The organism is bacterium (assembly GCA_035549195.1).
Lineage (GTDB): Bacteria > Oederibacteriota > Muellerivitia > Muellerivitales > Muellerivitaceae > DASZRK01.
Genome location: DASZRK010000002.1, coordinates 1 through 57,671 on the forward strand (window position 1 = coordinate 1; position 57,671 = coordinate 57,671).

The following is a 57,671-nucleotide window of genomic DNA, read 5'->3' on the forward strand; positions in this document are numbered from 1 at the left end:
AGGTGTTCGTCGGGGTAGTGGTGGGGGTGTTGGTGCGGGTCGGTGTATTGGTCGGCGTATTGGTGAAGACCACCGTGAATGTGTTCGTGAAAGTGTTGGTCGGGGTATTGGTCCTCGTGAAGGTGTTGGTCGGGGTGTTGGTGAAGGTCGGGGTATTGGTAAAGGTGTTCGTGAAGGTGTTGGTGGGGGTATTGGTGCGGGTCGGGGTCAAGGTCGGGGTGAAGGTGAACGTGAAGGTGTTGGTGGGCGTGTTGGTCCTGGTCGGCGTGGGCGTGGCCACTGTCGGGGTATTGGTGGGCGTATTGGTCCTCGTGAAGGTGAAAGTCGGGCTGGGGGTCCAGGTATGGGTCGGGGTAGGAGTCGGCACCAACTGGATATAGGTGATGGCGCCGGAAGTTTTACTGCCCGAGGGCCATGTGACTTGGGCCTGGTCCACGAATGTCAGGCCGCAACTGGAGATGGGGTCATAGTAATTGATGACCTGGGCGGTCGCGGTCACACAACCGTTCCCCAAACTCGGGAAGACAAGATTGTTGCTGTTGGCGGTCGGCTCGTTGGCCAATCCTCCGGCCGGGGCGTAGTAACAAAGGGTATAGGGTTGGGCGGCATCCCCGAAGCCCCAGCAACCGAACGAGAACTGGCTACAGGTGGAATTGTTGGTGACGAAATTATCCGTGATCGTGGTGCTCCCATTGGTGACAGGCCCTCCGGTGTTACAGACCTGGATGGTGAAATTCATCGTCACCGTATTGGAACCCGTGTTGGTGACTGCGCTGGCCAGGGTCTTGGTGATGGTGAAGTTCGGGGGGCCAATGGTGGGCGAGGGGGTCGGAATGGTCACGCATTGACGCCAGAAAAGGGCTCCATCCGAGGTCCCATAATCCCCCGAACAGTTGTTCGCGATGAATGGCAAAGGCTTCCCGGTGACCGGGTTATAGATCTGGTTCGCCCACACCGATGCCGTCACCCCGGAGGAGCAATAGGAAGAAGAGAACCCGCCCCCGGTATAGTTCGGGTCGTACCAGGGACGACTACTGCCGTCGTTGGCCGGCGGGGTGGAAGGATTGCCGCCGGAAACATAGTCCACTTGGACACCGCCCGATCCGCTGGTGATCTCGGAATGATTCCCCCCGGAACAGGTGATATCCAGGTCCCAGGAGGAGAAGGTGTCCTGGGGGGCGGTGTTCTGGGTATAGATGGCCAGACAGACCGTAGGACCGGTCAATAGGCCGATCGGAACCGACATACAGGGAACGGCAGCGGCCCCACCGGTGCCGGGAGCCCCGGCATAATTGAAGGTCCCGATCGAGGTTCCGCCGATCCAGACCTGTGAAACGTCGTCACCGGATACGCAGATCTTCGCCGAAGTCGGAGTGCACTGCGCTTGGGCCTTGGAGGTGAAAGCGGACAAAAAAAGGACACAGAGGAAGGGAAGGACGACTTTGGTTGAATCGGTTAAACGCATGAAGGGGAAACCTGTGTTCTCCGGGGGCGGTCCTGGCCTTTCAGGATCGGACGAAGCCCGGGATCTTGTTGTCTCGAAACGTTTTTAAGCCTGGAACCGGTTTTATGGGGACAAGGCTGTTCATCGCTTGGATGACAAAATCTTAACGTAAATACCGAACAAAATCGAGGAAACAAGGGTCTAAAGGAGTTCCAGGAAAGCGATTTTCCAAATCCACTTTCCCGTTAAACCGGAATTCATCAAAAATATAAATCCATAGGGAATAAACAGACCTTGAGCGCTTTGGGATCGATCCGGGAAACAGGGCTTCCAGTAGGGCTCCTGGGAGAAGCTTCCCGGCCGGATGATCTTTAGGATAATGCCCCCATGCAAGGAACTTCTCCCAAGACCGGTCCCTGGCTCTTCCCGGTCCTTGCGGCCTTCCTCCTGGCCGCCCTCTTCGGCCTTCATCGGATCAACGACGCCGACCTGGGCTTCCATCTCACCGCCGGCACTTGGATCCTGGACCACCACGCCGTCCCAAGGACGGACACCTCCACCTACACCGTCCCCGACCATCCCTACGTGGACCTGGAATGGCTTTACCAGGTCCTGCTGGTGCTGGGGTTCAAGCTGGGCGGCTATTCCCTTCTCTCACTCTCCCATATCGTACTTTCCCTGCTGGCCTTCTACATCCTTTGGCGAAGGCTCGAGGAACAAGGAACACCCGCCGCTTCCCTGCTCTTCTGCGGCGCCGTTCTTGCGTGCGAGGCCCGTTTCCGGGTCCGGCCTGAGGTACCCGCCTGGCTCCTGCTCGGCCTCACCCTTCTCATCCTGGAACAACGGGCCGCAAGGGCCAAGGACCACTTGGCCTGGCTCCCGGTCCTTCAACTCCTTTGGGTCAACAGCGAGGGCCTTTTCTTCCTCGGCTTCGCCGCCATGACCTTCTTCTTTTTCTCATCGCGGATCCACGGAGGCCGTTGGGACGGGAAACTCGCGAAGATGTCCCTGGTCGCCCTGGCCCTGTCGCTCTTGAACCCCTATTTCCTGGACGGCCTGCTCTTCCCGTTCCATTTCCTGGGAAGCCTGGGTTCTTCCGGGATCTATCGATGGGCGGTGCAGGAGTTCCAAAACCCCTGGACCTTCACCCCGGCCCCCGGGGCCGACTTCCCCCTTTCCATCCGGGTCTACCAGGCCTTCACCCTGGTCCTCTTCACCGCGATGGCCCTGACCGCCCGGCGGAGGAGGTTCCACGAATGGGCCCTGGCCCTTTTCTTCTTCGCCCTTTCGGTGGCCGCCCTGCGCAACATCCCGCTCTTCCTGCTGGCCTGCGCTCCCATCGCGGCGCGCGCCATCGGGGAATGGCCCTGGAGGACTTGGCTTCCTTTCCTTCGCCGCAAGACCTGGGACCATGGGGTCCCCGCCCTGCTCGCCCTTTTCCTTTTGGGGACCGGCTGGTCGGTGGTGACCAACCGCCACTGGGTGGCGCTCAAAGTCACGGACCGTTTCGGGTTGGGGCTCGACGAGGACGCCCTGCCCGAAGGAGCCTGCCGTTTCCTGAACGACCATCACTTGGACGGACGCGTCATCAACGACTTGGACAGTGGCGACTGGCTGTCCTGGCGTTGGGGCGGTAAGACCTTCCTGGACGGGCGTCTCGACGTCATGGGTCCGGACCTCTTCCAGGTCTATACCCGTTCCCAGGCTCCCGGCGGGGCCTCGGCCTTGGCCTCCGAACTTCAGCCCGACCTCTTTTGCTTCCAACCCCTGATCATTCCAGCCTGGGCGGCCGAACTCCCCCATTTAGGATGGCGCCTGGTCTACCTGGACCCGGTCTCGGTCATCTTCCTGCGCAAGGGTTATCACGACGAGGTCCGGTCCCTGGGGCCCTGGGACCCCGTGAACGAACGGGGACTGGACCCCACCCTGGGGCTCCGGGCCCGCGCGATCCTGGAGAGGACCCCGCCGGGTCCCGCCATGGCGGACCTCTTTCATCCCAGCGATTACCCCAACGAACTCTTGAGTTTAGGGATCCTTTCCGGGCTCTGCGGCCTCACCCGGGAATCGGAGGTCTTTTTCCTCGAGGGCATCGACCGGACCCATGGAAAATACTGGGACTTCTTCTACAACCTGGGTCTTCTCTATGACTTCGAGGGCCGCAACGACCTGGCCACCCTCTGCATGGAACGGGTGAAGCCGGTCCTTCCCAAGGACCCGGCCCTGCGGAAGATCCTGGGCCTGCCCCCGGAACCCTGAGAAAAACCATTTCACCACAGGCCGCCTTCGGCGGCGCACCGAGAGCACAGAGAAAGACCTTTCCTTATTAAAGTAAAAGACAAATCCGCACCATCACCTTGTGACCTCCGTGGTTCGGACCATTTTGCTTTTGTTTTTTATTGGGAATTCTCCGTTATCCTAGGCCCATGACCTCCTCCCCACCCGCAAGCCTGCTGAGCGCTCCCGCTTCCGCCAACAAGAAATGGGCGGCCCTGCTCCTGGGCCTGGCGGTGCTGGGCCTCTTCTCCAAGGTCCTTTCCACGCCCGGCCTGCTCCTGTCCACCCCCGATGGGGACCTGGCCAGCCAGTTCCTGGGCTGGCGGGCCTGGGGTTTTTCCGAATGGAGGAAGGGCCACTTGGCCCTTTGGAACCCCTATATTTTCTGCGGGGCTCCCTTCTTCGCCGGGGCCCAGTCGGCGCTCCTCTACCCCTTGAACATCCTCTTTCTTTTCGTCCCCATCCTCCTGGCCTTGAACCTTTCCATCGCCCTCCATGTATGGCTGGCCGGGTTCTTCACTTATCTCTGGCTGGCCTCCCGCCGCCTCTATTTCCTGCCCGCCCTCCTGGGAGCTTTCGCCTTCATGTTCGGCGGCGCCTTCATCGCCCATGTCTACCCGGGGCACCTCTCGAACCTTTGTGCCATGGCCTGGATCCCGCTGGTCCTCTGGGCCCTGGAAAGACTGGCCCGCGCCCCCGACCTGACTTCGTCCCTGGCGCTGGCCGGTGTCCTTTCGCTCCAAATTTTGGCCGGTCATCCCCAATACTTCGCTTACACCCTGCTCCTGGGTCTCCTTTATTTCTCCATCCTCGTGGCGGGCGAACCGACCGAATGGAAGCCCAAGATCCTTGGGGCGACGGCGGGCGCGGCGCTGGCCGCGCTGCTCACGATCGTCCAATGGTTGCCCGGCCTATTGGCCTCGAGGGACTTCCACCGGGACCTGGATCCGGGGACCTTGGGTTTCTTCTCGACCGATTGGGCCTCGCTTCGCGCCTTCCTTTACCTGGACCCCCGAACTTCCCCGGTCTTCCATCCCGGGGTCATCGATTCACGCATCTGGTGGGAGAATTGCCCCTTCCTGGGCGTGGGCGTGATCTTTTGGGTCCTGCTGGGCCTCACGGACGACCGCAGGACCGGGAAGGCGAAGTGGGCGCCCTTCGGGCTCGCGGTCCTGGCGGTCCTCCTCGCGCTCGGGCCCCATACCCCCCTGGACGGCCTCCTGCGTCTTGTTCCCCCCTTCGGTGATTTCCGGGGCAGTTCCAAGTTCCTGGTCCTCTCCCAGGTTTTTCTCGCCCTCCTGGCGGCCCAAGGAGCCCAAGGCTTCCTCGAGGCGGGCACCTCGCCCCTGGCCCGGACCCTGCGGTTCCTCCGGAACCCCTGGGGCCTCTCGATCCTCCTGGCGGTGTCCTTCATTCCCCTCTTTGATCTGGCCCGTCTTTGTTCCCCGTCCTTCGACGCGGAAAAATGGGGCGCCGAAGGGGAAAGGGCCGCCGAAACCTGGAAGGGCAAGTTGGGGGATGGGCGCATCTATATGAAAGGGAACAACGACCGATCCATGTTGTTGGGGGCTCCTTCCATCTGGGGGGACGACCCCTTGGTCCCGCGGCGCTTGGAGCGGCTCCTGGCCGCAGGGGCCCCAAAACCCCGGACCGCCGACGGGACCCTGCTCAACCTCGACGCCCACAAGATGGCCGTCACGCGCCTGGCCTACTGGGTGGAGGAGGGCCCCGACGGCCTCCAGGCCCGGGCCCTTCATTCCCCCTGGCTCCCGCGCTTCCTACTGGTCGGCGCCTACCTGAAGGTGAAGGACCTGGACGAAGGCATCCAAGCCCTCGGACAGCCGGCTTTCCATCCCGTCTCCCAGGTGGTCCTGGAAGAGGATCCGGATCCCGCCCCGCTCGAGAACGGGGGACGCGGCCAGGTCTCGGTCAGGATCCAGGATCCGGACCGGATGGAATTCAGCCTCAAGCTGGACAAGCCCCAGATTCTTTTGATGACCGACAGTTATGCGCCCGGTTGGGAAGCCCGGGCTTTCCCCGACAGCGGCCAAAGGAGCTATCGGGTCCTGCCCGCGGACGTCTTCGCGCGGGCCATCCCCTTGTCGGCGGGCTCCCATCATTTCGAATTGGCCTATGCCCCGCCTGGCTTCGACCTGGGAAAATGGCTTTCCCTCCTGGGTCTGCTTCTTTATGGGGCCGCTTGGGTCCGGGTCTTTCGCTTAAAATAGCCGGATGAAATTCCCGGACCGGCTCACCCTCCCCCTGGTCTTCCTGGCCGCCTTTGGCCTGGCCCTTTGGGGCCTGAACCCAAGCTTTTATATGGACGATAGCCCGGAGATCACTACCGCGGCCGCCACCCTCGGCATCGCCCACCCGCCCGGCTATCCGCTCTATACCCTTCTGGGCCGCCTTCTTTCTTTATTACCGCTAGGGCCCATCTGCTTAAGGGTGAACCTGCTCGCCGCCCTTTCGGGCGCGGGGACCTGCCTCCTTCTTTACATCCTTCTTTCCAGGACCGTCCAACTGCCCAAGGCCCTGGCCGCGCCCTTCTCGCTCATCTGGATGGCGGGGGCCACCGCCTACCCGGCCTCTTTGAGCTCCAAGAACGGCGTTTATCAGATGGCGGCCCTCTTCATCCTGGCGACCCTGGCCTCCCTCTGGCGCTCCAAACGTCCCCTGGCCTTTATCCTCTTCGGCCTCTCCCTCGCCGGCCACTGGATGACCATGCTCCCCTGTCTCGGGGGATTCGGCTGGATCCTTTACAACCAATGGAAAGGGCGGCCGCTGCCGGTCAAGGAACTGGTCCGATCCATCGCGTTCCTCTTGCTGGGTCTTTCGCTTTATCTCTATCTCCCCCTTCGGTCTTCCTTGGACCCCGTCATCAACTGGGCCCATCCGGTCGACCTCACCAACTTTTGGCACCACGTGACCCGCTATGTCGATAAGAACAAGGACTTCACTTGGGATATCGGCTTATGGGTCCAACAAGGACTGTTTTACCTGAAGGGGTCCTTCCTTGAGTTCAACGGCTTGGCATTGCTTTCGATCCTGGGGATATGGGCCCTCTGGAAAACCGAAAAAAACCGGGCACTTGGACTGGGCCTGGCCTGGGCCGGCCTTTTGGCCGCCGTTTGTGTCTTCTCCAAATTCTCCAGCGGCCGGGAATACCTCATGCAGAACTATTCCATCGCCTCCCTGGCCTTCATCCCGCTTTTGGCCGCCCTGGGCTGGCGGTGGCTGTCCGGAAGGTTCGCGGCACTGTCCGAGTTCGCCTCTCCACTGGCTTGGGCGCTCGCCTTGGGCCTCCTGTCCCTGGGACTCCCCCGGGGAAGCCAGGCGGGTTATACCTACAGCTACGACTACCTGCTCAACGCCTGGCGGGACACGCCCAAGGGATCCTTTTTCTTCTGCAAAGGGGACGTGTTGGATTTCCCCGCCTGGTATTTCCAGATCATCGGCGGGAAAAGGCCCGACCTGGCGGTCCTGGGCGGCGGGAGCCTGCCGATGGATTGGTACCGCATCCACCTGGCCAAGACCCACCCGGGCCTGGTCGTTCCCTATCCCGTCCACGAAAAGGGCAAGGAATACATCTCAGGTCATCTGATGCTTTGGATGGTGGATCACAACCCGGACCGCCGCCTTTTCTTCACCTTCCCCGACCTCCGGGACGACGGGATGGCGGACCGGACCCTGGTCCCCTATGGACTGGTCCAGGAAGCCTTCGGGCCGGGGACCCGGCCGCATTGGGATGAAGGACGGGCCGAAAGGCTTTGGGAGGACATGCGGCTCCGGCATTTCGAGGCGGGCGACCGTTATGTGGACGAAGTGACCTGGGACCAGTTCTTGAGGGACTACGGCGCCACCCGGTCCTGGATGGCCGGCTATTACTCGAAAGAAGCCGGGGCCAAGGACGATCCGGCCCGTTCCCGAAAGGGGGAACTGCGGAAGGCCATCCCGCACCTGCTTTGGGCCCAGGCCTGGGACCCGCGCAACGCGGCTTATGCCATGAACCTGGGGATCGCGGAGAATTATCTGGGGGAAAAGGAAGCGGCCCTTCGATGGTTCAAGACGGCCGCCGAGCTGGATCCCAGCCTCGTCCCACCTTCCGAACCTTGACCCTACCTTAAGATCAACAATTTCAGGATGGACCGGCCCTGCGCGGTCTGGACGGCCACGTAATAGAGGCCGTTGGCCAGCGGCACGCCCATGCGGTCCGTCAGGACGACGGTGACCGTGGCCCCGGCCGGCACTTTCGGGAAACTTTCCAGGTTCACCCGGCGGAAGGCGGTGGTCAGGATCGAGACCGTCACGTCGGAGGTGGCGGAAAGGCCCGGGTTCAGGGTCACGTCCCCGCCAGTGACCGGGTTGGGATAGAGCACGGGCTTGAACAGGGGCAGGGGCGTGGAGGTCGGAGTGGAAGTGGCGGTCCAGGTGGACGTGGGCGTGGCGGAAGGGCTAGCCGTAGCCGTCGGAGTAAAGCTGTGGGTGAAGGTCGCCGTGAAGGAAGCGGTCGCGGTGAAGGTGCGGGTCGGGCTGCTGGTGGCGGTGGCCACGGGGGTAAGGGTCGAGGTGGACGTAGCGGAGAAGGTGAAGGTCGGTGTGAAGGTCCGGGTCGGGGTATGGCTCCAGGTGAAGGTCGCCGTCGCCGTAAAGGTGAAGGTCGGGGTCCCGGTCGGGGTGAAGGTCCGCGTAGCCGAACTTGTCGGCGTAGCCGACAACGTATGGGTCGGGCTCAAGGTCCCGGTCGGGGAGTCCGTGGGGGTGGAAGTCTTGGTCGGGGTGGAAGTGGCGGTCGCCGTGAAGGTGAAACTCGCGGTAGGGCTATCCGTCAGGGTGAAGGTCCGGGTCGGGGTCCCCGTCGAGGTGGCCGTTGCCGTGAAGGTGGCGGTGGGGTTGACCTCGGTCATGGCGTTCCCCGTCACCGGAGCACCGGTGAAGAGCACCGGCAGGCCATAGGTCCCGTCCACACCGGTCATGTCGCTGTTCGCGGCCACCGAAGCGGTGTAGGTCCCAGAGGCGGTGGCGGAGAAGGTATAGACCACCAGCAGCTGTTCGGTCGTGAAAGCGGGCACGCTGTTGGTGAAGCTCAAGGTCAAGGTCCCGTTGTCCGAACCATAGGTCCCGCTGGTGAGGAGGGAATCCCCACCGTCCAGGATCCCGTTGCCGTTGGTATCCACATAGAGCGAAACGCTGGTGATACCGGTCGCGTCGTTCCCCGTCCCCGAGGCCGTCAGTTTCAGGCTCGTGAAGGTGGTGGGAGCGTTGCTTTGGTTATTGACCTGGAGCTGCAGGACCGGGACCGAGGATCCGGGGATGAAGTTGGCCGCGGGGGGCTCGGAAGGACCCACCGTCAAGTGGACGAGGGGAGGGGTCGGGACCGAGGTCGGGGAAGAGGTCCCCGTCGGGCTCGAGGTGGCGGTGAAGGTTCGTGTCGGCGTGGACGTTGGGGTCAACGTGAACGTCAAGGTCCGGGTGGGGGTCGAAGTCGGGGTCGCCGTGTTGGCCAGGGTATTGGTGGGTGTCCCAGTGAAGGTGTTCGTCCGGGTGGCGGTGGCCGTCGGGGTCGAAGTGGCGGTGGAAGTGCCCGTAAAAGTACGGGTTGGCGTAACCGAAGGCGTAGCGGTGAGGGACGCCGTAGGCGTCATCGAAGCCGTACGGGTGGCCGTGGACGTGGGGGTCGAAGTGGCCGTGAAGGTCCTTGTCGGCGTAACCGAAGGCGTCGCCGTGAGGGTCGCCGTGGGGCTATTGGTCCGGGTGGAAGTGGCGGTGGAAGTCGCGGTGCGGGTCGGGGTGCCGGTGAAGGTATAGGTGTTGGTGGGGGTGTTGGTACGAGTCGCGGTCGAGGTGGGTGTGAAGGTGAAGGTCGGGGTGCTGGCGCCGCAATTGGGGGTCGGGGTCTGGTTGAGGTTGTAAAGCCAGGTGGAGACCGGGGCGCCATGGTAGGAAGTGGTGGGATAGCCGCTGAAACTGGTCAAAAGGGTCGGCCCCACGTCCGAGCTGAAGCACCAGGCCAGGGCGGAATAGGTGTAGCTGCGGTTGTTGCTTCCATTGATCCAAGCCAATGTTTGGGTGTCCCAATTGGCCGGATCCGAATTGGAAGCCCCGAATTCCTCGATGAAGACCGGGTAGTTGTTGGTGATGGTGGTCACGTAAGGGTCCCATCCGCCGGCGGTCACGCCTTTGTTGTTGTAGATATGGGAGGTGTAGAGGATGCCGTTGCCCGAAGCCTGGGTCAGGGCGTTACCCGCGGTCGCCAGGGGTGAGAGGTCGTAGGAATAACCCAGGCCGCCGATCAGGCAGATATTGTTGGCCCCTGCGGTCCGCACCGCGTTCACGATGGCCTGGAGTCCCGGCGACGTGAAGTTCCCCGAGGTACCCGCCACGGTCCCTCCGTTCTTCAGGATGGCCCAAGTGGTCGGATAAGGTTCGTTGTAAAGATCGAAGAGGACCGCCGGGTTGTTGCCATAGACCCCGGAGATGGACTGCCAGAGGGTGACCGCGTTGGCGTCCGGCATGGGTTGCTGGCTGGCCGAGCCTCCCCAACCGGCGCCGCACGGGGCCGAAGCGGCGGAGGCCTGACTGGACCAGTGCAGGTCCAGGTCCAGGTACACGTTGTTGTTCGAGCAATAATTGATGACGGCCTGGATCATGGCGCGATAGGCGGTCTGGTTGGGCGTCTGGCCGTTCGCGGTGCATCCGAACCAATAGTCCTGGTTGATGGGCAGTCGGATACAGTTGGCGTGCCAGACCTGGACGGCTTCCGTGATGATGGTGACGTAGTCGGTCATGGTGACGCCGCTGATGGTCGTGGTCGGACGGCCCGTACCCCCGTCGCCCGTCGGGCTGTACTCCAAACCGGACACGTTCACGCCATGCAGGCGGACGGTGCAGCCGCTTGCGTTCACGATCTGGTTGCCGTTGATGTGCAGCATGGAGGGCGCGGCGAAAAGGGGTTGGGCGGAAAGAACCGCCAACAAAAGGGCGGAAGCCAATAACGTTTTCAGCGGCATGGCTGAAAGTTTGGCACCTCTATGAAAAGTTCGGTCTTGCATGGTCCCGTTCACGGCTTCGAGCGCTCCACGTGACTCCACCCGTCAAGGCGGAACAAAGCGGAACAGCTCTCAGAAGATTTCCGGAAAATACGACAGGCTTTCACCTAAATCGTTTTATCAACTATACCATGAAGGGAAAATGCCCAGGGTCGGACCCGCTAAAAGAGGCTTCCAAAGACCCCCAAATGCCGGGGACTGACACGTTCAAGCAAACCTGATGAAAATTTATTTCCGGGGACGGTGATAGTGGAGGACCTTTACGTCCTGCAAGGTCACCAGGCCGTGGGGCGGGAGCATCGGCTCCACCCATTTCCAAGCCTTCTTGATACGGGCCGGACTGTCGACGATCTCCACCATCACGGGAAGGTTCTCGGTGATGTCCAGGATCCGGGCCGAATGGATGCGGGTCGAGGATCCAAATCCCTCCAGACCCTTGACCACCGTGCAGCCCGCCAATCCCTCACGGTGCGCCATTTCCAGCAGGGCGTGATAGAGGGGCCGTCCCTTCCACTTCAGGTCCTCGTCCACGTAGATCCGCAGCGACTGGCATTTGCCTTTCAAGTCCATGACGTCCTCCTAGATCAGCCTGCCGACGACCACGCCCGCCCAGGTCGCCACCAGACATCCTACCAAAGTGGCCCCCATATTGACGAAAGCCAAGGTCATATTGCCCTGCTGGATGTACCGAAAACTGTCCCAACTGAAGGTGGAATAGGTGGTGAAGGAGGCGCACCAACCCACCGCCACCAGGAAACGGATGTTCGTGCTGAAGAACTGCCGGTCCAGGTTCAGGGTCAGGAAGAGGGCCAGCACGAAGGACCCGACCACGTTGATCATCAGGGTCCCATAGACGAAGTCGGTCCCCCATCGCTCGGTGGCCCAGGCACCGGCCCAAAAACGGCAATAGGCCCCCAGGACCGCGCCCAAACCGATATAAAGGTATTTCTCCATCCTCAACCTCCCCGAAAGGTCCTTAAATGAAAAACTCCTACCAGGCCTCATGGCCGGTAGGAGTCATCGGCCCCGAAGCGGGGCGGTTTTGGCAAACTCCATTGCCGTTGGTCGTCGGATAACGTTTTTTATCTTAGCGGGAAGGCCTACGGGCGACAAGCCCCACGGAAGATGCTTTTCCGGCGGGGAAACCTTAAAATGCGCCCCATCCAGCCCTCAGGAGCGGACCATGCCCCGTGTCTCTTGCTTCCAACACATCGATTGCGAAGGGCCCGGCACCCTTTGGGACGTCCTCAAGTCCAAGGGCGTGCAGGTGGAATTGCTCAAGCCCTTCCAAGGGGAGGAGATCCCCGCCCATCCGGGCGACGGGCTCATCGTGTTGGGCGGCCCCATGGGCGTCTATGAGGAGCGACGGTTCCCCTGGATGACGAAGGAACTGGACGCCATCCGCCGCTGCCTGGATTCCTCCATCCCCGTGCTCGGCATCTGCCTGGGGTCCCAGATGCTGGCCCACGCGGCCGGCGGCCAGGTCTTCCGCGGCGCCCAGCCCGAAGTGGGTTGGTTCCCCATCGACCTCACGTCCGAGGGCCACGGGGACCCGTTGCTCTTGGGGCTCCCGGGGACCTTCGACGCCTTCCATTGGCATGGGGACACCTTCACCCTGCCCAAGGGCGCCGTGCGCCTGGCCGAGAGCGCCCTTTACCGCCACCAGGTCTTCAAGGTGGGCGGCAACGCCTACGGCTTTCAATGCCATCTGGAAGTGACCGGGGCCATGGCCAGGGAATGGGCCTCCCTCTATGCCAAGGAACTCACACCTCAGGGCGGGCCCAACCGTCCCGAAAGGATCCTCGAGGGGTTGGAGGACAAGGCGCGGGCCCTCCGAGTATTTTCGGAAAAGGTCTTCAGCCGCTTCGCCGCGCTCCTTTAAGGGACCCGGGGGCTTTTTTTCACTACTTGGACGGGCCATTTCAGGACGGCGGGGGTAAGTCCCGGCGCGGAGGCCTCCAGCTCGATCTCCCCCGGTTCTTCCCCGCTTTGCACCAGCACCTGGGCCAGGCCGTTGAAAAGATGCCGCTTCCAGGCCGGGGCCGGCACCACCACCCGCAGGGCTCCGGGGTCCAGATTGAGTTCCTCCCATTCCCAGCGCCTCAGCAATTCTTTACCCATGACCGCATAGCTGTTGCGGCCTGGCTGGAGGATCCCTGGGTCCAGGGTAACGGCGGCGCTACGGTCGTCCCGCTTAATGCCCTCCATCACCAAATGGCCGTTCACGAAGACCTTCTGCCCATCCACCAGGGCCTTGGGGTAAAGGACGATCTGGGAATAGCTGGAAAGATCGGGCAGATCGAAATGGCCCCGGACCACCCGGTCCTTTGGGATATCCTTCGTGACCTTGCCCTGGTCGTCCTCGCGGCCGCTGAAGAGCTTGGGCCAACCCGATCCGCCGTCCCCCGCCCCCACCGGCCCGTCGCCCGAAAAGGGACCGTCCTTCATCCGCAGGTCCTGGATGGGCACCTGGGACACGGTATCGAAGTATCTGTCCGCCTCGTGGCTGATCGGGTCCCCGTTGCCCACCCCCAACAGCCGCCCCGGGCCCTTGACGGTGAACTGCACCAGGTCCGACGCGTCGGGAACTTCCAGGCCCTGGGAATCCAGAGCCTTCACGGTCACCACCGCCACGTCCTCCCCGTCGGCCCTCAGGAATTCCTGGTCGTTCACCAGGGCCAGCCGCGCGGGTGCCCCGCTGGTCTCCCGCTTGGTTTCGGCCACGACCTTGCCGCCCTTAGAACCCTTGGCGGAAAGCGTCCCCGGGGCGTAAGCCACCGCCCACTCGAGGTGCGAATCCTTCTCCATACGTTTCTTGCCCAGGCTCTTCCCATTGAGGAAAAGCTCCACCTCGTCGCAGTTGCTGTAGGCGAAGACCGTGACCGGCTTTCCCTCCTTGCCCTTCTTCTGCCAGTCGGGCGTGAGGAAAAGGGCGGGCGCCGGGTCCCACCAACAGCGCAGGTAGTCGGCGCAGTCCTTCCAGAACCCGCAGGTATCCAGGATGCCGTATTGGGAACTGACGGCGGGATAATGGAAGGGGCTCTCCTCGCCGCGGTAGTCGAAGCCTGTCCAGAGGAAGAGGCCGCCCAGGTAGGGACGGGCCTCGTAATACTTCCAGATGCGCTCGATGCCGTCCTTGGGGTCCTTGCGGTCCGAGGGGCCTTCCCGGCCATAGGTGGCGTCGTCATAAACGCCCCGGGTCTGGTGGGTGGTGGAATCCTCGGTGCCGAAGCTGGGTTTTTGAGGGTACTTGGCGTGGAAATCGTCGGTGTTGCCGTGGTCGATGTAGTTGTATCCCATCAATTCGATGGGGATGGAAGTTCCGTTCCCCCACCCGCCCGAGATGGCGGCCGTCACCAAACGGGTCGGGTCCAGGGCCTGGATGCGGGGCTGGAGGGAAGCGGTGATCTGCACGCCCCGGTCGTTGCCTTCCATCCCCCATTCCTCGTTCCCGAGCGACCAGGCGAAGATGCAGGGGTGGTTGCGTTCGGAAAGCACCTGCCGCCGGAAACGGTCCAGCAGTTCAGGGGTGGTGCCCATCAGCCGGTTCTCGGAAAGCACCAGCATCCCCAGCCGGTCGCAGGCTTCCAACAGCTCGGGGGTCGGCGGGTTGTGGGAACAGCGGTAGGCGTTGCAACCGAAGGATCTCAGCTGTTTGATCCGGAAGTCCTGCAAGGCGTCGGGCAGGGCCACCCCCACCCCGGCGTGGTCCTGATGGTCGCTGGTCCCCTTCAATTCCACGCGCTTTCCATTGAGGAAGAACCCCTTGTTGGCGTCCCAGCGCAGGGTGCGGATGCCGAAGGGCGTCTCCACCTGGTCCACCACTTTCCCTTTCACGATGAGGCTGGTCACGCAACGGTAGAGGGAGGGTTCCTCGGGGGACCAAAGCCAGGGCTTGGGGACCTGCATCTTGAGGACGTTGGTCGAGGAACCGTTCAAGGGCAGGGCCGCGACCGTGGTCTTGGCCCCGGTGAGGGCCTTGCCGCGCGGGTCCAACAGGATCTGGGCGACCTGCACCGGGCCCTGCCCCGCTTCCCCTTCCTGGGACAGGGTGGTCTGCACCGTCACCTGGGCGCCCCCGGCGCCCAGGGCGCTGGTCACGAAGACCCCGTCGGGGGCCACATGCAGGGGCGAGGTCTTGATCAGCCAGACATGGCGGTAGATCCCGGCGCCCTCGTAGAACCAGCCCTCTTCCTTCGAGGCGTCCACCCGCACCGACACCGTGTTCTTCTCCCCATAGAGGAGGTAGTCGGTGATGTCGTAGCGGAAGCCGTTGTAGCCGCTCTGCTCCCGGCCCATATAGAAGCCGTTGACGAAAACGATGGAATCGCGGAAGACGCCGTCGAACTTGAGGACGAAACGCTTCCCCTTCTCATCCTTGCCGACCTGGAAGGTCCGGCGGTACCAGCCCACGCTGTTCTGGGGGAACATCCGCCCGATGGCCTTGTAGCCGTGGCTGAAGCATTCCCCCTGGTCGGTGAAGGGCAGTTCCGCCGCCCAGTCGTGGGGTAGGTCCACCACCCGCCAGGCCCGGTCGTCGAACTTGGGGTCCGCGGGCCCGTCGGCCAGCCCGGCCTTCGCGAAGTAGGAGAAGTAGGCCTTGCCGAAACCGAAATCCTTGTCCGGATCCACCGCGTTGCCCAGGGCGAAATGCCAGCCCCGGTCCATGGAGAGGCGTTCCCAGGAGGTTCCCGAAGGACCGGGATCCGGGACGGCCCCTAAAGCCATCCCCTGTGCCAAGATGAAAAGCGAAACGATGTGGAAAACCCGGCGAAATGTTCCCATGGTCCGTCCTTGAAAGGTGATCGAGCGCCCCAATCATGCCACCAGGTGAACGGTCGGAGGGAGGAAAAAAGGAAAGCGTCGGAACGTCCGTTAAAAAATTCCCAGGAATTCCCGGACCGGCGGTCAGGGCCGGGGGCTCTTGGGGCCGTCCGGGCTCCCCACGCCTTCCGCAGGGATCAGGCCTTGCTCCAGCAAGGAGCGGCTCAATAGATAGCCGATCAACCGGCTTCCATAGGCCGTGTAGTGACCGTCACAGCAACGGGTCGCGGCGGGATAGTAGCTGACCTTGAGCGCGTTATAGGGCCCGCTCAGGTCCAGGTAAGAAAAATGATAGCGCCCCGCCAGGGTCCCCCAAAATTCAGGGATAGAGTCCGGCCAGATCCGGTAAGGGACGTAGAAAAGGACCATACGCGGAGCCTTCCCGCCGGAGGTCCTCAGGGCCGAGAGCCTCTCGTCGAACAATTGGAGGCGCTTGCCGGTCATTTGGACCAGGTCCTCCCAATTCTCCCGGTCCTCCCAAAGCCCCAGGCCGGCATCGTTCCCCTGCCCGGGATAACCCAACTTTTCCGTGTCGCCCTTTTCCCTTTCCTTGAAGCGCCGGTAAAGGTCCGCCGCCGGACCCTTCGACGGCACCCTCCGGGACAAAGGTTTTAGGACCCTTTCCGGATCCACCCGGTAGGCCGGCACCCCCTCGTGGGTCAGGGGTTTGAGGTAATAATCCATGAAACCGGTGCTCCCCGCCAGGCAGAGGACCAGGTCCACGTCGTATTTCTGCACGATCGACGGGAGCTCGTATTGCGCGTAGGAAGCCAGTGCCTCCCCTTTCCGGTTCCATTCCAGGACCTCGTAATGGGTCCCGTCCCCCCGGAGGGCGGCGTCCGTATCCAGGTAGAACTCCAACTGTTTGGCCATGGTGTCCGCCCGGAGGGTCTTGTAGAGGATCCCGGGAGTGACCCGGTCCAAGGATGGGTCCGGGGGGCCTGAGTCCGCCCGGGGGGCCACATAGGCGCGCGAGTCCCCCGCTAGGAGGATCCGGAAGGTCCCCTTGGGCTTGGCCGCCGGATAGGAATAGTCCATGACCACATCCCCGGGCTCGGAGTTGGTGGAGGCGATCCGGTATTTCTCGAACTCGTAATCCTTGACGCTGACCACCGCGTTGGGGATCACGCTGGGCCGGCTGATGAAGAATTGACGCGGTTCGACCGGGCTGGCCAGGAACCCGACCCGGCGGTCCGGGGTGATGCCGAGGAAGGCCTCGGGCATCGGGTCCTTTTCATCGCCCAGGAATCCCCAGGCCGTCCCGAGGCCCACGGGTTCGATGATCCCCCCGTCGAACCGGATCCATTCCTTTTGCGAGGACTGGAGGGCGTAAAGACGCCCGTCGGAGAAGGCCATTTCCTCCACCTGGTCCGCGTGGCTGTACAAGGAAAGGACGGTCCCGGGACCCGTCAGGTCCATCCGGTGGATCTTGGAGGAATCCCTGTCCGAGACGTAAAGGCGGTCTTTCCCGATGCACAGGGCCTTGGGGAAAGGGACGGAGGCGTCATGGACGAGAAGGTCCACGATCTTCATGGATCGCAGGACCAGTTTCGAAAGGAGCCCCCGGTCGGGCTGGGTGAAATAAAGGCAATCATCCGCCGGCCGGTAGGCCAGGTCCCGAATGGCCAGGTCGCCCGGGAAGCTGGAAACGGTGCGGGACTTCAGGTCCAGGAACCGCAGCCGGTGGGAGGCCCGGTCGAAGACCGCCAACCGGTCCTTCGACAGGAACGCCATCGGGGACGGCCCATCGAAGCTGGCCTTTTCGAAAGGTCCGTCCTCCTGCCCGGGAGCGCCGGTCCCGGCCAGGGTCGTGACCCGGTCGCCATGGGCCAGGTCGACCTGCCGGATCCTTTCGTTCCCCGTATCCGCGATGAAGAGTTTTTCCCCCGAAGGGTCCACGGCCATCCCTTCGGGCGCGTTGAACCTCGCGTCGACGAAAGGACCATCCGCGAAACCCGGGTCATCCCCTCCCGCCACCAGGCTGTTGTAATGGCCCATGGGGGCCACCGCATGGCACATTCCCAGGACCAAGCCCCAAGACACGAGAAGGCCCACGGACATGGGCGGACGGTTGGCCACGGAAGCGCTCCTTGGAACGGACGAAGATCGACGGATTCTACCAAAAAAGGAAAGGCTCGAACGGATCCCGGGGCCTTCGAAAACCGAGTGGGTCGGCGGCATCGTACGGGAAGTCGAAAAAGTGGAACTTAGGGGAAAACCCGATAAAATTTCAGGGAATTCGTTGAATGAATTCCCTGCCCGCTTTCCCCGGAGAGGTCCCTTGAAAAAATGGCAGGTCATCGACCTGGTCCGCAGCTTTTCCATCATCGCCGTCATGGGTGTCCACAACTACGCCAACATTCCCTTCCAGCACGCCTGGACCTGCTGGCTTTGGGGCCGCTTTTGCTTGAACGGCTTTTATGGTGTGCTTCTCTTCCTGATGGTCTCGGGCTTCCTGATCACCCATGTCATCGCCAAGAACCCGGGCGGATTGGCCAAGCCCAACCTCCGGCTTTTTTATGTCCAAAGGATCGGCCGGATATGGCCCCTTTTCCTCCTGGTGTGCGGGTTCGGCGGCCTGTTGTACCTTTTGGGTTCCCCCAACGGCCCCCGATACCGGGAATGGTTCCAGCCAGGGCCTTACTACGGCCCCTGGTTCTGGCTCTCCATCCCGACCTTCCTGTTCAACTGGTTCCTGGTGGCCTTCAATGACTGGGGATACGCGGGACAATGGAACATCCTCTGGAGCCTTTCCATCGAGGAACAGTTCTATCTTTTCTATCCCCTTTGTCTTAAAAAAATCGCCCGTAAGACGCGGGGCTGGATGGTCGCGCTGGGGGTCATCCTTTTCGCGATGGCGTGGCGCCTTTTCTTCTACTTCCATTGGACCGGCAACCATTTCATCCAATCCTATGGGACGCCCGCGAAACTCGACATGATCGCCATGGGGATCCTCCTCTATTGGACCGTCCAGCATCATGGCAAGGCCCTGTCCCGGGCCGGGGCCCTGAGCGCTTGCCTTTGCGTGGCGGGGGGACTTCTCCTCCTGGCGTCCTATTTCGGGACCCGCTGGAACGACCCCCTCGAGGAGATCTACGCGCCCGAGCTGTTGGGCCTCGGCCTTTTTCTTTTCCTTTTGGGCGGGCTCCATCTGTCGTTCTTCGAGTCCGCCCTTTTGAGACCCTTGAGCCTTCCGGGAAAATATTGCTACGGCGGTTACCTGCTCCACCTGCCCCTCAAATCGCTCCTAGATCCCTTTTTAGGGCGGTTCGACGTCTTCAGCCGCTTCGGGATCTGCATCCTCGCCACCACCCTGGTGGCGGCTTCTTCCTACCATTTTTTTGAGATGCCCTTGAACCGGGCCATCCGCAGGCACTTCGGGGGAAAAACCGCCCCTCGGACCCGGTGAACCGGCAGGAAAGTTTTCGACCCTTTCTTAAGCCCTTGATTTAACAATCCTGTGCCCCGGGTCCCGCAGGGTCCCTCCCTATAATCGGCCCCAGCCCACAAAAGAAAAACCTGATGGTTCATCGATAAACTTTCGGGGAATGGTCCAAGGATTTTCAGGACCACGTTCGGCCTTTTTCCAAAAAAGTGATATTCTTTGGGATATTAAAAGTCCCTTCTGACGAGGTCCTATGAAAAAGATCCTATTAGTTGCTCCGTTCTTCTTCGCGATCCTGGTCCCCTTCGGCTGCAAGCTTCCGCCGGTCACGATGCCGTTTGCCACCCCGACCCCCACCTCCATCCCCGCGGTCCCTCCGACCGCCACGCCGACCTTGGCCCCCGCGACCCCAACGCCCACCGCTACCGTCCCTTCAACCTCCACTCCCTCCGCAACGCCCAGTCCCATTGCCCCGATCCCCACCATCGACCCCAATGCCGTTTGCGGTTTTACGGTCGTGACGGTTCCAACCAATACGACCCCGACCAACCTCTCCGCTTTGGAGGTCCCGATCGTGAACGTTTCCAATCTCCCGACCGCGAATTGCCTTGTCATCCGCTCTTTCGCCGATTGGCAAAATTGGTGCGGAACGGCGACACCCCCGGCCCCGCCCGTCGATTTCTCCCAACAAATGCTTGTCGAAACCTTCCTTTCCTCCGGGTGTTTGGGGCATTCCACCCTCGACAACGTCTGTGTGGGCCCTTCCCAGGTCATCCTCTACAAAACGTTCCACCCCGCGGCCCAAAGCTTTTGTTGGGCCCAGGCCCAAATACCCATTTGGGTGGCCATACCGCAGAACAATCTCCCTATCGCCATCTACTCTTCGAATTAACAAGCCTGTGCCCTCGACCCCGGGGGGTCCCTCTCTATAATCCCCCCGTGAAACCCTTCGACCTCCCCGACGACGGCAAGCCCACCCCCTCTCCCGACCGGCCCGAATGGGTCCGCGAGCGGATCCGCCGCCAGGACCGTCCTCTCGAACCTAGGTTCCGAAAGGCCAAATGGTCCCTCATGGCCCGGTCCCCCTTCTTCTTTTTCCGCGGCTCCAACGGCCTTTTCTGGGCCGACCTCGCCCGGTCCCCCTTGTTGGAGGGTTTCGGCGGCGGCAAGGGGACCCGCCTTTGGGTCAGCGGGGACGCCCATTGCGACAATTTCGGGAGCTTCACCGACGCCACCGGACGCCTGGTCTATGACCTGACCGATTTCGACGATGGGATCGTGGCCGATTACCAGATGGACCTCTGGCGCCTGGCCGCCAGCCTGGTGCTCCTGGGCCGGGGAACGGGCCAGGGCGCCAAGACCCAATACCGGATGGCCTACGAGGCCGCCCGGGGTTATTGGCAGGAACTCAAGAGCTGCCGCTGGTACGAGAACGTCCGCCACGGTCCCTGGGACGAGGAACAATCCTCCGGCTCCCTCCGCCATTTCCTGTCCCATGTGAGGGACCACTACGGTTTTGGGAAGATGCTGGAACGATGGACCAAGGACGGCAAGGGAGTCCCGCGCTTCAAGATCCCCGGCTCCAAGGACCTGGAGGCCCTCCCCCGACCCTTGGCCAAGGAACTGGAGAAGACCCTGCGCCGTTACGCCGGGGACCTTAAGCCCTGGCCCGCGGACAAACCCCGCCTCTTCGAGGTGCTGGACCTGGCCCGCCGCTTGAACGGCGGGATCGGTTCGGAAGGCCTGCGCCGCTTTTACGCCCTGGTCCGGGTCAGCGGAAAAACGGAAGCGCCTTACCGGATCCTGGAGATCAAGGAGCAGGTCCGGCCCGGCGCCTGGGACCATCTTCCCAAAAGATCCCGGCGCAAGACACAGGAACTCGCCGGCAAGGGCCAGGCCGCCAGGGCCCGGTCGGCCGAGGAGGCCCTGGCCCGGCAGCCCGATCCCTGGCTGGGCGTCTTGGCCCTCGGGGGCGGGGATTTCCTGGTGCGGGAACGGTCCCCTTTCAAGGCGGTGATGCCGCCGGAGGAAGTGGACGAGGTGGCCGCGCGCCAGATGGGCGGCATCCTGGCCCGGGCCCATTGCCGCGCCAAGGACAGCTTCGCCCGGAAGGCCTTCGACCTCATCCGCCGGGACAAGAAGGTCTTCCGCCGCCGCGTGGCCGACATCGCCCTGGCCTACGCCGACCAGGTCGAGGCCGACTTCAAGGCCTTCAAGACCCTCAAGGCCGATTAGGTTTCAATGGATCACAATTGGTTCTGGCCCCCTCAAAGCTATATACTTGTTCGTCTTTCGATCAAATCTTGGAGGAAGCCAATGAAATTCAGGTCTATTTTTGCAAGCGCCTTGATCCTTTCGGTCATGGGTCTGACCCGTGCCCTGGCCGATGCCCAACCGACCCCGGATCCCGCCGCCAAGGCAGAAGCCGACTATCAGAAATATCTGAAGGACCGCCACGGGGCCATGAAGGCGGAACACGATAAATTCAAGAATCAGACCACCTTGTCCCTGGAATATTACATGAGCCTCCATGACCTGGAATTCCAGAAACCCAAGGGGGGCGGCACCAAACTCCACATGACGATCATCGGCGTCATCCCGGATAAAATCACCAAAAAGGAAGGCCCCCAATTTGCATTGGAGATCATCGCTCCAGGTGATAAAGGTTGGCGTTATCTGGATTGCAAGGAACTGAATTGGCTGGTGGACGGGAAGCCCTTCAAATGGCAGGACCAGGATTACGACAACAGCGTCTTGGACAGCGGCTCCACAATGGAATATTTCCGGATCTACCTGACCCCCAAGATGTTGGCGAAACTCGCCAAAGCGCAAACGATCGAGGGGAAGATCTGCAACGATGAGTTCGTCTCCAACCAAAAGCAGATGTGGGTCCTCCGTTGGGCGAATGAACAGATCGAGGCCATCTCCAAGGCCAACACCGCCACAAAATAAGGCCTCTTTCAAATCCAACCGTTATCGGACCTAAAAACCCGGCCCTCCCAGGCCGGGTTTTCTTTTTCACGCTTTCGGTAAACCGCTTGACCTCGGATTTACTTTCTCGGAACCCCCTCTTTACTTCCCCATCCTTCCAAGGGAATAGTCTTCTTAATAAATCGATCCAGGAGGGCTACCACTCGGTCACCCCTTACCTGTCCATCGATGGCGCGGCCCAGGCCATCGAGTTCTATAAGAAGGCCTTCGGGGCCCAGGAGCTCTACCGCATGCCCGCCCCCAACGACCGCGTCGGCCACGCCGAGATCCAGATCGGCGATTCCCGCGTCATGCTGGCCGATGAGGAACCCTCCATGAGCTCCTTCGGCCCCAAATCGGTGGGAGGCACACCGGTGAGGCTCCTGATCTACCTGGAGGACGTGGACAAGGTCTTCTAGAGGTCCCTCCAGGCCGGCGCCAAGATCCTCAAGCCGGTCCAGGACCAGTTCTACGGGGACCACTCCGACTCCCTGGAGGACCCCTTCGGCCACAAGTAGCATCTTGCCACCCACATCGAGAACGTGGCCCCCGATGAGATGAACCGGTGCCTGAAGGACATGGTGGAGAAGAAGTCCCTGGAACCCGCGCTCGATTAAGGCGGAAAAGGAAAAGCCCCGGGGCCGCAAGGCTTCCGGGGCTTTTTTGTTTACCCCCTCGGTTACAATGGATTTAAACGCTTTCAAGGAGCCCCATGGTCCGCGCCCTTCCCGTCTTTCCCCGGCGCCTTAACATCCTGGCGGCCCTTCTCATGGTCCTGGCACCGGCTCTTTTCCTTCACGCTGAGGATGGTCACAAACTCTGGCTGCGCTATGCCCAACTAGTCCAACCCCCGACCATCAAATTCTTCTATCTCAACGACGATTCCACAACCGGCCATGTCATTGCCGAAGAAATAAAGCGGGGCCTGAGTGATTTATCGGGATATCCCGTCTCCCAAACGTCGGATCCCAAGAACGCCCAACTGATAATCGGAACACCAGACAATCTCGAACTTCTTCGAGAGCCCTCCTGGAAAAAGAACTTTTCTCACTTAGGTCCTGAAGGTTTTTTATTGAAGAGGGAAGGTTTTTCATTCTTAGTGGCCGCCAAGACCTCCCTGGGTTGTCTCTATGGGGCCTTCCGGCTCCTGGAACTCTTCTCGCAAGACAAGGACCTGGAAGGGGATGGGGTCCTGGAGAGCCCCCTGATCCACCGCCGCCTGCTCGACCATTGGGACAACCTGGACGGCACCATCGAGCGGGGTTACGCCGGCAAGTCCCTCTGGAAATGGAATGAATTGCCGGGCCATGTGAATGAAAGGGTCTTGGATTACGCCCGGGCCTGCGCTTCGGTGGGCATCAACGGAACGGTGCTCAACAACGTCAACGCCGACCCGCGCATCCTGACCCTTCCCTATTTAAAGAAGGTCCAAGCCCTGGCGGACGCCATGCGGCCCTACGGTCTCAAGGTCTATCTCTCCGCCAATTTTGGCGCGCCCAAGGCCCTGGGGGACCTTCCCACGGCGGACCCCTTCGATCCGCAGGTGCGGAAATGGTGGGAGGCGAAAGCCTCCGAGATCCACGGGCTCATCCCCGACTTCGGGGGTTTCCTGGTCAAGGCCAACAGCGAGGGCCAGCCGGGACCGCTGGATTATGGCCGCACCCACGCCGACGGGGCGAATCTCTTGGCCGACGCCCTGGCCCCTTATGGCGGCGTCGTGATCTGGCGGGCCTTCGTCTACAAGGACAGCATCGACCCCGACCGCATCAAGCGCGCCTATAAGGAACTCATGCCCCTCGACGGCAAGTTCCGCAAGAACGTCATCATTCAATCGAAGAACGGGCCGCTGGATTTCCAGCCCCGGGAGCCCTTCCATCCCCTCTTCGGCGGCTTGAAGAGGACCCATCTGGGCGCCGAGCTCCAGGTCACCCAGGAATACCTGGGCCACTCCAACCACCTGGTCTATCTGGGAACGATGTGGGAGGAATTCTTCGGGTCGGATACTTTCGCCCATGGCCCCGGTTCCACTATCGAAAAGCTCCTTGCCCGGGACCGGGACAGCCTGATGGCCGGTGTCGCCAACACCGGGGATGACCGGGACTGGTGCGGAAATCCATTCTCCCCCGCCAACTGGTACGCCTTCGGAAGGCTCGCCTGGGACCCAACGCTCAAAAGCCGGGACATCGCCGAGGAATGGACCCGCATGACCTGGACCCGGGACCCTCAAGCGGCCCCGGCCATCACAGATCTGCTGATGGGCTCAAGGGACACCTACATCGATTACACCTGTCCCCTGGGGCTGGCCGGGGTCTTCGAGAAGGACCTGCATTACGCGCCCGACCCGGGCATGGTGGACCCGCGCCATGACGACTGGTCGGCGGCCTATTACAACCGGGCCGACGCGAAAGGGATCGGCTTCGACCGCACCCGGCGCGGGAGCGATGGCGTGGACCAATACCATGCGCCCCTGAACGACCGCTTCAACGGCCTCAAGACCTGTCCATTGGACTACCTGCTCTGGTTCCATCACGCGAAGTGGGACCAGCGCCTCTCCACCGGCCGCACCCTCTGGGATGAATTGGTCTTCCGTTATGGCCAGGGCCGGAAGGAAGCCGAGGCCATGAAAGCCCAGTGGCAAGGCCTGAGGGGAAAGGTGGACGACGAGCGGTTCGGAAAGGCGGAACGGAAACTGGAAATCCAGGCGAGGGAAGCGGACGTCTGGGGCAAGAAGTGCCTGGGTTATTTCGGGTCCTTCCGGAAATAGGACAGCTTCGACCCGAACCCATGGAACAGGGAGGGACGAGATGAATGGGATGGGAAAGCTTAAGAACAAAAGACCTTTCATCAACATCGAACAAAACCGGCTTATCGACCTGGACTCTCGGACCCATGGAACAGGGATGCACCCGGATGGATGGGATGACCTTGAAAAAAGATCTCATCGGCGTTGATCGGCGTCCATCCCTGTTCCAGGGTCGGGATCGAGGACTGAAATAAAAAAAGCCCCGGGTCCCATGATCCGGGGCTTTAAACGACCTCGCTCATACTTTTCGTCTTGACCTTTCTACGGCACATCTTCCCGGACCCTTGAACTGGCCTGGGCTTCTCGCCCTGCGCCGGGAGGCGCGGCCCTCGGATCCGTCCGTCGATTGTCCAGCACGTCACCGACCCATCCCATCTCACCGGCTCGGCCCGGGAAAACCCCTTGACGTTTGGGACCTCAGGTCCCCGCTACACCCCTGGGGTGTCGTCCGGAGGCGCTTTCCCATCCTCCCCGGCTTTCCGCGTCCGGATCCCTTCTCGGTTCGGAACCTCAGTTCCCGTTGCGCCTGGAGGGGCGCTGACCTTGGGGATCCTTCCTACGATCCTATTTATACGCGCCCATCCCGAATCCCTTTATGAGCTTCCTCACATTTTCAGGGCTTTTTTAGGGTTTTTTCCCCGGGAACCTTTTTCCAGGGGCGGGGTCCGATGGGGTGAAGGTAGGAGAAATAACCCAAGGAGTCTCGCCATGCGCCTTAAAGCCCTTTTCGCCGCCGGGGTGGTCCTCTTGACCGCCCTCCAAGCCCAAGCCGCCGTGAAGAATTTCAGGGTGAAGTACCTGCAGTCCATCTGGGAGGACGGGAACCTGACCCGGAACACCCAGCATTCCCCCTTCGGTTTCCGGGTGGAGATCGTGAGCGATGACGAGGGCGTCAAGAGCGAATCCAGCCGCGACGGTCGGCCCTTCGTGGCGGCGGAAAAGGGCGAGCGCTACTCGGTCCGCCTATACAATCCCCTCCCGGTGCGGGTGGCGGTGAACCTGACGGTCGACGGGCTCAATTCCATCTCGGGCAAGCCCAGCGGCGTCTCCGACGGCCAGAAATGGATCATCGACCCTTACGGGACCATCACCATCCCCGGCTGGCAGGTCTCCGGCGGCGAGGCCCGCCGCTTCTTCTTCACCGACAAGCCCAAGACCTACGCCAAGTGGATGGGGGACCGGACGGGCAAGGACCTGGCGGCCAACTGCGGGGTCATCGGGGCGGCTTATTTCTGGGACCAAGAGGAACTGGACCGCTACTACGCCGACCACCCTGTCTATCGTTATTCCTACCGGCCTTATCCCTACGGCGCCTTGAAGAGCCGCGCCTCGGCCCAAGCCTCCGGCGCCCCGGCCCACAACGCCATGGACTGCGCCGAACCACGCGCCATGGAGGAAGAGAAAAAGGAAGTCGCCGGCACCGGCATGGGCGAACGGGAATCCCATCCGACCTACCAGGTGGACTTCCACTACAACACGGGGATGTACGACGCCGCCCAGGCCGTGGTCATCTACTACGACTTCGCCCGCAAAGCCTCCCCCAACCCCTTCCCGGAAATGAGTTTTGCCCCTGAACAACCCCTGCGCTGAGGCCACCCGCCGAAGCGCCGGTTTGGGTGTACCAATGCCAGCGCAGCCCCACGCCGGGACTTTGGAGGGAGGCGGCATTTGGGGCTCGACGCCAAAAAAGCATTGGCACCCTGGGTTTTACATCCCAACAAAAAAGGCCGGATCCCCTTGGGGACCCGGCCTTTTCCGTCAAGGCTTCAGTAAAGGATATTGCCGCTGGTATTGCAGTTCGTGTCCCCAAAGGCCGTGACGTCGAACTTCATATAGGGGAATCCGTGGCGGTTCAGACGGAAATCGAATTGAACATAGGTCGCTCCGACATTGACCACGTCCCGGACCTGGAGCCAGGCGGTGGTGGTGGCGGAGAGCTTGACCGCATAGACGTCGTCCACTTCCATGACGGCGGCGGGGCCCAACGCCGCCTGCTTGGCGGCCAGGCTGTCGTTGTAGAAGACCGTGGAGGGGGGAATGGCCGTGTAGTCCACCCAATGGCCCGTGCCCAGGTAGGCGATGTTGGGTTGGGGGCTCGGATAGGCCTGGAGGTACATGGAAGTGACTGGTGAACTCCAAAGGGCCTGGATGTCGGGCGTGGGGCCGAGGGAGACCGGCGAGTAGGCGACGACGTTGTTGTCGAAATTGAAGGTATCCGGAACACCCGCGTTGGAGCCGGGATTGGCGATCGTGGCCATGTAACAGGTGCTGTTCAGGCTCCCCATCTCCAGGGCGAAGGGCGTATTGCCGCTGACCGTGACCACGCCCGCCCCGATCTGGGCCGGTAGGCCGTTCAAGAGCCACTCGGCGGAGATCAGCCAGCGGCCGTCATGGGGCAAGTTGAGGTTCAGGGGGCCGTTGAGGCTGGCCAACTGGCTATAGCTGACCGATCCGCTGAAGACCTCGGAGGCCGAAACCACCCGGTAAAGGAGGACCGGCGTGAGCAGGGTGAACTTGGACGAGATCCCCTCAGGGGCCGGCACCGAAAGCGTGAGCCCGGAGGCATTGTTGGGCCGGGCGCTGGAAGGCAACTGGTTGCACCCGACCAGGGTCAGGACCAGGGCCGCCGCGAAAGTTAGAAAGGTCTTTTTTACCATTGGAACCCCACATTCGTGCCGAAGCTGACGCGGTGATAAGCCACGTCGTAAAGGGATCCGGTCACCTGGTCCGTGGCGGCCTTCTCATTGATCACGAGATGGTACAGCCCCACCAGGTTCAGGAAGGTCCCGCCCCCCATGGAAAAGGTCACGCCCTGCTCCACACCGAAAAGATCGCCGCCCGCCTGGTAATACAGGGGGACGGTGGCGTCATAGCCGTTGGGAAAGATCCGGTCCCAGACCAACCCGGTCATCATGGAAACCCCCGGGCCCGCCGCCCAACCCAGGAAAGGCCTCAGTTCCAGGCGGTCCCCCAGGAAATTCTCGTCCTCCCGCACCTGGTCCCCCGTCACCGGGTCGGCCACCCAACCCCGGCCGTAGAAACTATAGGAAGCGTTCAGGGAGAACTTGTCCCCGCCCATCTTCTCCAGCCATTGGCCGGTAAAGACCGTGCTCTCCGCCGAAGTGAATTGGGACAGCGGATCGGTGACCTTCGACTCGAAGGCGAAGGTATGGAAGACCTGCATCCCGATCGTGCCCGTCGGGGACAGCCGCCCTCCCATGCCCCCCATGGCCACCAGGGAATCCCCGGGGTTGAAGGTGCCCTGGTCGACGGACCCGATGTTGTAGGTGGTGGTCAGGAGATAACCGGCGCCCGCGCCCCAGTTGAAGGTCTCGTCGGTGGAGGCGATCGACCAGAAGAGACTGCCGCCCCATCCGCGCCCATGGTAGAAGCTCGGTTCGAAGATGAAGGGAATGGCCGCCACCGAGGAGTTGGCCTCCCAGGTGGTGTCCCCGCTGGCGAATTGGACGCTCCCGGTGAGGTTCGACACCAGGGAAGGGCCCGCCTTCATGTCCCAGGAGGCCGTGAGCGTGGTGTCCGAGAATTGGCTGGCCTGGAAGCTTCCCGCGTCCAGCCCGCCGCCCTCGGTGCGCTGGTAATCCCCCGAGACGAAGGCCCCTTCGGCCGAAAGGCCGAAGTCCCCGGTGGTCAGCCGGAGGGAGGCGGGCATCCGGTGCTCGGTCCCCGAATAGATGAAGTTGCTGCTCCAGGAATCGAACACATAGCCCAGCTGGAACTGGAGGCTTTCGGCCGCCGCGGGAGAGGCGAGGAGCAGGAGGGCCAAGAGGGTCTTTTTCATGGGCGCCTCACTGTTCCGGATACTTGAGCAACAGGATCACGGTGTGGGCCCCGAGCCCCTGCAGGTTCGCGTCCCCGGCCTTGTTGCCGATCGTGCCCGTGTCGGAGGTCCCGCCGGTCAGGGGCTTGAAGGGATCGGGCCGGTTGCCGCCCATGCCCATGAAGGGATCGAAACGGTTCGGGGGGCCGGGGGGCTGGTCCCGGCGGCCTTGCGGCGGCCCGGGCGGCTCATGGCCCTTCCCTTTCTTATCATGGTCCCGTCCATTCCCCGGATTCCTGGGAATGTCGAGGTGGCCTCCCCGAAAATGGCTCTCGCTGCCAGCTCCATATTGGAAGATGGAACCTCCGGCCTTGGCCCAGACGTTCCCTTCCTTGACGAAGAGGTCCACCTTCTCCTGCCCGTCGTAGCCCACCTCGTATTGGGTGCCGCGCACGCCGCAGACCACCCCGCCCGCCTCGATCTCGAAGGAAGAGCGGGAGGAGGAGAGTTTCTGGACGGAGGCGAAGAGGCGGCCCAAGAGGAGCTTGAACTTGAGGACCTTGTCCTCGGGCCCGTCCTTCTCCACCTTCACCAGGGTGAACTTGGTTCCGGGCTTCACCTGGACCTCGGAGCCGTCGAAGAAGCGCAGGGTGGCGTTGGAATCCTGGGACGTGGCGAGGGTCTCGCCCTCATGGACCTTGGCGTCCCGGTGCAGGACCACGGTCTTCCCCTTGCGCCTCACCGTGACCTTGCCCGAAACGGAGGTCAGCACGGCGGAACCCGGTGCGGCCTTGGCGGGGACGGGGACATAAAGAAGGAAGGCGGCGGCAAGAAGAAGGAGGAAGCGGGACTTCATGGGGAACTCCAAGGGGGTTTGCCTGATCGAACGTTGAAACTATACCCCGGCCTCGTCCGAAGGGGGGCGATTTTTGGGCCTTTCGTTTACTCCTGGCTTTTTCGGCGCTCCTGTCCCCCCAAAAGAAAAAGGGCGTGGGATCCCCACGCCCTTTTGGATTGGAGCCCGGCTTATTTCGTGGAGGTCACGGCGAACCGGTCGGTGGCGTTCATCAAGGCCACCGGATAGGCATTGTTCCCCCAGACCCCCGCGTCCTGTTCCAGTATCGTCACGTCGATGGTGTAATCCCCGCTGTTGGGGAAATAGCTCGAGGAAGCCGTGCTGACCTGCCCCGACGCGGCGGGGGGATAGGGTCCGACAAGCGTGTTGGAATAGGTGCTCAAGTTCGTGACACGGACGCTATCCCGGTTCCCGGCCTTGGTCCAGACGATGGGCCCTGGCGAGGTGAAAGGAGGGATGGTGATGTTCCCCGGCGCGACGATCGAGGCGGTATAAAGGGTCGATCCGATCAGGACTTGGAGGGTATAGGTCTGGCCCGGCTGATAGGTCCATCCCGTACCCGGGTCCATATAGGTACCGGTCGTGACCGCCGCGACGGGAACATGGACATTACCGGGAGCGATCAAGGTCACTCCGGAAGCGGCCAAGGGCCCGCCACCGGGTGACTGGATGAGGAGCTGACATTGGGTGCTCACGGTGGTAACACCATAGGAGACGCTCGTCTGCCGGGTGATCCCTCCGTCGAAGATCGGCCCGTTGGGGTTCCCGCCCCCGCCACCGCCGGGATTACCGGGATTGCCGGTCCCCGGGACATAGACGGAAGTACAAGAGCTCAAGAGCGTGCCGAGAAGGATCGAGACCAACAGGAAAAAAGAACGTTTCAAGACGGGCTCCTCGAAAGAATGTCGTTTCAAGAGACTCAAGGATAACCCCTCTCCCACCCTTTGACAAATTTCCGGGACCCTCCGGATTTGTACCGGTGTTTCAAGCCTTTTTCCGGCACCCGAGGCGGCGCCCCTTACTGCCAGAACCTCAGTCCCACCTGGAGCGGAAGGAAAAGAGCGGTCCCATCATCCGAAAGGTTCCCCTTGGCCTGCCCGGTCATCCCGTTGCCGCTCAGGGTGATCGTGTCCTGGCCGTCCTGGGACATGAAGGTCATGTCCAACCTCCCCTGGAAGAAAAGTTCCCGGTCCGGACCCCATTTGACCGCAACCCCCAGACCCGGGCTGAGGAGGAAGGTGTTCTCGGAAACGGAGGTCGTGACGCTCTGTCCGTTGTAGCTCGTGGTGATCTGGGCCGAGTGGAAAGCCACCCCCGCGCCCCAAAAGAGATAGGGGGTCACGGCGCCACTCCCGGTGGGGAAGGAATAACGGGCCGAAAGGCGGACCGGGATATAGGACCAACCGCCTTGGAAGGTGGTGCCGGCAGGGAGCGGGGTCCCATAATCCTGCTGGTAAAGGTTGGCGAGATAGTCGCTGTTGATCGGATGGTCTTCGGTCCCACCTTCCAAGTCCAGTGTCCAATGGGGATCCAGGACGAAAGAAAAGGAAGCTTCGAAGCTGAGCCCCGGGAGATATTCCTGGGTGGTCTTGCCGCCCAAGGGGACGGCCAGGCCCGGGGAAAAGGCGAAACCAAAGGTCCGGGGACCCTTCCCCGGGGTTTCCACGAGCGGAGGCGGCGGAGGGCCCAGTTCGTCCTTTTCGCTGATCGGGGACGTCGGGGTCGGGGCCGTTCCCTTGGGACCTGAAGAAGGGTTTTCCGGGGCGCCCGACCCTTCCCCCACCAAGCTGTTGTAACGGTCCACGGCCTGGTCCCGGTAATGGGCCCCATCCCCGTCCACGATCATCCCGATGGCCGCGCTCAGGACCCCGATCCCCGTCAACAGGATGGCCGGGGCCGGGTCGGGAGGGGCGGTGCTGGTCAAGGGGGGACCATAGGGAGGATAGGTGGTCGTCGAGGTCCCTTGGGCGGTCAGCTCATAGACCAGCCCTCCCAGGGCGAAGCCCCCGCCGACCACGTCCAGAACGGTCGACAGGCCCTGCTTCCCCTGCGCCGCCTTCATCAGCCGGTCCGCTTCCGGGTCGCCCAAGGGTCCGATCACATCCTGGAATTGCCGGTAGGAGGTCAACTGGAGCCCATCGTGGAAATATTCCCGGTGGGGTTTCTTCTCGTCCCCGCCTTCCTGCACCCCGATCGGGGTCAATCGGGGGAGCTTCGGGGAATGTTTGGACCTCGACTTCGGGGTTTCCGGCCCGGGGGAAGCGGCGGGCTTCACCACGTCGGCCGCAAGGGCAAGGGAGTTGAAGAGGATCGAAAGGACCAGACCCAGCGCGAGAGAACGTTTCATGAGAGGCTCCCTAAATAATGTACCGGCCGATACGCCGACATTTTAAGGAATTCTCCCTTCTTCATCACGTCTATCTTTCGGCCTTTCCCTTCCGGTCCATAAGGTCGGCGGTAAGGCGACGGGTCACCGGCACCGCGATCAAAAGGCAGAGGATCTCGCCCCCGAAGAGGTAGCCGATGGGCGCGCCCAGGGGCGTGAGGAAGAGCCCGGCGTTCCCGATGTTCACCAACCCGACGAGGTTGATGGCCAGGTGGGCCATCATCCAGGGCAGGATGGAATTCCCGGAGCGCTCGAACACATAGGCCCCGGTGAGCCCCAGTAGGAAGACGAGGATGTCCGGGAAAAGGAACCGGACATGGGCCCCCAGGAAGGCGTTCCCGAAATGGGCCAGGGCCCAGGCGAAGGAGGAGACCAGGGCGGCCGGCCCGAAGGCCCAGCGCTCGCGCAAATTTTGGAAAAGGAATCCCCGGAACACCAGTTCCTCGAAAAAGGTCCCCACCAGGAACCAGGCCAGGAGGAACGGCCATTGGGGGAAAAGGGACATGGAGAATCCCTTGTGGACGTAGGCGACGTAGCCCTCCCCATATCCGACCAGGACCGGAACGGATAGAACGAACCCCAGCCCCAGCCTCTGCCCCGTCACGGCCTTGAAGCCCAGATAGGCCAGGCTTTCCTTCCATCCCTGGGCACGGAGCCGCCGGGTCAGCAGGACCGTCGCCAGGATGAGCAGGACCGACGGCAGGCACCAGACCAGGATGGATGGGTCCGGCCCCAGGCCCGCCCTCTCGGTCCAACGCAGGACCAAGTTCTGGCAGATATAAAAGAGAAGGGTGATCCAGGCCGTATGGCCCAGGGCTTGGACCGTCCCCCTCAAAGGAGGTGGACCCCCAGGAAGAACCCGATCAACAGAAGGAAGGCCAGGATCACCCCACCCACGAGAACGACCGTGAGGACAATGGTCCAAAAGGCCATCCACATCGAGAACCGATGGGCCATGGAGAGCGTGATCAAGTTCACGATGAGCCCCCAGATCCCCACCCCGAAGGCCACGACCACCCAGACCCCGTGCCAGAGGGGGGAATTGAACAGCTTGCCGGACAGGTTGCAAAGATCGACCAGGACCGTGCCCGCAAGACACCAAGTGACCTGTTTGAAGAGCGCTTGGGGGCTCCCACTTCCACCCAAAAAAGCGCCGATGTGGGAATAAAGCCAGGCAAAGAGTTTGAGCATCAAATAGCCCACGGGAACGCCGAGGAGGGTCATGAACAGGGCCACCAAGGGCCCCTTCTCTATCCACACTCCGGGGAGTTCGGCCAATTGCATCACCCAAAGCAAGGTCCAAACGTGGCGTCCGTCGGGGCCATCCAGGATCCACTGGAAGGTCGAGCGGGTATCGGTCATCACCCCCCAAAAATTGCCCCAGAAGGTGCCGGGGTCCGCGTGCTGGGCGGCCATCGGACCGGCACTCGGCAGACTGGCCTGACAGGCCGGGCAGGCCAAGCTAAGGCTCGAGATCTCCGCGTTGCACTTGGGGCAATGGATAGTGGCCATAGGATTTCCTTTCGAACGATTTTCATGTCATATCCGACAGGCTCGATAGCAAAGCCATTTTAATGGATTTTTTCCACGCCCGTTCTCGTTTAAAATGGCGCCACTTTCCACATGGCCCAAGTAACCCATGCCTTCGATCCGAAGAGCAATGGCGCGAAGGACGGCGGCACCATCGCGCCCTGGCCAAGGCCAAGATGACGGTGTTGTTCGGTAAATGACCCAAAGACCGGGTGGGGGCATACCTCCCGGCCCGGGTCCTCTCAAGGCGGACCATGACGACCTCCAAGACCATCCTGGTGGTGGAAGACGATGAAGGCCTGCGGCTGGTGGTGAAGAAGGCCCTGGAAGCCCAGGGCTATTCGGTGATCCACGCCGAGGATTCAGTGGGGAGCAACGCTTCCGTGCGCCTACGCGGCGGCCTGGTGGACCTTCTCCTGGCCGACATCAACCTGCCCGGCCTGACGGGGGGCGAATACGCCGATTACCTGACGACCATCAACCCCAACCTGAAGGTCCTTTACATGTCGGGCGCCGCCAGCGACGGCCTGGTCCGCCTCCATGTCCGCCAGAAGAAGGCGGGGTTCCTGCAGAAGCCCTTCACCCTCGAGGAACTGGTGACGGCGGTCCGCCGGACCCTGGAGGGGAACCCGAGCGGCCCGGACGCGGTTTGACCCTTTTAGGTCCCCGTCCAAGGCCAAAAAAAGAAGCAAATTAGGCAGCTTCCGGACCCCCGGGCCTTTTTTTGCCGGGACCTTTTCCCTTCCCCCGGGCTTGCGGGTATCATCAGGTCATTCGTCCCATCACCGACCCGGAGGTTCGCCATGAAGGCTTCCGACTTCACCCTTCTTTTTGCCGAGGATAATCCGCAGATCATGACCCTCTATAAGAAGGCCTTCGCCCAGGAGGGATACCGGATCCTCACCAGCACCAACGCCGCCGAGGCCATGGCCGAGATCCAGGCCGAGAAGGTGGACCTGCTGGTGACCGACCTGGCCATGCCCGAGGCCAACACCTTCGACCTCTTCCATCTGCTCCGGGAGAAGTTCCCCAAACTCCCGGTCATCATCGTCTCCGGGAAATACCAGGACCTGAAGGACGACTTCCTCAACAAGGGCTACAAGGTGGCCGCCTTCATCCAGAAGCCGGTGGAATTGGCCGTCCTGAAGGCCAAGGTCGCCGAGGTCCTGGGCATCGAACCGGCCGCCGCCAAGTAACTTCCCTCCAAAAACAAAAAGGCCCTGGTCTTTCGACCAAGGCCTTTTTGTTCCTATCTAAAAGGGACGATGTTGCTGCCCCTTCGTCCTACTGGCGTTAGCGCTTTTTCTTCTTCGTCGCCTTCTTCTTAGCGGCTTTTTTCTTCTTCGCCATTAGGGATCACCTCCCAGTGAGATATAGCTTCATCGTAGCACTGAATTTTTCCCTCCCCGACCTCAAAATGATTTTCGCGGATCCCGCGTGAAGATTTTTCTTGATGCGAGAGGACTTTGGGTTTAAGCGGCGGCGATCACCGCGGAAGGAGCCCGGGTCACTTGTATTCGGAGTATTGCGCCTGGATCCCGGCCTGGGCATAGGTGTCCGACAGGCGGTAGGAGAGCACGTATTTGTGCCGTGCGTCGCCCCAGAGTTCCCTTTTCCCCTCGGTGGGCTCCGCGGCCGCGGGGTCGTGCTCCACCATGAGCTTGTCCGAGGACACCACCGCGCTGTCCACCGCGACGGTCCACTCCAAGGTCCAATCGAGCGTCCGGTGGGGCTTGACGCCCGCGGCCGCCGGCGCTCCGTCCCCCGAGGCCGCCTTCAAGGAAAGGGTCAGGATCGCCCGGTGGTCATGCCGCTCCAGGGTGTCGTCATAAGTGGCGTAATCGGTGCTGTTGGTGAAGGTCCGTTCGTTCTTGCCCTTGGGTTCGAACCCCATTTGGGCCTCCAGGCCGGGCATGCCGAAATACTCGAAATGGGGTTTGAGGATATTGGTCCCCCAGGCCACGGTGATGGGCGAATAATAGCGGGTGATATAGCTGACGTCGTAGTGGATCAGGTGGCGGCCGGGCCCGATCTTGGTCAGGCAGCGGCGCAAATGGTCCCCCGGCTGGCCCTCGAACTGGAGCCTGGTCTTATGGTCCAGGATGACGTCCGTCGTGTCGGTGCGCACCCCCAGGTCCTCGAAGTTCACCGTGGGGCCGTGGAAGAAGAGGAACGCCAGGACGCCCAGGGCCCCGGCCAACACCAACCCCAGGGCGGGGAGCAGGTGGGGCATGTCGGAGCGGCGGCGGCCGCCCTTGGGCCTTTGGGGTTCGATCCCCCCGGGCTTGTAGGCCTCATAAATCTCCAGGGGCTCGTCGATCCCCTTCACCTGGTAGCTCCCGTGATCGGCCCAGTCCGCCTCCTGCTTGCGCCCCGCCATCCAGCCCTTGGCCGAGTCGAAGACGCTGTAGGTCATATAGATGTGCCCGCCCTCGGCCAGGCCCTCCACCCGGGAGGCCCGGTTCACATGGCGGCCGAAGACGTCCAGGTCCGTCTTGTCCTCCACGGTCACCTGGCCCATGTGCAGGCCGATGCGCACCAAGAGGGGCGGTTCGCCGGGGCGGGAATCGTTGTAGCGCCTCAAGGCTTCCTGGATCTCCAGCGCCCGGGCCACCGCCGTGGAGGGTTCGGAAAAGACCGCCATCACCGCGTCCCCGATGTGCTTGATGATCCGGCCGGCCCCGCCGCGCTCGATGATGGGGCCCAGGATGCCGTCATGGGTCCTGCGGACCTCGTTGGAATAGGCGTCGCCCCTCTCCTCGGTGAGGCGGGTGAAGCCCTGGATATCGGTGAACATGATGGTCAGCACCGAGGTGTTCCGGCTCTGCCGGAACCCGTCGATGAGGGTCAGTTCCTGGGGATCGATATGGAGGTTCTCGGGTATCTCGGTCATGGGTCCATCCTCGCATGGGGTCCGAGAGGGCACAATGGGGGCCCCGCCGTTCCTTCAGGAAGCCTTGGAAGAGCGCCAGTCGGCCAACTCGGCCACGCACATCAGGATGTGATAGAAGGAACTGGCCGGGGAAGGTCCGGGTAGGAGCCTGCCACCCGCCTCCAGCCGGTCGCCCCAGGAGCCGCGGGGTTCGCGGTCGAAATAGGAACGGAGCACACCCGCCTCCAGTTGCCCGATCCGCCGGGTCCGGGCCTCCTCCCCCACGTCGCTTCGCACCATCCAGGCCTTGAGGGCCTCGGTCTGCACCCAGAGCCGGTGGGTCCGCTGGGTGACCTTGCCGCCGGCCGAGACCTGGTCGAAGACCATCCCGGTCGCCGGGTCCACGCCGTAACGGTCGGCGAAGCCGCAGATCTTGGGGCCCAGCGACGGGTCCACGGTCATGTGCTTCCCCGCCCGCGCCAGGAGCCAGGCCCATTCGTAATGGTGTCCCGGCTCCACCAGGATGCGGAATCTTTCCCGCACCGGCTTCCAGCGCAGGTCGAAAAGCTCCCGCAGGGCCCCGGTCTTCCCGTCGATGACCCGGTCCCGCGCCAGGCCGTAAAGGGCCTGCGCCTCGACGAGGTAACGCCGGTCGCCCGTGGCCTCGAAGGCCAGGATCATGGACTCGAACCAATGCATGTGGGGGTTCTGGCGCATGAACTTACGGTCGCTTTTCGACTGATGATATCCCCCGGCGACGGCCGACAGGTTGGCCCGGACCATGAGGAGCGTGCTTTCGAGCAGGGCCAAGACCTCCGGCTTCTGGGTCAGACGGTGATAGGCCGTGAGCCCCAGCACGATGAAGGCGGTGTCGTAGAGGTCCATTTCGGGGTCCAGGAGGGACCCGTCGCGGTTCAGGCGCCGCGCCCAGACCCCGTCCTTGTTCCTGCCGTGGGCCTTGAGATAGTCGAAACCCTGGTCGGCCAGGGAGGCGGCCTGGGGATGCCAGCCGCGAAGGGCCGCCGTGGAGAAGGAAAAAAGCTGACGGCCCTGGACCCGCACCCGCTTGAAGGGGACGTCGGAGGGGTTCCCGTCCGGGGCCAGTTCCTCGACGAAGCCGCCGTATGTCTTGTCCCAGCCCCGTTCGACCCAGAGCGGCAAGGCTTCCGCCTTCATCCAGGTGACCAGGTCCATCGCGGCCGATCCGGTCATGTCAGAACCCCATATCCAGGCCGCCCGAAAAGCCCTGGCTGCCGCCATTTCCGAAGGCCACCAGGTCGCGGAAGGCCATGGAGACCTTGAAGGTTCGGGAAACGCGCACCCCCAGGCCGGCTTCCGCCGCCAGGCCGTCGGACCAGGCCGTCGGACCGGTCACGGTGAAGGCTCCGCTCCCCGAAAAGCCCGCGCTCAACGCGTCCGAGCTTCCTTCGTAACGGTGTTCCCAGGCCAGGCTCAGGGAAGGGTCGAAGATCAGGTCGCCCACGGCCAGGCGCCGCGAGGCCCTCGTCCCCAGGTCGCTCACCACCGAGTTCTCGCCCTGGGCGGGGAAGGTGAGCGGCGACAGGGATCCCGTCTCGGTGAAACCATCCACCCCCACATGCACATATTGGCCCGAGGCGAAAAGCCCGGCCCGGGTCGGACCCAGGTCGGTGTCGAACCCGGCGCCCAGTTGACCGCTGACACGGGTGCCGCCCGTGGAACCGGCGGCATATCCGCCGTAGCTGGGCCGCTGGACCTGATAACGGTCCAGGCCGGCCGCGAAGGAGGCTTCCAGATAGGCGTCCGTCGCCCGCCATCCCGCATAGAGGCCCGCCTGGCCCCCGGTGGCGTTCACGGCGCCGTTGGCGCCCGGCACGCTATCGCTTTGGCCATAGCCCAGGAGCAGTCCCAGGATCAGGTCCTTGGACAAGTGGTTCTCCAGCCCCGCCGTCAGGCCGCTGGAGGTGAATTGGTAGCCGGGGGCGTTGGCGTCCCCCGCGAGGCTCTCGGAAACGCTCTGCCGCTCCACGAAAAGGCCCCAGGCGCCGGAAGCCCCCTTCGCCATGGAGGCCTCCTCGGACGCCGGCAGGTCGCCGGCGAAAAGCACCTCACGGCCTCCCCATTGGGCGGTGCGGGAAAGTCCATCATCCCCGGCCCTTTTCGAAAAACGGCGCGAGACCATGTCGGCTTGCGCCCGGGCGGCCGCGAAACCCATCGGGAAGACCGGCAGGATCCCCGTGGGCGCGATCTGGTCGTAGTTCGAGGGCAAGGAACTGGTCGTTTGCTGGCCCAGGGAGATGGTCAGGTCCTGGGTCCCCGCGCTCCCGAAGGCCTGGTCCAAGGCGGCCGCCACGGCCTTTTGGTTGGGCGTCACCGCCAGGGCGGTGAAAGAAGGGAGCACTGCCACCAGGAAGACCTGAGTGGGCTCATAGATAGGAAGCATGCGCACCGTGGTGAAAGGATCGGTCACGTTGTCGAACCGCCCCGAGACGGTCCCCCCGGTCTGGAGCAACAGGAAGGATTGGCCCGAGGTGGGAGCGATGACCGAGTAATTGAAGATGGTCAAGGCACCGGCCAAGCTGGCGTTGCCCGCGATGTTCAATTGGTCGTAAGGGAAGGCGCTGGCCAGGCCCATCTTCAAGGTCACCGCGGAACCCTGGACATAGTCGCCGCCGATATTGAGGGTCCGGGGGCCGCCGGCCATCGCCAAGGTCCCCCCCGCCACGGTCACCGAACCGGCGCCGAGGGCCGAGTTGCTGGCCGCCAGGATGGCTCCCGAATCAAGGAGCAGCCCGCCCGTGAAGCTATTGGCCCCTCCCAGGGTCAGGGTGCCCGTCCCGACCTTGATGAAGGAACCCCCGGTCCCGCCGATCGCGCCGGACAAGGTGGTGGAACTGTTGTCGGACCCGCTGACCAGTTGGTTGGCGCCCAGGTGGATGGTGCCCGCGCCCGTCACGGAAGGAACCGTCACCGGGGCCGACGCCGCGCTGATGTCAAAATTGCCGTTGGCGCCGATGGCCAAGAGACCCGCCCCCAAGGTCCCGTTCCCGCTCAAGGCCAGGGTCCCCCCGTTGACGGTGGTCGATCCGCTATAGCTGTTGGCCTGGGTCAAGGTCAGGCTGCCGACGGTGACCCCGTCGTCGAGGATGAGGTTGCCCGATCCCGAGAGGGTACCGTTGAGAACATCGTCGTGATAGTGTTCGTCCAGGGTGAAGTTGTTGGTGATGTCGATGTCCTGGGTCATGGTCACGGAACCGGTGGTGAACCATCCCACATTGTCGAAGAAAAGGGTGGCGGGCCCGCTCCCGAAGACGCCGGACTGGTAGAAGCCGAAGGACGAGTTGGTGGCCCAGGTGTTCCCCGTATAGCTTTTGTTCCCGGAGAGCGTAACGCCGGCCGATACGTAGGAAACCCCGTGGCTGCCGAGGATGTCCCCATCGATATCCCCGCTGCCGTTCAAGGTCCCGCCGGCCGCGGTGATCTGGATGGTCTGCGACACGAACAATCCCTGGAGCCCGCCTTCCAGCGTTCCACCGTCCAGGGTGATGGTGGTGGCCGTGTCCCCAAGGCTCGCGGGATCGGCCTGGAGGGTGGCGCCGTTGGTGACGGTGATCCCACCGGTGAAGTCATTGTGCCCGCCCAGATAGTTGAACCCGCCCGCCACCAGCAAACCCCCGCCTCCGGTGATGGTCACGGACCCCGGAAAATCCCGGACCGTGTTGAGTTCCAGGACACTGCCGCTCCCGATGCTGACGACCCCATTTTGCATGGACATGTTGTTGAGAGAGAGGGTGCCGCCGCCGCCGAAATCAAAGGATGTGTAATGATTGCCGCTCCCATCCAGGAACAGGGTGAGGACCCCTGTACCGGAAACGGTCAGGGTGGTCCCGGCGTTCTTGGTGACCGAGGTGTAGGAACCGGTCTGAAGGATACTGGTGAAACTGTTGAAGAGCGGGCCGAAGTTGATCGTGTCGGACGTGGAGGCCCCGTCGCCGGCGGCGGAATTCAAGGCCGCGCCCAAGGACCCGGCGCCGGTCCCACCACTGTTGGCGGTGACGGTATAGGTCTGGGCAAAGGTCCAGGGCGATAGGCCAAGGGCCAAGACGAGCGACGCGAGGAACGTGGGATGTTTCATGGGGCCTCCAGGGAAGTGAAAGGAAAATACCCAATCCCTAAGACCGGCGCAATCGAACAAGTGGGATTAAATCCCCCCAAAACCGTGATTTTGACCGACGCCCCAAGTGTAAGATGAAGCCGCTGGTCTTTCCTGGAGGTTGGTCATGCATTCACCCGAGGAGTTCCTGCCCGCCTATCAAAAAGCGGTCTGGGAAAAGGATGTCGAGGCCTTCGCGGCCCTTTTTGATCCGGCCATCCATGTCTTCGACATGTGGGGCCGTTGGTCTTTCGAAGGCCTCCCGGCTTGGAAGGAAATGGCCAAGGGTTGGCTCGGATCGCTCGGCGCCGATAGGTGCCAGGTGGAGTTCCAGGACACCCATCTGGAAACATCGGGCGACCTCGCCTGGCTCACCACCACCGTCACCTTCCGGGGGGTGGACCCCTCGGGCAAAGAACTGCGGTCCCTCCAGGAACGGATGACCGCGGTCATCCGTCGAAAGAATGGGGATTGGAAAGTGGTCCACGGACACCATTCAGGCCCTATCGACCATTCCACCCTAAAGGTCATCCTCAAGAAGACTTAAGGAGCGGACATGCGGAACGTCATCTTGAAGAACCTCCTATTCCCCATCGCCCTGGCGCTCATCCTGCTCGCGCCTTTTGCCGCCCAGGCCAAGAAACCCAAGACATCCGCCACCCAGTCCATCCAGAACAAGACCTGCGGCTATTACCTGCGCTATCCCAAGGGCTCCACGCTGGACCGCCCCGGCGATTGCGTGTTGAGGATCACCCGGCCCAAGGCCAAGGAAGCCTGGGTCAACGAGCAGACCCTGACCCTCTATACCGCGCCCCTCGACCAAAAGGATCTGGGCGAACCGCCCGCCGGGGAAGTGCAGCCGGACGGGTTCCTGATGATCGGCCGCATGAAGCTGACCAAAAGCATGGCCATGGACGCGGCCATGAGCCACCGGATGGTGACGATCGTCTATGAGGGCCAATATGGGAAGCGCAAGTACCGGTTGGAAGGGTTCATGAACAGCGCGGTCCCGGAAGTGATGGACCTGCATCCCAAGCATTGGGACCCGGTCAAAACGGCGGAAAAACTTTTCGACGGTCTGGTCTCGACCTTTCGGCCTTTCCAGTGACCGGTCTTACCCTCTTTTGTCCCCTTTGAAGATCCACTGGACCCCGAAGCGGTCATAGAACTGGCCGTAGGTGCCGAAAGGCAGGTCATGCAGGTCCTGGAAGCGGGACTTTTCACAGCCATTGGAAAGCTTGTCAAAAACAGCCTTAAGTTCCTCATACCCCTGTCCGATCACGAAGATAGCCGAGGTATTGCCCTGCTTAGGCTCGAAGGCGGGGGACGCCATCCAGTCGGAGGCCGAGATCTCAACGGCCCCGCTCTTTAAATGGGCGTTGATGGTCCGGTCGTGCTTGTCCTTGGGCAGGAGGTCCTTCATCGGACTGTCGCCGAGCTTGGTGACGGTCAATTCCCCGCCCAGACAGGAGTGGTAGAAGGCCATGGCCTCTGCGCAGTTGCCGTCGAACAAGAGAAAAGGGATGGCACGCAGCATTTCCACGCTCCTTTCCACCTACTGGCAGTAGCCCGCCCGGATGTCGAGATAGTTGGAGTATATGTTGCAACTGTTGGGGGTGTTGGAAAGGTTCCCACTGGTCAGGCTCCCGATCCCGAAATTGTTCCCCGTACTGCCGCTGAAGAACCCAGGGGCCAAGCCTCCCCCGCCGCCCTCATCACAGATACAGAGGCAATAGGTCGTGCCCGAACTCACGGGCGCGTTCCCCGCGATGCCCAGGGTCACCCAGGCGCTCGCCCCGCCGGTGCCCAAATAGGTCACTGCGGAGGCCCCCACCAGGTTCTGGGGAACCCCGCCGGAACTGGTATAGACCGCGCCCTGCAAGGACACCGGGTTGTTCGAGATCATGTAGATCTCGATGTCCTTCAAGGTCCCATCGGCGGAAGGGGAAAAATCACTGAAATAGACCGTGGAGAAATCGGCCGGGCTGGTGAAACCGCTGTCCTGGACCGAATCCCCAAAGACCGAGGGGATGCAGGTATGGGTGGCTGTCGCGGTCGCCGTGGAAGTGGAGGTGGAAGTGGGCGTTTGCGTGGGGGTTTGGGTGGCCGTCTGGGTGGGCGAATCGGTCGTGGTGGTGGTCGGCGTGGTGGTCGCCGTCCCGGTCGGGGCGGGCGGGGTGGGATTCGTCGAGTTGTTGGAGGGACACCCGGAAAGCAGAGCCCCGAGGATCAGGAGGGTCGAGAAAAGAGCGCCTCCCATGAGATTTCTCCAAGAGGACCGGAACGGAACATCGGATGGGAACATGGAAGGCCTTTCGAAAAAGGATGGGTAAATCCTACGGGCGGGATTTTCACAACACAAGATGGCCTGGATCTTTTAGCCGATCCTTAACACCGCCCTCCCCGGCGTCCCCCTTCAGCCGCGGATGGACGATCCAACCCTTCCCTCAAGCTCCCATCCAGTCCTCCCTTCCCACCTAAAGGGCGGGATGGACCGGAAAGGGCCTGGTTGCGGGGGAAATGGGACATCGAACTTTTCGTACCGCCGGAACGTCTCATAGGGGAAGGACCAGGGGTCTTCCCCCTGAACGTTCAATTCCTGGAGGAACATCATGGATCGAGTGAAACGTATCGTTGGGCTCGTCGGCCTGGCCATCGGGATCCCGGTAGCGGCAATGGCGCAGGTCCAAATGGGGGTCTCGGCCGGCCCCAACGGTAACGCCTTCTACCTGGCCATCGGCAGCTATTATCAAGCGCCCCAGGAACAGGTGGCAGTCTGCCAGCAGCGGCACATCCCCGACGAGGAAATGCCCGTGGTCTTCTTCATCGCCAAGCGCGCCCATGTGGCCCCCAGCGTGGTTGTGGACCTTCGCGCGGGCGGCGCCTCCTGGGTGGACATCCTGGGCCGTTACCGCTTGAACCCCCGGATCTTCTACGTGAAATTGAACGGTTCCGTGGTCGGCACTCCCTACGCCCACTACTACGATTTCTACCGTCACCGTGGCCATGTGGCCCTGGTGGACGCGGACATCGTGAACATGGTGAACCTGCGTTTCGCCTCCGAGTACTACCACCGCCCGGCGGAGGAAGTGGTCAAACTGCGGGGCCAATACCGTGACTACCGGGCCCTGCACGAGCATTACCGGCCCGCCCCCCACCCCGGCCCCAAAATGCGTCATGACCGCCGCGAGGACCGTCGCGAAGACCGCCGGGACAAGCGGGACGACCGTCATGACGACCACCGCGACTGGAAGGACGACCATCACGACGATCACCGTCCCTAAGGTTGCGCCGCACCCTATTGACTAAAAAAGGCCTTGGTCATTGGACCAAGGCCTTTTGTTTTATCGTATCCACTTGATCGGCCCAAGATCCGTCCGACGCCGGAACATCCCGTTAATATTCGGCCCATCCATCTTGTATTCACCGGTCCCTTTGACCAAAATCCCTGCCATGAAAACAAAATACCTGGCGGTCCTTGCCCTTCCGTTCCTTTCCCTTTTCTTCATCGGTTGTCCCGGGAATAATCCATCCTCCCCCGGAGAACCCACCAGCACCCCCACCATCACCGGGACACCGACCAACACGGCCACTTCCACGCCCAACGTGACCCCGGTCGGGAGCAACGGCACCGCCTATTTGGAGGCGCTTTCCTATACCAACAGCCATCTCTACGGATGCGATTACACGGGCAATCTCTATCGCTTCACGGACAGCGGCAGCAGCATCTCCATTGATTACCAGACCGCCATGCCCTCGGGCTACTACGCCAGCCTGGCCACCACCATCGCCAGCGGCAACGTGACCCTTTTCATCGACGACTCGTCCAACAACGTCATCCGGGTCTATCGGGACACGGGCTCGGCCTTCGCGCCCGTGACTTCCTTCGGTTCCGGGACCTATTTCGCCCCAAGGGGGATCGGATTGGACGGATCCGGGAACGTCTTCGTCTCCGATAACAACAACGGGGATAACCGGATCGTCCCTTACAGCTACGACTTCTCCACCAACGTGGCCACCGCCGGCACCCCGGTCACCACAACGGGCATCGGGCTCCGCGGCCCCGGCTCCATCGAGTTCGATGGCGCCAACACTCTTTACGTCTGCGGGAACAACTCCCTGGCGACGGCCAAGATCTACTCGTTCTCGGACCCCTCCCTTTCGGCGGGGGTCTCCTTCGGCGGATCGGGGGGCTTGAGCGGGGGCTCGGACCAAGTCGCGGTGGATCCGGTCTCGGGCAAGATCTTCGTGATCGATTCCAGCGACATCAAGAAATTCGACACCAGCGGGAACCTGCTTTTTTCCTTCACGACCTCCAGCTCCGGCCTCGGCCTGGCCTTCGACGGCGCCGGCCATCTTTACATCGGTTGTGTCGCCGGGCTCATCAAGATCGATACGCCCTGACCTTTACCGCCGTTGGCCGGGCCGTACCGATGCCTCGGTCCCAATCCCCTGGATCGGTTTTTATTTCCCAGGCCATCCATGAATGATCACCTGTTCCGTCGACCGGCGCCCACCCCGGCTAAAAACATTTCCCGCCGTGGAACTTGAAATGATTTTTTGCCGCCTATTTGTCCGACAAAGAACGTTCCCATAGTTTTTTCCATCCCTCTTCGAAATTCCCCGTTAAAAGTCCCGGCGGTCATGGTTTTTTTCTACGCGAGGACCGCATAGTCCATCCATGAAATCGAAAACGAGGATCAACGAGGGGGGAACGATGAAGAACGGATGGATCGAGAAGCATGAACAGCAACGTATTTCCGCCACCCTGAAGGCCCAATTCCGGCGGCTGGACCCGTCGGAGGCCCGGGACCTGCAAACCCAGGCCTCCTACCGGCAGACCGGCCTGAAACAATTGGCCCAGCTTTCCAGGGATTCGACCCTGCACCGGGCCATCACCCGGGACCTGTTCCAGAGCCGCCTTTTCCTGGTGGGTCAAAACCCCTTATCGGCGGGAGAAAGGCTGGAGATCCTGCTCCAGCTTCCCCAATACCGGCTCCCCCTGGGCCTCCTGGCCGAAGTGGCCGGCGTGAAGACCTCGACCGAAATGGGCAACACGCTTTTCCATGGGGCCCTGCAGGTCTTGGCCATCCACAAGGACGATGTGGACCGCCTGTCCCGTCACTCCCTCCAACAGCATTCGGCCCGGCCCTGGGGCCGGACATAAAAAAAGCCCCGGTCGTTGGGACCAGGGCCTGGGGATCAGGGGACTTCGGGTCGGCCGGGCGTTACTTCTTGGCCGAGGCCACCGCGGCCGTTATCGGCACCGTCTCGGGGATCGTCCAACGCTGGAGATCATAGATCCCGTTGGCCGAGAGCTTGGCCAGGAACCGGGGGAAACGCAATTCGACCATCCGGACCCGGACGATCTCGTGCATTTGTTCGGCGGTCATCTTGGGTTCGGTGAAGGAACCCAGCCGGTAGCAACGACGGCAATAGAGCTCCGAGGGGGAGCCGTCGCTTTCGCTTCCGTGGTCGTAATCGATCAGGAGGGGGGCGGCGCAACTTTGGCAGACGGTCTTGGGGCGTTTCACGGCGGGCTTCCTTTCGGGACGTATCCGTCGGAAGGTCCCGCGAAGGGGCCGCTGCAGGGGTAGGTCTTACTTCAACTATAGTCCCGAACGCCCGGGAAAAGGGTTTTATATGGGGGGAATCACGGCGTGACGGTTAACCCGGACGAATGACCTTCCAATAAAAAAGCCCCGGCGTTTCCGCGAGGGCTTTTGTTCGGACCACAAATTTCTCAAGTGCTTGTGGTTAGCGCTTCTTTTTCTTCGCTGTTTTCTTTGCTTTCTTCTTCGCCATGGAAGGGCCTCCTTCCGATTCGACATGCCAACATCCTAACACGCCATTCCCCCGGGGCCCGTTCCATCTTCCCTGTCGCCGGCGGACGCGAAGATTGTCCTTGCAATCCACCGGAAGGGAGCGGCGGGAATCGGACCGCCCCAGATCCTCTCGCGACGGCCCCCGGCCTCTTTTTTCCTTTTAAGTTTTAGTGGGGACCCTCAAGACCGAGGCATGGTCCGGCGACGCCGTTCCGCCATCTCCTCGGCAAAGACCTTCGGACCCACCCGCTTGATCTCCGCCACACAGGCCGCACGGTTCGAGTTGAGGACAAAACCCATGACCTTTGAGATGAAATTATTGAATTTCTTGCATTGCGCCGGGTCCGGGTAACGCGCGCATTCCGCACAGGTACGGATCCCGCTCGCCTCCACGCATTTTTTGACCGCACACCATCCGTTCTTCCGGCTCTTCCGACAACCCTCGCACTTCCCATTCAAATAAGAGGGACAGGCCCCGCAATAGAGGCCGCAACAGGCCACCAGGGCCGGCTCGGCGACGATGGAACGCATGAAGATCCTCCCCAAAGAACCTATGGGCCTCATCCTAGGAGCGTTCGAGAAGTTTCTTTATGATCTGTGTTAGCCGGTTCCCCGCCCTTTCGGCCGCCAATCTCCCGCCAAAAGGGCGCAAGAGGACCCGATCCCAGGGTCACCCCACCTTCAACACCACCCGAAAGCGCGCCTTGCCGCTCATCATGCGGTCATAGGCTTCCTGCGCCTTTTCCAAGGGATAGACCTCGTTCATGGACTTCACCCCGGTCATCTCGCTGAAACGCAGTGTGTCCTCCGAATCAATGGAAGAGCCGCTGGGCCAACCCAAGATGTGTTGTTTTCGCATGAGCAGGGGGAGCATGTTCACCTGGATGGGTTTGAAATCCACGCCCAAGAGCACGAAACGGCCCTGGAAGCCGAGCCCGCCGATGGTGGCCGACATGGCGTCGGCGTTGGTGACGGTGGAAAGGATGGTCTTGGCCCCGCCCAGGGCCTGAAGGGCCTTGGCCGGGTCTTCCTTCGTGCTGTCGATGTAGTGGTGGGCGCCCAACTTCTTGGCCAGCTCGGCCTTGTCGGCGCCCCGGGCGATGGAGACCACCCGGTAGCCCATCTTGGCGGCGAACTGCACCCCCAGGTGACCCAAGCCACCCAGCCCCAGAACGGCCACCGTATCCCCCGCCAAGGCCCCGCTATGGCGAAGCGAATTGAAGGTGGTGAGCCCAGCGCAAAGGAGCGGCGCCGCGTCCACGCCATCGAGGCTTTCCGGCATCGCGGCCAACGATTGGGTGGAAGTGATCATATATTCCTGGTAACCGCCGTCGTAGGTGATCCCGGGGATGGAGCCCTTCTCACAGCTCACGAACTCGCCCTTGCGACAGGGTTCGCATTCACCGCAGTGGCCGCCGTACCAACCCACCCCGACCCGCTGTCCCACCTTCCACTTGTCCACGCCGGCGCCGACCGCGTCGATCAGGCCGACCACCTCATGGCCCGGCACCGCCGGGAACCGCCCCGCCATGGCCCCGCTCACCGCCAAGGAATCGCTGTGGCAGATGCCGCAGGCCTGCACCTTGATCCGCACCTGGCGGGGTCCCGGTTCCGGGATGGGCCTTGTCACCAACTCGAATGGACCGTTCGCCTTGCTGACCTGCATGACCTTCATGGTTCCCGCCATGGATCACCTCCTGAAATTTGGATCGCTGTCATCGCGAGGAGTGCTCCCCGAATAGGGGAGCGGTCACGACGTGGCGACCCCAGTTCAAATACGCCTCTTCCCAGCAATGACCGCATTTTCCTTACTTGTGGACGCTTGAATCCTTGAACCAGCCGGAACAAGAATAGGCCCGCCGCCTGAAAAATAGAAAGAAGGCACCCCCAGGTGCCTCCACCACCCCGAAGTACCTCTGGAGGTTTCGAAATGCCTTTATTGGAAGCGGAAAAAATGACGGATCACTCGAAGAAGGTCCGCATGGTCCGGGAGGTCCTGGATCAGGTCGCGACCAAATGGACCCTGATGGTGTTGGATGTGCTGGAGGGCGCCGGCGATGTCCGCCAGTCCAAACTTTTAAAGGCGATCCCGGGCATCAGCCAGAAGATGCTCACCCAGACCCTGCGGCAGTTGGAGCGCGACGGTCTCGTCACCCGCAAGGTCAAACCCACCATCCCGCCCCAGGTCAGCTACAAGCTGACACCCCAAGGGGAATCCCTCAGCTACGCCACCTGCGCCATTTGGGAATGGGTGGAGAAGAACATCAAGTACGTGGAAGATTCGCGAGCGGGATTCGATTCAAGGAAGAAGACCCCGGCCCTACCTTGACCCAAGGCCCGAATTTCGATCCGGCCCGTTCCCTTCACTGTTTCTGGAATATCACCACACTGCCCTGCCCGCTGGAGACATAGAGGTTGTTGTAGGTGGCATCGAAGTCCAACCCCTCCGGATAGGTGAACCCGTTCGTATAGTGCGTCACGGCCGCGGCGGAAGGGTTGAACTCGGCCACGTACCCCGGGGAATAGGTGTCGAGCGTGAAAATATCGCCGGATCCGTCGAAGACCGACTCGCTGGCCGCCGGTACCCCGGGCAGGGTGACGCTCTGCTGGTAAACCCCGGCCTGATCGTACTTATAAATGACGCTGCCGACTTGGATGCAGAGGTTCCCCAGGTTGTCCCAGGACATATAGCTGCCGCCGAAGGCGGGCAGGGCCCCGGCCCCCGAATTGGCGAAGGTAGCGACCTGGGTGTAGGTGGGCGGTGCCCCGGGGGTGATGGACCAGGCGTAGCATTGGCTGTTCCCGCTATCCTCGGCATAGACCGTGGTCCCGGAGGAATTCACGGCCACCGCCGCGGCCCCGCCGTTGACGACCGTGAAAAGGCTTCCGCCGAAGGAGGTCAGGTAGTTCCCGGATGCGTCGAAAACATCGATCTGGCCGGTCGTGCCGCTTCCCTTTTCACCGACATAGATGTTCCCCGTGTTGGGGTCCGCGGCCACCTGCGAAGGTTGGGCGAAGGTGGAAGTTCCGTTGAAGGTCGTGATGGTCGTGACCGGCACCGACGAGGAATTCAAACCGGTGGCGGTCCACTGGGTCATTTTGTTGAAGGCCAGGACCCAAACATCGCCGCCGCTCACGCAGAGGCTGGTGATGCTTCCCACGGAGGAAAAGTCCCCGAAGGTCACCGCGGCCGCGTAGGTGGGCCCGATGGCCGGGGTGGAGGTCCCCGTTTCCGTGGGGGTGGAAGTGGCCGTGGCGGTGGCCGTGTCGGTGCCCGTGGACGTGGCCGAATCCGTCGGGGTGGCGCTGGGGCTGTCGGTGGCCGTCGAGGTGGCGGTGGACGTCGGGGTGACCGTGGGGGAAAGCGTATCGGTCGGCGTGTCCGTCGCCGTCGAGGTGGCGGTCGAAGTGGCGGTGGAGGTGGCGGTATAGCTGGGCGTGGGAGTGAAGGTGAAGGTCGGGGTCACGAGGATCGTGACCGGGGTCCAGGTCGAGGTCGGGGTATCGGTGATGGTAAAGGTGGACGTCACGGTGGGGCTGGAAGTGGGACTGGAGGTGTCGGTGGCCGAACCCGTCGGGGTGAAGGTGGCGGTGGAGAAAATGGTCACCGGCGTCCAGGTGGAGGTCGGGGTATCGGTGACGGTCGGTGAAAAGGTGGAGGTCCCGGTGCTGGTGATCGTGGGGGTGGACGTGGCCGATCCGGTCGGGGTGAAGGTGGCCGTGACCAGTTCGATGATGGTCACGGGCGCGGGGGAGGTCGGCGAGCTGCCGCCGCAACCGGGCAGGTTCACGGCCACGAAACCCGCGAACAATAGGATAAGGGTGGTCTTCAGGAATCTCATGGGGCCTTCCCGCCGAAAGATGGGTGAAATTATGCGAGAAACGGACGAAGTATCAAGGTCGGTAAATGAATATTAACGTGTGTTTTGCCAAGGAATCCTCTCGAATGGAGGGGGACCGGCTCCCGGCCGTTATCGCGCCGGACGCCTACGCCATCTGGGAATGGGTGGAGAAGAACATCAAGTACGTGGAAGATTCGCGGGCGGGATTCGATTCGATGAAGAAGAACTTGTCGGCCTAATGAAGTCGATACACGAACTACGGAAGAAAACCTTATTCTTCCGCTTTAATAATAAGCCATGAGGGTGCCGATGCCCCCATTGTTCAGGTCGGAATAGGCCACGTAAGGAATTCCGTTGTAAAGATAGAGAGAGGGATAATCGGTGCCGCCAGGCGTGAAGCCCGCTCCGCCGACCGGGGACCAGGAAGATCCGTTGTAACTCAGGACCGTCAGCTTGTTCCCGAGCCCGCCATCCGAAAAAGCCGTGTACACCGTCCCGCCCGAAACGCCCAGGGAGCTAAAGCCGATCCCTCCGGTGGAGATCCCGTTGGAACCCAGGACGATCCATGCGCTTCCGTTGTAGCTCATGACCGTTTCTTTGTAGCTGTTGGCGACGTCCTGATAGGCCAAGTAAGGCGTCGTCCCGTCCATGAACAAATTGGTTAATTGGGCGGTCCCTGAAGTAAAGCTGGTGGGCCCCACAGCTACCCAGTTGCTCCCGTTGTAGGTCTCGACGGTGGCCTTGGACCCGTCCTCATAGCCGATATACAAAGCGCCCGAAGAAAATCGAAGGCTCGTACTATTAACGGTCCCGGCCGAAAAGCCGGCACCCCCGAGGTAACTCCATGAGCTCCCGTTATAGGTCATCACACTGGCCTTATAACCGTTGAGGGCGTCCTGAAAGGCCACATAAGGGGTCCCGGTCGAGGGGTCGATGGCCAGCGAAGCATAAGGGGCATTCGGCGTTGAAAAATTAGCGGCCCCCACATAAGACCAGGTGGATCCGTTGTACCCCAGGAGCGAGTTGTTCGGAGAGCCGCTATAGTCCAGGAAAGCCACGAAGGGGTTGTGGTTGTAGAAATCCAGGGAAAGGTAATCGGCCCGAGCGCTCGTGATATTCGTACTTCCGACCGGGCTCCAGGAAGAACCGCTGTACTTCATGACCGAGGCTTTTTTTGAGTTGGCAACATCCTGGAAGGCCACGTAGGGGGTCCCGTTATCCACATAGAGGGAGATGTAATTCGCCGCGCCGGAGGAAAAACCGGTGGTTCCCACCTGGTGCCAACTGGGGATGGTGGGGGTTGGCGTCACCGTGTCCGTGGGGGTCGAGGTCGGGGTGTTCGACGGGGTGGAAGTGTTGCTGGCGGTGGGTGAATCGGTCACGGTCAGGGTCGGGGAATAAGTGAAGGTGGGGGTAACGGTCGGGGTGCTGGTGGGACTGTCCGTCGGCGTCGCGGACGGAGTGGCCGTGGAGGAGTCGGTCGGCGTTGAAGTCACGGTATCCGTGGGGGTGTTGACGGCAGTGGCTGTGCTGGAGGAGGTGGGGGTCGACGTTGGGGTTGAAGTAAGGGTGGAAGTGGCCGTATGGGTGGCGGTATTGACCAAGGTGTTGGTGGCCGTTGGGGTGGGGCTGGAGGTCGGCGGCGCGGGGCTGGTGGGGCTGTTGTTACTGTTCGAAGGGCAGCCAGCGAGGAACAGGGCCATTACAGCGCAAAGGGCCGATGCAAGATAAAGAGTGGATCGCTTCACGGACCCTCCAGGGTTGGTTAACCCTACGCTAGTCCTCTCGACCCAGCAAGGATAACAAAGGTAAAAGAACCATTTAGGGCCAAAATCTTGAGCCTATCGCCCCCTCGGTTTCCTCCCGAGCCCCTTTTTTACTACGGCGTGGTAAAACCATCCCTGGTAAGAAGCGCCCTTTATGAAACCCTTATTTTGCGTTATGCGCGGCGCATAACTTTCCCCGCTACCCAGGGGCGTCAAGACGGAGTCATCCAACCTATTCTTCCAATAAATTCCAATTCTTCATAAAACCCTTATTTTGAGTGTCCAGTCTCTGGACAGCAGAAATAAGGGTTTTTGGGGTGTCCGGCTTGCGCCGAGCCTTTTCGGATAAAAGGTCTTATTCAAGAGGTTGCTGAAGGGGTGGTTCGGGACCGACGGGGGCTAGGGCCTAGGCGTCCCTGTTCGAAGAACGGTCGAGACGACCGACTTAGGGGGCTTGGAGCGCTTTGCGCCTTCTGTAGCTAATGACGGTCGCCACGATAATGGCCAAGGCGATCAAGAAAGCCAAGATCGGCCGGGACCAAAGTTCCGAGAATTGGTCCACCCTGAAATCGGCCGGTTCCGTCGGGTCATAAAGGACTTTGACCGTCTGGCCGACATTGGGCATCAAGAACTCCAAGCCCGAGCGATTCCTGCTTTCCAAAGTGAGTTTCACACCTTTTTGCGTCGTAAAGCAGACCTCAAGGTCCTCGTAGCCCGAACGGCCGCTGGAATGATGGATCCACCGGGTCACGACCCCGGTCGTGGGAAGGGCCGTCTTCAAGAATTCGGTCGTACGCCAGATCATAAAACTTCCACCACCCAGAAGAAGGGCCACCATGAGCCCGACCAGGAGGGCCGCCGCCCCAGGGGGCAGGGGTTTCCGGGCTTGGCTCCCATTCGGCGGCTGGGGCACCCCTTTTTTGATCTCCCGGATCCTCAAGATCCCGATCGTCGCGGGGATACCCAGGATCAATAACGCAAAAACGATGATCACCCAATCTTCCCCTGGGAAATGGCGTATCAGCATGTCTTGAACGATGAAATAAAGGCCGGCAAGGAAAAGACCGCCTAAGAGGATCACCATCAGCCAATAAGGGAGAGTGGAAGGCCTACCCTTGCGGTCATCCTTCACCTCACCCTGTGGTCTTTCCAAGCCCCGATCCGCCGACCAAGGCCCCAACCCGAACATCTTTTTGATCGCAGCGACCGCGAGAAAGTAACCGATCAGTAATGGGAGAATGATGGCGAGATAGAGGGGAAAGAACAGGAAAGCGGTAAGTCGTTTGAGAGAGCTCGCCGTTTCGGGGCTAGGGAGATACCAAGAATAGATCTTTGAAGCCACCAACAAGCTGAAAAGGCCGATCAAGACAATACCAATGACCCCGAAAAAGGTCTCGACCGAAGAAGGCTTCTTATAGTTCTTGGACATCGGATACTTGGGGTTTCTCAATGGCTACCTTTGGATGATCGAAATGGCTGATACGAGGTCTATTTTATGGGAAAAGGCGTAAAGACCGGAGCTTGGACCAGACAGGAATAACGACGCTTCGCTCGGTGGGACAAAAAATGGGCTTAGCCCATCTGTTCTCTACACCTTTTATTTCTCAAGCTTCAATCTTTGGGGTTAATCTCTTCGTTGCTTTTTGTTTTCAAAAGTAGCGGAATTTGTACCGGAGAAATAGTTTTTGAAAAAGAATTGATTATTTGATTCTTAGTTAAAGTAATGTGACGATTTGTATCGATTGAAACCCAACTTTGAAGATTTCCCGTTGATCCACTACCTTGGGCGCATTTAGCTATTCTCCCATCCCCCCAGGAATAGTCCGCGCTATCGAATTCTTCATTGTCAAATACTTGCTTCGCCAAATTGTGATACTGCCCGTATCCTTTTTTTAGGCTATGCCCTTTAAACACCAACCATTCACCACTAGTTGCATAGCGAATTTTTCCACTCGGACTCATTTTCCGCGGATTGAAGTTCAAAAAATTAGGATGAACAATTCCATAATCTCCAAAGAATAAATTTATATTTTCATTCTTAAAGTACTCGAACAAACCCTCCCAAAGCTTTACTTCATGCCTCGATATCTTGAAAACAGAATCACATTTAACTTTACCTAACGTCTCCGGGAAACTTGATGCGACTACAATAAATGTATTCGTCAAACCTAGCCGAAGCATCTTGTTAATCGTTCCGATAGCCAAATGGGTATAAGAAATAATGTCTGATAGATTAATCGACCTAAAATCCAGCATCACATCAAAACCAATATGATTTTTACCGCTGACCAATCGACGCAATAAATCCTCAAACCATTTTCGAGATTGTTGATAGTTCCTCATATCCAATTCGAACAATCTCAAACAAGCCTTTTGCCGATTTCTCTGAATGATTTTTTTGAATTCGGAAATATAAAATTCATCTCTATCAAAACCTATCGTTGGAAAGGCATGAATACCGCGTTTGTCAAAATAGGCGTCAACAAATTTCAAAGGATGTGAACCATCCTCGAGTCTTTCATTAAAACCAAAATCAAATAAATCGTAGTAGATTTCAGATCCCCAAGACGATATCAACTTGTCACAGGTTCTTTGCAAGTGCATTTCGAGAGAACTTTTCGGGATACCATCCGGATGCTCTTCCGAATATTTTAAATCGACATTTGGAATATCGATAAAAGGAACTATTCCCGAGACCACATCAGCAGATAACATCTTAAGTGCGTGAAATTCTCCAGCTTTACCCTTTAAAACCGGAACATAAATAGGATCGTTCATCTTTCACCTCACCTTACGGGCACAAATTCAAACTGCCTTCTTACTTCTCCCTGCCCAATCAGTTTAGAAAAGTTTATGTAGTTGTTTTTTTCTCGCCGAACCTGACCAGCAATAATGGCCGGATGAACATTCCAGATTTTGGAATATTCAAATATCAGTTTTTCGGATGGTTGTTTAACTAAAGCGCTTCTAGTCCAATCTTTTCGTGAAATTAAATACTCTGTCGCATAAAAATCCGCTTCTTTTTCCAACTCATCGGATGCATCGGAATCAATATCATCAAAAAAGAAAAATTCACTTTTCTTCAAATGCATTTTGATGTGCACCAATTCATGCATTAATGTGAACCAGAAATTATCAATACGATCGAACCTTAGTGTCATTCCAACAATTGGATTCCCTTTACTTGTAAAAAAGGAGGCGCCATCCAATTTCGTTTTAGGAAGGTGTTGCACAATCAATAATACAATTCCAAATTGCAGCAGGCGTTCCATTGCCAATCTTGGGCCATCATTTGCTAAACTCAGATTCGAAAGACCCCTCAAAAACTTTTCCGTAATTAACCCGGGGTCATACTCGGGAATATTTTTTTTGTCTTCCGCCTCCTTTAAAACTCTGGCTGCCCATGCATGAAGTGAATAAACATCGAAAGAATCGCTTCCTTTTCCTGCAAATGTTTTTCGAAACATAACCGGCGAAGGCAAAAATGCTCCCTTTCTCTTAAAAAGAGATTCGAAAGAATCAAATACTTCTCGTTCGGTTTTTCCAGAGATCCACCCCAGTTTCTTCATCGGACTAATCGGATATTTAGAAATGTCGACTGAGTCTCCGACATTTGACTTTTCGATAAGAAGGTCAATTGGTATTGACAACCCCTGTGATAGCAAACGAATCATTTGCAAGGTCAAGTTACGCTTTCCTGAGAGAACTTCCGAAACCTTGCTTTTTGAGCCTATATATTGGATTAAATCTGATTGTTTCAACCCACGCTCTTCCATACGAAAAACAATTGCGTCTATAGGATTGGGGGAACTTATTGGAAAAGCTCCCTTTTCATATCGCTCCACTAAAACACCCAATAATTTTAGTTTCTCGGCCTCTGGAGTCCCCTCTGCCGGATCTAAAGCCATTAATCTGTTTATCTCGGTTAACGAGTCTTCATATTCAGTTTCTGTATTAATTACTCGCGGTTCCATTACATCACCTTGTCTTATTTCTTACGTCGTATTCCTTGTGCGTTCCAATCCAAACGACTTTTATCAATCCCCCGCCATAAGAGACTTCGACTTCTAATCGATAGTCATTTCCTCTTATGTCAAAGATAACTATTCTCCCTTTTAAGATGCTCGCTTTTGCAAATGTGTTAGTCACGTCCTGCGGCAATTTCCAGACCGCCTTTTCTGTAATAGAAATCCAAACCTCGATTGAACTCTTGGCATCAGGGTGTTTTCGATAAAAATCGAACAACAAATCGCGTCGAATAATTAACATTACTTTCCCGATTACTTCTCTTTTGCCAGCTCATATGACAACAATACATGAAAGTTCCCAAAATATGAACAAAATAATAATAAAAAACACACCATGGGAACTTATTGATCTTTTTCAACATTAGAAACAAACAAAAAAGCCCCACCCTCCGGAGAGAGCGGGGCTCGGCCTAACTTTAGGTTGCCCCTCATTGCATGAGGGACAAGATCGTCAACGGCGGGCAGCGCTCCTAACTCATCAAGAGCAGCCACTCGTCGAACCGCAATTCAGGCACTTATAGCAAGCGGCGTTGCGGACCATGATGGTCCCGCATTCCGGGCAGGGCGGAGCGTCCGCCTGGGTCTGGAACACGGCCTGGTCGCGCTTATCGGCGGCCGAGGTTTCATCAGGGGCCTTCGCGTGCTTGTGGTCCTGCTTGGCCGGGGCCGCGGGAGCGGCTGCGGCGGCCTTGGCGGCATGGGCGGTTTCCACCGCCGGACCGTCATGGGCTTCGGCGGCGCCCCGTTCCCCCGCCGGCAGGAACTTCAGGGCCAGCCAACGGAAGATGTAGTCGGTGATCGACTTGGCGAAGCGCACTTCCGGGTTGTTGGTGATGCCCGAAGGCTCATAGCGGCTGTGGGAGAACTTGTTCACCAACACCTTCAAGGGCACCCCGTACTGCAGGGCCAGGGAGATGCCGGTGGCGAAGGAATCCATCAGGCCGGAGACCGTGGACCCTTCCTTCGACATGGTGATGAAGAGCTCGCCCGGGGTCCCATCCTCGAACTTGCCGACGGTGATGTAACCCTCGTGGCCCGCGATGGAGAACTTGTGGGTGATGGCTTCCCGCTCGTCGGGCAGGCGGCGGCGCGCCGGCTTGGGAACGGCCTTGCCGTCGGCCCCCAGGTTGGTGGAGAGGGGTTGGGACCGCTTGCAACCGTCGCGGTAGATGGCGACGGCCTTGAGCCCCAGCTTCCAGCTCTCGATATAGGCCTGCATGATGTCCTCGACGGAGGCGTCGTTGGGCAGGTTGACGGTCTTGGAGATGGCGCCCGACAGGAAGGGCTGGACGGCGCCCATCATGCGGATGTGGCCCATGTAGTGGATCGAACGGGTCCCGTTCATGGGCTTGAAGGCGCAATCGAACACCGGCAGGTGCTCGGTCTTCAGGTGCGGCGCGCCCTCGATGGTGTCGTGGGCCTCGATATAGGCCAGGATGTCCTTCACCTGGCTGTCGGAGTATTTCAGGTTGCGAAGGGCCTCGGGGACCGTCTGGTTGACGATCTTGATGACCCCACCGCCGACCAGCTTCTTGTACTTGACCAGGGCGATGTCGGGCTCGACGCCGGTGGTGTCGCAGTCCATGAGGAAGCCGATGGTGCCCGTCGGCGCCAAAACGCTGACCTGGCCGTTGCGGAAGCCCCATTCTTTCCCGTGGGTCTGCACTTCCTTCCAGACGTGCTGGACGGCGATGAAGATGTCGTCGGAGACGCCCTCGCGCTTGATCTTGGCGGCCTCGGCCTGGTGCATCTTCATGACCTTGAGCATGGGCTCCTCATTGCGGGCGTAGCCGGCGAAGGGACCCACTTCCTTGGCGATGCGGGACGACATCAGGTTGGCCTCGCCCTGCATGAGGGCGGTGATGGCGGCGGCGTAGTTTCGGCCTTCGTCGCCGTCGTAGGGAAGC

The 57,671-nt window shown here is 60.7% G+C and carries 46 protein-coding genes, 1 pseudogene and 1 riboswitch (1 of these 48 running past the window's edge); of the genes and pseudogenes, 20 read left to right on the forward strand and 27 right to left on the reverse strand.

The window, feature by feature from the left end:
• Nucleotides 1-1,411: hypothetical protein (locus tag VHE12_00090; protein ID HVZ79177.1), on the reverse strand; the 1,411-nt coding region annotated here is incomplete at its 3' end.
• Nucleotides 1,412-1,831: 420 nt separating this feature from the next.
• Between VHE12_00090 and VHE12_00095 the strand changes: the two genes are divergently transcribed.
• The 3 genes from VHE12_00095 (at nt 1,832) to VHE12_00105 (ending at nt 7,834) form a co-directional block, all read left to right on the forward strand.
• Entirely contained in the window at nt 1,832-3,700 is a 1,869-nt protein-coding gene (locus VHE12_00095) for a hypothetical protein (GenBank protein ID HVZ79178.1), read from the forward strand.
• Between the two features lie 167 nt (nt 3,701-3,867).
• Nucleotides 3,868-5,946, forward strand: coding sequence for a hypothetical protein (locus VHE12_00100; protein ID HVZ79179.1), 2,079 nt, complete (start codon nt 3,868-3,870; stop codon nt 5,944-5,946).
• Nucleotides 5,947-5,950: 4 nt separating this feature from the next.
• Nucleotides 5,951-7,834, forward strand: coding sequence for a DUF2723 domain-containing protein (locus tag VHE12_00105; protein HVZ79180.1), 1,884 nt, complete (start codon nt 5,951-5,953; stop codon nt 7,832-7,834).
• Between the two features lie 2 nt (nt 7,835-7,836).
• Here VHE12_00105 and VHE12_00110 read toward each other — a convergent pair whose 3' ends face one another.
• From VHE12_00110 to VHE12_00120, 3 genes are all read right to left on the reverse strand, one after another.
• Nucleotides 7,837-10,728, reverse strand: coding sequence for a cellulase family glycosylhydrolase (locus VHE12_00110; protein ID HVZ79181.1), 2,892 nt, complete (start codon nt 10,726-10,728; stop codon nt 7,837-7,839).
• Between the two features lie 267 nt (nt 10,729-10,995).
• Nucleotides 10,996-11,337 carry a DUF190 domain-containing protein gene (locus tag VHE12_00115; GenBank protein HVZ79182.1) on the reverse strand — a complete coding sequence of 114 codons (342 nt, stop codon included), beginning with the start codon at nt 11,335-11,337 and terminating at the stop codon, nt 10,996-10,998.
• 9 nt (nt 11,338-11,346) lie between these two features.
• On the reverse strand, nt 11,347-11,721 hold the full coding sequence (locus VHE12_00120; GenBank protein ID HVZ79183.1) for a CrcB family protein: 375 nt from the start codon (nt 11,719-11,721) through the stop codon (nt 11,347-11,349).
• Nucleotides 11,722-11,771: 50 nt separating this feature from the next.
• Nucleotides 11,772-11,836, reverse strand: a riboswitch (Fluoride riboswitch).
• A gap of 114 nt (nt 11,837-11,950) precedes the next feature.
• On the opposite strand from VHE12_00120, the gene VHE12_00125 reads away from it, so the two are divergent.
• The gene (locus tag VHE12_00125; protein HVZ79184.1) at nt 11,951-12,649 is read left to right on the forward strand and encodes a type 1 glutamine amidotransferase; all 699 of its coding nucleotides are present in this window, start codon (nt 11,951-11,953) and stop codon (nt 12,647-12,649) included.
• Here the strand turns inward: VHE12_00125 and galA are convergent.
• Both galA and VHE12_00135 read right to left on the reverse strand, forming a co-directional pair.
• Complete coding sequence (galA, locus tag VHE12_00130; GenBank protein ID HVZ79185.1) at nt 12,646-15,552, reverse strand: beta-galactosidase GalA; 2,907 nt, start codon at nt 15,550-15,552, stop codon at nt 12,646-12,648. The two genes, VHE12_00125 and galA, sit on opposite strands and share 4 nt — an antisense overlap.
• A 123-nt stretch (nt 15,553-15,675) precedes the next feature.
• Nucleotides 15,676-17,670, reverse strand: coding sequence for a hypothetical protein (locus tag VHE12_00135; GenBank protein HVZ79186.1), 1,995 nt, complete (start codon nt 17,668-17,670; stop codon nt 15,676-15,678).
• Between the two features lie 202 nt (nt 17,671-17,872).
• Here VHE12_00135 and VHE12_00140 point away from each other — a divergent pair, with 202 nt between their 5' ends.
• The 7 genes and pseudogenes from VHE12_00140 to VHE12_00170 all read left to right on the forward strand — a co-directional run bounded on the left by VHE12_00140 (nt 17,873) and on the right by VHE12_00170 (nt 26,339).
• Nucleotides 17,873-19,000: an acyltransferase gene (locus VHE12_00140; protein HVZ79187.1), complete on the forward strand. Its 1,128-nt coding sequence runs from the start codon at nt 17,873-17,875 to the stop codon at nt 18,998-19,000.
• A gap of 229 nt (nt 19,001-19,229) precedes the next feature.
• Entirely contained in the window at nt 19,230-19,868 is a 639-nt protein-coding gene (locus VHE12_00145; protein ID HVZ79188.1) for a hypothetical protein, read from the forward strand.
• Between the two features lie 47 nt (nt 19,869-19,915).
• Nucleotides 19,916-21,211 (forward strand): DUF2252 family protein, encoded by a 1,296-nt coding sequence (locus VHE12_00150; protein HVZ79189.1) that lies wholly within the window; start codon nt 19,916-19,918, stop codon nt 21,209-21,211.
• 81 nt (nt 21,212-21,292) lie between these two features.
• Nucleotides 21,293-21,928 (forward strand): hypothetical protein, encoded by a 636-nt coding sequence (locus VHE12_00155; protein ID HVZ79190.1) that lies wholly within the window; start codon nt 21,293-21,295, stop codon nt 21,926-21,928.
• Between the two features lie 164 nt (nt 21,929-22,092).
• A pseudogene (locus VHE12_00160) lies at nt 22,093-22,563 on the forward strand (VOC family protein).
• A gap of 152 nt (nt 22,564-22,715) precedes the next feature.
• Nucleotides 22,716-24,710, forward strand: coding sequence for an alpha-glucuronidase family glycosyl hydrolase (locus VHE12_00165; protein ID HVZ79191.1), 1,995 nt, complete (start codon nt 22,716-22,718; stop codon nt 24,708-24,710).
• A 747-nt stretch (nt 24,711-25,457) separates the two neighbouring features.
• On the forward strand, nt 25,458-26,339 hold the full coding sequence (locus VHE12_00170) for a hypothetical protein (GenBank protein ID HVZ79192.1): 882 nt from the start codon (nt 25,458-25,460) through the stop codon (nt 26,337-26,339).
• Nucleotides 26,340-26,515: 176 nt separating this feature from the next.
• Here VHE12_00170 and VHE12_00175 read toward each other — a convergent pair whose 3' ends face one another.
• The 7 genes from VHE12_00175 to VHE12_00205 all read right to left on the reverse strand — a co-directional run bounded on the left by VHE12_00175 (nt 26,516) and on the right by VHE12_00205 (nt 33,281).
• Nucleotides 26,516-27,406, reverse strand: coding sequence for a hypothetical protein (locus VHE12_00175; protein HVZ79193.1), 891 nt, complete (start codon nt 27,404-27,406; stop codon nt 26,516-26,518).
• Complete coding sequence (locus VHE12_00180; protein ID HVZ79194.1) at nt 27,400-28,548, reverse strand: hypothetical protein; 1,149 nt, start codon at nt 28,546-28,548, stop codon at nt 27,400-27,402. The genes VHE12_00175 and VHE12_00180 overlap by 7 nt, the downstream gene beginning before the upstream one ends.
• A gap of 7 nt (nt 28,549-28,555) precedes the next feature.
• Complete coding sequence (locus VHE12_00185; GenBank protein ID HVZ79195.1) at nt 28,556-29,383, reverse strand: FecR family protein; 828 nt, start codon at nt 29,381-29,383, stop codon at nt 28,556-28,558.
• 170 nt (nt 29,384-29,553) lie between these two features.
• Entirely contained in the window at nt 29,554-30,267 is a 714-nt protein-coding gene (locus VHE12_00190) for a hypothetical protein (protein ID HVZ79196.1), read from the reverse strand.
• A gap of 134 nt (nt 30,268-30,401) precedes the next feature.
• Nucleotides 30,402-31,730, reverse strand: a complete 1,329-nt coding sequence (locus VHE12_00195; protein ID HVZ79197.1) for a hypothetical protein — start codon at nt 31,728-31,730, stop codon at nt 30,402-30,404.
• A 70-nt stretch (nt 31,731-31,800) separates the two neighbouring features.
• Nucleotides 31,801-32,604 (reverse strand): CPBP family intramembrane glutamic endopeptidase, encoded by an 804-nt coding sequence (locus tag VHE12_00200; protein ID HVZ79198.1) that lies wholly within the window; start codon nt 32,602-32,604, stop codon nt 31,801-31,803.
• Nucleotides 32,601-33,281: a hypothetical protein gene (locus VHE12_00205; protein HVZ79199.1), complete on the reverse strand. Its 681-nt coding sequence runs from the start codon at nt 33,279-33,281 to the stop codon at nt 32,601-32,603. The genes VHE12_00200 and VHE12_00205 overlap by 4 nt, the downstream gene beginning before the upstream one ends.
• Nucleotides 33,282-33,553: 272 nt before the next feature.
• Here VHE12_00205 and VHE12_00210 point away from each other — a divergent pair, with 272 nt between their 5' ends.
• Entirely contained in the window at nt 33,554-33,952 is a 399-nt protein-coding gene (locus tag VHE12_00210; protein ID HVZ79200.1) for a response regulator, read from the forward strand.
• Between the two features lie 150 nt (nt 33,953-34,102).
• Nucleotides 34,103-34,495 (forward strand): response regulator, encoded by a 393-nt coding sequence (locus tag VHE12_00215; GenBank protein ID HVZ79201.1) that lies wholly within the window; start codon nt 34,103-34,105, stop codon nt 34,493-34,495.
• A 311-nt stretch (nt 34,496-34,806) separates the two neighbouring features.
• Here VHE12_00215 and VHE12_00220 read toward each other — a convergent pair whose 3' ends face one another.
• The 3 genes from VHE12_00220 to VHE12_00230 are packed head-to-tail and all read right to left on the reverse strand — an operon-like array spanning nt 34,807 to nt 40,285.
• Nucleotides 34,807-36,192, reverse strand: a complete 1,386-nt coding sequence (locus VHE12_00220) for an adenylate/guanylate cyclase domain-containing protein (protein ID HVZ79202.1) — start codon at nt 36,190-36,192, stop codon at nt 34,807-34,809.
• 54 nt (nt 36,193-36,246) lie between these two features.
• Complete coding sequence (locus tag VHE12_00225; protein HVZ79203.1) at nt 36,247-37,383, reverse strand: AGE family epimerase/isomerase; 1,137 nt, start codon at nt 37,381-37,383, stop codon at nt 36,247-36,249.
• Nucleotide 37,384: 1 nt separating this feature from the next.
• Entirely contained in the window at nt 37,385-40,285 is a 2,901-nt protein-coding gene (locus VHE12_00230; GenBank protein HVZ79204.1) for an autotransporter domain-containing protein, read from the reverse strand.
• 145 nt (nt 40,286-40,430) lie between these two features.
• Here VHE12_00230 and VHE12_00235 point away from each other — a divergent pair, with 145 nt between their 5' ends.
• Both VHE12_00235 and VHE12_00240 read left to right on the forward strand, forming a co-directional pair.
• Nucleotides 40,431-40,850, forward strand: coding sequence for a nuclear transport factor 2 family protein (locus tag VHE12_00235; protein HVZ79205.1), 420 nt, complete (start codon nt 40,431-40,433; stop codon nt 40,848-40,850).
• A gap of 9 nt (nt 40,851-40,859) precedes the next feature.
• Nucleotides 40,860-41,411: a hypothetical protein gene (locus tag VHE12_00240; GenBank protein HVZ79206.1), complete on the forward strand. Its 552-nt coding sequence runs from the start codon at nt 40,860-40,862 to the stop codon at nt 41,409-41,411.
• A gap of 6 nt (nt 41,412-41,417) precedes the next feature.
• Here the strand turns inward: VHE12_00240 and VHE12_00245 are convergent, their stop codons facing one another.
• Nucleotides 41,418-41,840, reverse strand: a complete 423-nt coding sequence (locus VHE12_00245) for a VOC family protein (protein ID HVZ79207.1) — start codon at nt 41,838-41,840, stop codon at nt 41,418-41,420.
• Nucleotides 41,841-41,858: 18 nt separating this feature from the next.
• Entirely contained in the window at nt 41,859-42,608 is a 750-nt protein-coding gene (locus VHE12_00250; protein HVZ79208.1) for a hypothetical protein, read from the reverse strand.
• Nucleotides 42,609-42,915: 307 nt separating this feature from the next.
• Here VHE12_00250 and VHE12_00255 point away from each other — a divergent pair, with 307 nt between their 5' ends.
• The 3 genes from VHE12_00255 to VHE12_00265 all read left to right on the forward strand — a co-directional run bounded on the left by VHE12_00255 (nt 42,916) and on the right by VHE12_00265 (nt 45,470).
• Nucleotides 42,916-43,587, forward strand: coding sequence for a hypothetical protein (locus VHE12_00255; GenBank protein ID HVZ79209.1), 672 nt, complete (start codon nt 42,916-42,918; stop codon nt 43,585-43,587).
• Nucleotides 43,588-43,756: 169 nt separating this feature from the next.
• The gene (locus VHE12_00260) at nt 43,757-44,707 is read left to right on the forward strand and encodes a hypothetical protein (GenBank protein ID HVZ79210.1); all 951 of its coding nucleotides are present in this window, start codon (nt 43,757-43,759) and stop codon (nt 44,705-44,707) included.
• 277 nt (nt 44,708-44,984) lie between these two features.
• The gene (locus VHE12_00265) at nt 44,985-45,470 is read left to right on the forward strand and encodes a hypothetical protein (protein HVZ79211.1); all 486 of its coding nucleotides are present in this window, start codon (nt 44,985-44,987) and stop codon (nt 45,468-45,470) included.
• 61 nt (nt 45,471-45,531) lie between these two features.
• Here the strand turns inward: VHE12_00265 and VHE12_00270 are convergent, their stop codons facing one another.
• The 3 genes from VHE12_00270 to VHE12_00280 form a co-directional block, all read right to left on the reverse strand.
• Entirely contained in the window at nt 45,532-45,837 is a 306-nt protein-coding gene (locus VHE12_00270; protein ID HVZ79212.1) for a zinc ribbon domain-containing protein, read from the reverse strand.
• Between the two features lie 471 nt (nt 45,838-46,308).
• Entirely contained in the window at nt 46,309-46,659 is a 351-nt protein-coding gene (locus tag VHE12_00275; protein ID HVZ79213.1) for a DUF3795 domain-containing protein, read from the reverse strand.
• Between the two features lie 139 nt (nt 46,660-46,798).
• Complete coding sequence (locus VHE12_00280) at nt 46,799-47,815, reverse strand: alcohol dehydrogenase (GenBank protein HVZ79214.1); 1,017 nt, start codon at nt 47,813-47,815, stop codon at nt 46,799-46,801.
• A gap of 243 nt (nt 47,816-48,058) precedes the next feature.
• Between VHE12_00280 and VHE12_00285 the strand changes: the two genes are divergently transcribed.
• On the forward strand, nt 48,059-48,457 hold the full coding sequence (locus VHE12_00285; protein ID HVZ79215.1) for a helix-turn-helix domain-containing protein: 399 nt from the start codon (nt 48,059-48,061) through the stop codon (nt 48,455-48,457).
• Between the two features lie 34 nt (nt 48,458-48,491).
• Here the strand turns inward: VHE12_00285 and VHE12_00290 are convergent, their stop codons facing one another.
• The gene (locus VHE12_00290; GenBank protein HVZ79216.1) at nt 48,492-49,970 is read right to left on the reverse strand and encodes a hypothetical protein; all 1,479 of its coding nucleotides are present in this window, start codon (nt 49,968-49,970) and stop codon (nt 48,492-48,494) included.
• Between the two features lie 65 nt (nt 49,971-50,035).
• Here VHE12_00290 and VHE12_00295 point away from each other — a divergent pair, with 65 nt between their 5' ends.
• Nucleotides 50,036-50,209, forward strand: a complete 174-nt coding sequence (locus VHE12_00295; GenBank protein ID HVZ79217.1) for a hypothetical protein — start codon at nt 50,036-50,038, stop codon at nt 50,207-50,209.
• Nucleotides 50,210-50,254: 45 nt separating this feature from the next.
• On the opposite strand, the gene VHE12_00300 is transcribed toward VHE12_00295, so the two are convergent.
• The 5 genes from VHE12_00300 to VHE12_00320 all read right to left on the reverse strand — a co-directional run.
• Nucleotides 50,255-51,718 (reverse strand): hypothetical protein, encoded by a 1,464-nt coding sequence (locus VHE12_00300; GenBank protein HVZ79218.1) that lies wholly within the window; start codon nt 51,716-51,718, stop codon nt 50,255-50,257.
• A 463-nt stretch (nt 51,719-52,181) separates the two neighbouring features.
• Nucleotides 52,182-53,186 (reverse strand): DUF3592 domain-containing protein, encoded by a 1,005-nt coding sequence (locus VHE12_00305; GenBank protein HVZ79219.1) that lies wholly within the window; start codon nt 53,184-53,186, stop codon nt 52,182-52,184.
• A gap of 161 nt (nt 53,187-53,347) precedes the next feature.
• Complete coding sequence (locus tag VHE12_00310; GenBank protein HVZ79220.1) at nt 53,348-54,514, reverse strand: beta family protein; 1,167 nt, start codon at nt 54,512-54,514, stop codon at nt 53,348-53,350.
• An 8-nt stretch (nt 54,515-54,522) separates the two neighbouring features.
• The gene (locus tag VHE12_00315) at nt 54,523-55,644 is read right to left on the reverse strand and encodes an ImmA/IrrE family metallo-endopeptidase (GenBank protein HVZ79221.1); all 1,122 of its coding nucleotides are present in this window, start codon (nt 55,642-55,644) and stop codon (nt 54,523-54,525) included.
• Between the two features lie 598 nt (nt 55,645-56,242).
• A protein-coding gene (locus tag VHE12_00320; protein HVZ79222.1) for a vitamin B12-dependent ribonucleotide reductase crosses the window boundary here: on the reverse strand, nt 56,243-57,671 show its 3' portion. It continues 1,352 nt past the right edge of the window; 1,429 of the gene's 2,781 nt are visible here — the last part of the coding sequence; its start codon lies beyond the right edge, outside the window; its stop codon occupies nt 56,243-56,245.

What these genes read in the sequence shown, in the direction of transcription:
- VHE12_00095 (HVZ79178.1), top strand. Translation starts at nt 1,832, where the DNA reads ATGCAAGGAACTTCTCCCAAGACCGGTCCCTGGCTCTTCCCGGTCCTT.
- VHE12_00100 (HVZ79179.1), top strand. Translation starts at nt 3,868, where the DNA reads ATGACCTCCTCCCCACCCGCAAGCCTGCTGAGCGCTCCCGCTTCCGCC.
- VHE12_00105 (HVZ79180.1), top strand. Translation starts at nt 5,951, where the DNA reads ATGAAATTCCCGGACCGGCTCACCCTCCCCCTGGTCTTCCTGGCCGCC.
- VHE12_00110 (HVZ79181.1), bottom strand. Translation starts at nt 10,728, where the DNA reads ATGCCGCTGAAAACGTTATTGGCTTCCGCCCTTTTGTTGGCGGTTCTT.
- VHE12_00115 (HVZ79182.1), bottom strand. Translation starts at nt 11,337, where the DNA reads ATGGACTTGAAAGGCAAATGCCAGTCGCTGCGGATCTACGTGGACGAG.
- VHE12_00120 (HVZ79183.1), bottom strand. Translation starts at nt 11,721, where the DNA reads ATGGAGAAATACCTTTATATCGGTTTGGGCGCGGTCCTGGGGGCCTAT.
- VHE12_00125 (HVZ79184.1), top strand. Translation starts at nt 11,951, where the DNA reads ATGCCCCGTGTCTCTTGCTTCCAACACATCGATTGCGAAGGGCCCGGC.
- galA (HVZ79185.1), bottom strand. Translation starts at nt 15,552, where the DNA reads ATGGGAACATTTCGCCGGGTTTTCCACATCGTTTCGCTTTTCATCTTG.
- VHE12_00145 (HVZ79188.1), top strand. Translation starts at nt 19,230, where the DNA reads ATGAAAAAGATCCTATTAGTTGCTCCGTTCTTCTTCGCGATCCTGGTC.
- VHE12_00155 (HVZ79190.1), top strand. Translation starts at nt 21,293, where the DNA reads ATGAAATTCAGGTCTATTTTTGCAAGCGCCTTGATCCTTTCGGTCATG.
- VHE12_00165 (HVZ79191.1), top strand. Translation starts at nt 22,716, where the DNA reads ATGGTCCTGGCACCGGCTCTTTTCCTTCACGCTGAGGATGGTCACAAA.
- VHE12_00170 (HVZ79192.1), top strand. Translation starts at nt 25,458, where the DNA reads ATGCGCCTTAAAGCCCTTTTCGCCGCCGGGGTGGTCCTCTTGACCGCC.
- VHE12_00175 (HVZ79193.1), bottom strand. Translation starts at nt 27,406, where the DNA reads ATGGTAAAAAAGACCTTTCTAACTTTCGCGGCGGCCCTGGTCCTGACC.
- VHE12_00180 (HVZ79194.1), bottom strand. Translation starts at nt 28,548, where the DNA reads ATGAAAAAGACCCTCTTGGCCCTCCTGCTCCTCGCCTCTCCCGCGGCG.
- VHE12_00185 (HVZ79195.1), bottom strand. Translation starts at nt 29,383, where the DNA reads ATGAAGTCCCGCTTCCTCCTTCTTCTTGCCGCCGCCTTCCTTCTTTAT.
- VHE12_00195 (HVZ79197.1), bottom strand. Translation starts at nt 31,730, where the DNA reads ATGAAACGTTCTCTCGCGCTGGGTCTGGTCCTTTCGATCCTCTTCAAC.
- VHE12_00205 (HVZ79199.1), bottom strand. Translation starts at nt 33,281, where the DNA reads ATGGCCACTATCCATTGCCCCAAGTGCAACGCGGAGATCTCGAGCCTT.
- VHE12_00210 (HVZ79200.1), top strand. Translation starts at nt 33,554, where the DNA reads ATGACGACCTCCAAGACCATCCTGGTGGTGGAAGACGATGAAGGCCTG.
- VHE12_00215 (HVZ79201.1), top strand. Translation starts at nt 34,103, where the DNA reads ATGAAGGCTTCCGACTTCACCCTTCTTTTTGCCGAGGATAATCCGCAG.
- VHE12_00220 (HVZ79202.1), bottom strand. Translation starts at nt 36,192, where the DNA reads ATGACCGAGATACCCGAGAACCTCCATATCGATCCCCAGGAACTGACC.
- VHE12_00225 (HVZ79203.1), bottom strand. Translation starts at nt 37,383, where the DNA reads ATGACCGGATCGGCCGCGATGGACCTGGTCACCTGGATGAAGGCGGAA.
- VHE12_00230 (HVZ79204.1), bottom strand. Translation starts at nt 40,285, where the DNA reads ATGAAACATCCCACGTTCCTCGCGTCGCTCGTCTTGGCCCTTGGCCTA.
- VHE12_00235 (HVZ79205.1), top strand. Translation starts at nt 40,431, where the DNA reads ATGCATTCACCCGAGGAGTTCCTGCCCGCCTATCAAAAAGCGGTCTGG.
- VHE12_00240 (HVZ79206.1), top strand. Translation starts at nt 40,860, where the DNA reads ATGCGGAACGTCATCTTGAAGAACCTCCTATTCCCCATCGCCCTGGCG.
- VHE12_00245 (HVZ79207.1), bottom strand. Translation starts at nt 41,840, where the DNA reads ATGCTGCGTGCCATCCCTTTTCTCTTGTTCGACGGCAACTGCGCAGAG.
- VHE12_00250 (HVZ79208.1), bottom strand. Translation starts at nt 42,608, where the DNA reads ATGTTCCCATCCGATGTTCCGTTCCGGTCCTCTTGGAGAAATCTCATG.
- VHE12_00255 (HVZ79209.1), top strand. Translation starts at nt 42,916, where the DNA reads ATGGATCGAGTGAAACGTATCGTTGGGCTCGTCGGCCTGGCCATCGGG.
- VHE12_00260 (HVZ79210.1), top strand. Translation starts at nt 43,757, where the DNA reads ATGAAAACAAAATACCTGGCGGTCCTTGCCCTTCCGTTCCTTTCCCTT.
- VHE12_00265 (HVZ79211.1), top strand. Translation starts at nt 44,985, where the DNA reads ATGAAATCGAAAACGAGGATCAACGAGGGGGGAACGATGAAGAACGGA.
- VHE12_00275 (HVZ79213.1), bottom strand. Translation starts at nt 46,659, where the DNA reads ATGCGTTCCATCGTCGCCGAGCCGGCCCTGGTGGCCTGTTGCGGCCTC.
- VHE12_00280 (HVZ79214.1), bottom strand. Translation starts at nt 47,815, where the DNA reads ATGGCGGGAACCATGAAGGTCATGCAGGTCAGCAAGGCGAACGGTCCA.
- VHE12_00285 (HVZ79215.1), top strand. Translation starts at nt 48,059, where the DNA reads ATGCCTTTATTGGAAGCGGAAAAAATGACGGATCACTCGAAGAAGGTC.
- VHE12_00290 (HVZ79216.1), bottom strand. Translation starts at nt 49,970, where the DNA reads ATGAGATTCCTGAAGACCACCCTTATCCTATTGTTCGCGGGTTTCGTG.
- VHE12_00295 (HVZ79217.1), top strand. Translation starts at nt 50,036, where the DNA reads ATGAATATTAACGTGTGTTTTGCCAAGGAATCCTCTCGAATGGAGGGG.
- VHE12_00310 (HVZ79220.1), bottom strand. Translation starts at nt 54,514, where the DNA reads ATGAACGATCCTATTTATGTTCCGGTTTTAAAGGGTAAAGCTGGAGAA.
- VHE12_00315 (HVZ79221.1), bottom strand. Translation starts at nt 55,644, where the DNA reads ATGGCTTTAGATCCGGCAGAGGGGACTCCAGAGGCCGAGAAACTAAAA.